48 protein-coding genes, 1 tRNA gene and 2 pseudogenes (1 of these 51 running past the window's edge) are annotated in these 57,671 nt (G+C 41.6%); 35 read left to right on the top strand and 16 right to left on the bottom strand.

Annotation, left to right across the window (positions count from 1 at the left end; translation table 11 throughout):
• The 6 genes and pseudogenes from CSQ79_RS03310 to CSQ79_RS03330 form a co-directional block, all read left to right on the top strand.
• A pseudogene (locus CSQ79_RS03310) lies at nucleotides 1–89 on the top strand (IS5/IS1182 family transposase); the annotation flags it as partial.
• Nucleotides 90–231: 142 nt separating this feature from the next.
• The gene (locus CSQ79_RS27350; RefSeq protein ID WP_289500427.1) at nucleotides 232–381 is read left to right on the top strand and encodes a hypothetical protein; all 150 of its coding nucleotides are present in this window, start codon (nucleotides 232–234) and stop codon (nucleotides 379–381) included.
• 293 nt (nucleotides 382–674) lie between these two features.
• A complete protein-coding gene (locus CSQ79_RS03315; protein WP_099699793.1) occupies nucleotides 675–1,739 on the top strand; it encodes a M12 family metallopeptidase in 1,065 nt (354 codons plus the stop codon).
• A gap of 211 nt (nucleotides 1,740–1,950) precedes the next feature.
• Complete coding sequence (locus CSQ79_RS03320; protein ID WP_099699794.1) at nucleotides 1,951–2,292, top strand: hypothetical protein; 342 nt, start codon at nucleotides 1,951–1,953, stop codon at nucleotides 2,290–2,292.
• Nucleotides 2,293–2,296: 4 nt separating this feature from the next.
• Nucleotides 2,297–2,620 carry an RNA-binding protein gene (locus tag CSQ79_RS03325; protein ID WP_099699795.1) on the top strand — a complete coding sequence of 108 codons (324 nt, stop codon included), beginning with the start codon at nucleotides 2,297–2,299 and terminating at the stop codon, nucleotides 2,618–2,620.
• A 260-nt stretch (nucleotides 2,621–2,880) separates the two neighbouring features.
• Complete coding sequence (locus tag CSQ79_RS03330) at nucleotides 2,881–3,261, top strand: hypothetical protein (protein WP_099699796.1); 381 nt, start codon at nucleotides 2,881–2,883, stop codon at nucleotides 3,259–3,261.
• A gap of 195 nt (nucleotides 3,262–3,456) precedes the next feature.
• Here the strand turns inward: CSQ79_RS03330 and CSQ79_RS03335 are convergent, their stop codons facing one another.
• Complete coding sequence (locus CSQ79_RS03335) at nucleotides 3,457–4,557, bottom strand: ABC transporter permease (protein WP_099699797.1); 1,101 nt, start codon at nucleotides 4,555–4,557, stop codon at nucleotides 3,457–3,459.
• Nucleotides 4,558–4,650: 93 nt separating this feature from the next.
• Here CSQ79_RS03335 and CSQ79_RS03340 point away from each other — a divergent pair, with 93 nt between their 5' ends.
• The gene (locus CSQ79_RS03340; RefSeq protein WP_099699798.1) at nucleotides 4,651–4,860 is read left to right on the top strand and encodes a hypothetical protein; all 210 of its coding nucleotides are present in this window, start codon (nucleotides 4,651–4,653) and stop codon (nucleotides 4,858–4,860) included.
• A gap of 32 nt (nucleotides 4,861–4,892) precedes the next feature.
• On the opposite strand, the gene CSQ79_RS03345 is transcribed toward CSQ79_RS03340, so the two are convergent.
• On the bottom strand, nucleotides 4,893–6,899 hold the full coding sequence (locus CSQ79_RS03345) for an ATP-binding cassette domain-containing protein (RefSeq protein ID WP_099699799.1): 2,007 nt from the start codon (nucleotides 6,897–6,899) through the stop codon (nucleotides 4,893–4,895).
• Between the two features lie 98 nt (nucleotides 6,900–6,997).
• The gene (locus CSQ79_RS03350) at nucleotides 6,998–8,233 is read right to left on the bottom strand and encodes an HlyD family secretion protein (protein WP_099699800.1); all 1,236 of its coding nucleotides are present in this window, start codon (nucleotides 8,231–8,233) and stop codon (nucleotides 6,998–7,000) included.
• A gap of 136 nt (nucleotides 8,234–8,369) precedes the next feature.
• Between CSQ79_RS03350 and CSQ79_RS03355 the strand changes: the two genes are divergently transcribed.
• Complete coding sequence (locus CSQ79_RS03355; RefSeq protein WP_099699801.1) at nucleotides 8,370–9,047, top strand: TetR/AcrR family transcriptional regulator; 678 nt, start codon at nucleotides 8,370–8,372, stop codon at nucleotides 9,045–9,047.
• Nucleotides 9,048–9,075: 28 nt separating this feature from the next.
• On the opposite strand, the gene CSQ79_RS03360 is transcribed toward CSQ79_RS03355, so the two are convergent.
• The gene (locus CSQ79_RS03360) at nucleotides 9,076–9,390 is read right to left on the bottom strand and encodes a hypothetical protein (protein WP_099699802.1); all 315 of its coding nucleotides are present in this window, start codon (nucleotides 9,388–9,390) and stop codon (nucleotides 9,076–9,078) included.
• Between the two features lie 388 nt (nucleotides 9,391–9,778).
• A complete protein-coding gene (nudC, locus tag CSQ79_RS03365; RefSeq protein WP_099699803.1) occupies nucleotides 9,779–10,597 on the bottom strand; it encodes an NAD(+) diphosphatase in 819 nt (272 codons plus the stop codon).
• Nucleotides 10,598–10,661: 64 nt separating this feature from the next.
• Here nudC and mug point away from each other — a divergent pair, with 64 nt between their 5' ends.
• Complete coding sequence (gene mug, locus CSQ79_RS03370) at nucleotides 10,662–11,219, top strand: G/U mismatch-specific DNA glycosylase (RefSeq protein ID WP_289500430.1); 558 nt, start codon at nucleotides 10,662–10,664, stop codon at nucleotides 11,217–11,219.
• Nucleotides 11,220–11,615: 396 nt separating this feature from the next.
• On the top strand, nucleotides 11,616–14,282 hold the full coding sequence (locus tag CSQ79_RS03375; protein WP_289500431.1) for a CHAT domain-containing protein: 2,667 nt from the start codon (nucleotides 11,616–11,618) through the stop codon (nucleotides 14,280–14,282).
• A gap of 78 nt (nucleotides 14,283–14,360) precedes the next feature.
• Here CSQ79_RS03375 and CSQ79_RS03380 read toward each other — a convergent pair whose 3' ends face one another.
• The 3 genes from CSQ79_RS03380 to CSQ79_RS03390 all read right to left on the bottom strand — a co-directional run bounded on the left by CSQ79_RS03380 (nucleotide 14,361) and on the right by CSQ79_RS03390 (nucleotide 17,081).
• Nucleotides 14,361–15,518, bottom strand: coding sequence for a DUF1822 family protein (locus CSQ79_RS03380; protein WP_099699804.1), 1,158 nt, complete (start codon nucleotides 15,516–15,518; stop codon nucleotides 14,361–14,363).
• Between the two features lie 6 nt (nucleotides 15,519–15,524).
• On the bottom strand, nucleotides 15,525–16,760 hold the full coding sequence (locus tag CSQ79_RS03385) for a sigma-70 family RNA polymerase sigma factor (protein WP_099699805.1): 1,236 nt from the start codon (nucleotides 16,758–16,760) through the stop codon (nucleotides 15,525–15,527).
• Nucleotides 16,761–16,886: 126 nt separating this feature from the next.
• A complete protein-coding gene (locus CSQ79_RS03390) occupies nucleotides 16,887–17,081 on the bottom strand; it encodes a hypothetical protein (protein ID WP_099699806.1) in 195 nt (64 codons plus the stop codon).
• Between CSQ79_RS03390 and CSQ79_RS03395 the strand changes: the two genes are divergently transcribed.
• From CSQ79_RS03395 to CSQ79_RS03430, 10 genes are all read left to right on the top strand, one after another.
• On the top strand, nucleotides 17,081–17,902 hold the full coding sequence (locus CSQ79_RS03395) for a calcium-binding protein (RefSeq protein ID WP_099699807.1): 822 nt from the start codon (nucleotides 17,081–17,083) through the stop codon (nucleotides 17,900–17,902). The two genes, CSQ79_RS03390 and CSQ79_RS03395, sit on opposite strands and share 1 nt — an antisense overlap.
• Nucleotides 17,903–18,300: 398 nt before the next feature.
• On the top strand, nucleotides 18,301–18,657 hold the full coding sequence (locus CSQ79_RS03400; protein WP_099699808.1) for a hypothetical protein: 357 nt from the start codon (nucleotides 18,301–18,303) through the stop codon (nucleotides 18,655–18,657).
• Between the two features lie 67 nt (nucleotides 18,658–18,724).
• Nucleotides 18,725–18,895, top strand: coding sequence for a hypothetical protein (locus CSQ79_RS27355; RefSeq protein ID WP_289500436.1), 171 nt, complete (start codon nucleotides 18,725–18,727; stop codon nucleotides 18,893–18,895).
• Between the two features lie 327 nt (nucleotides 18,896–19,222).
• The gene (locus CSQ79_RS03405) at nucleotides 19,223–19,849 is read left to right on the top strand and encodes a hypothetical protein (protein ID WP_099699809.1); all 627 of its coding nucleotides are present in this window, start codon (nucleotides 19,223–19,225) and stop codon (nucleotides 19,847–19,849) included.
• Between the two features lie 168 nt (nucleotides 19,850–20,017).
• Nucleotides 20,018–20,659: a hypothetical protein gene (locus CSQ79_RS03410; RefSeq protein ID WP_099699810.1), complete on the top strand. Its 642-nt coding sequence runs from the start codon at nucleotides 20,018–20,020 to the stop codon at nucleotides 20,657–20,659.
• Between the two features lie 725 nt (nucleotides 20,660–21,384).
• Entirely contained in the window at nucleotides 21,385–22,455 is a 1,071-nt protein-coding gene (locus CSQ79_RS03415) for a calcium-binding protein (RefSeq protein WP_099699811.1), read from the top strand.
• Between the two features lie 132 nt (nucleotides 22,456–22,587).
• Complete coding sequence (locus CSQ79_RS03420; protein ID WP_099699812.1) at nucleotides 22,588–25,170, top strand: beta strand repeat-containing protein; 2,583 nt, start codon at nucleotides 22,588–22,590, stop codon at nucleotides 25,168–25,170.
• Nucleotides 25,171–25,418: 248 nt separating this feature from the next.
• Nucleotides 25,419–25,592: a hypothetical protein gene (locus CSQ79_RS27360; protein WP_193930687.1), complete on the top strand. Its 174-nt coding sequence runs from the start codon at nucleotides 25,419–25,421 to the stop codon at nucleotides 25,590–25,592.
• 200 nt (nucleotides 25,593–25,792) lie between these two features.
• The gene (locus CSQ79_RS03425; protein WP_099699813.1) at nucleotides 25,793–30,904 is read left to right on the top strand and encodes an nSTAND1 domain-containing NTPase; all 5,112 of its coding nucleotides are present in this window, start codon (nucleotides 25,793–25,795) and stop codon (nucleotides 30,902–30,904) included.
• A 7-nt stretch (nucleotides 30,905–30,911) separates the two neighbouring features.
• The gene (locus CSQ79_RS03430) at nucleotides 30,912–31,673 is read left to right on the top strand and encodes a tetratricopeptide repeat protein (protein WP_099699814.1); all 762 of its coding nucleotides are present in this window, start codon (nucleotides 30,912–30,914) and stop codon (nucleotides 31,671–31,673) included.
• A 33-nt stretch (nucleotides 31,674–31,706) separates the two neighbouring features.
• On the opposite strand, the gene CSQ79_RS03435 is transcribed toward CSQ79_RS03430, so the two are convergent.
• Nucleotides 31,707–31,779: transfer RNA gene (locus tag CSQ79_RS03435), tRNA-Arg, on the bottom strand.
• 188 nt (nucleotides 31,780–31,967) lie between these two features.
• Between CSQ79_RS03435 and CSQ79_RS03440 the strand changes: the two genes are divergently transcribed.
• Genes CSQ79_RS03440 through CSQ79_RS03455 form a run of 4 tightly spaced genes read left to right on the top strand, consistent with a single transcriptional unit; the run spans nucleotide 31,968 to nucleotide 36,596 of the window.
• Complete coding sequence (locus tag CSQ79_RS03440; protein WP_099699815.1) at nucleotides 31,968–32,627, top strand: vWA domain-containing protein; 660 nt, start codon at nucleotides 31,968–31,970, stop codon at nucleotides 32,625–32,627.
• 13 nt (nucleotides 32,628–32,640) lie between these two features.
• Complete coding sequence (locus tag CSQ79_RS03445; RefSeq protein ID WP_099699816.1) at nucleotides 32,641–33,435, top strand: PP2C family serine/threonine-protein phosphatase; 795 nt, start codon at nucleotides 32,641–32,643, stop codon at nucleotides 33,433–33,435.
• Nucleotides 33,413–35,332, top strand: a complete 1,920-nt coding sequence (locus tag CSQ79_RS03450) for an IMS domain-containing protein (protein ID WP_099699817.1) — start codon at nucleotides 33,413–33,415, stop codon at nucleotides 35,330–35,332. Before CSQ79_RS03445 ends, CSQ79_RS03450 begins: the two co-directional genes overlap by 23 nt.
• A gap of 37 nt (nucleotides 35,333–35,369) precedes the next feature.
• Nucleotides 35,370–36,596 (top strand): serine hydrolase, encoded by a 1,227-nt coding sequence (locus CSQ79_RS03455; RefSeq protein ID WP_099699818.1) that lies wholly within the window; start codon nucleotides 35,370–35,372, stop codon nucleotides 36,594–36,596.
• 198 nt (nucleotides 36,597–36,794) lie between these two features.
• Here the strand turns inward: CSQ79_RS03455 and CSQ79_RS03460 are convergent.
• The 5 genes and pseudogenes from CSQ79_RS03460 to CSQ79_RS03480 all read right to left on the bottom strand — a co-directional run.
• Nucleotides 36,795–36,908: pseudogene (locus CSQ79_RS03460) on the bottom strand (DUF5615 family PIN-like protein); the annotation flags it as partial.
• Nucleotides 36,892–37,218 carry a DUF433 domain-containing protein gene (locus CSQ79_RS03465; RefSeq protein WP_099699819.1) on the bottom strand — a complete coding sequence of 109 codons (327 nt, stop codon included), beginning with the start codon at nucleotides 37,216–37,218 and terminating at the stop codon, nucleotides 36,892–36,894. The pseudogene CSQ79_RS03460 and the gene CSQ79_RS03465, both read right to left, overlap by 17 nt.
• 166 nt (nucleotides 37,219–37,384) lie before the next feature.
• Nucleotides 37,385–37,681, bottom strand: a complete 297-nt coding sequence (locus tag CSQ79_RS03470) for a DUF433 domain-containing protein (protein ID WP_289500444.1) — start codon at nucleotides 37,679–37,681, stop codon at nucleotides 37,385–37,387.
• 304 nt (nucleotides 37,682–37,985) lie between these two features.
• Nucleotides 37,986–39,356 carry an FADH(2)-oxidizing methylenetetrahydrofolate--tRNA-(uracil(54)-C(5))-methyltransferase TrmFO gene (gene trmFO, locus CSQ79_RS03475; protein ID WP_099699821.1) on the bottom strand — a complete coding sequence of 457 codons (1,371 nt, stop codon included), beginning with the start codon at nucleotides 39,354–39,356 and terminating at the stop codon, nucleotides 37,986–37,988.
• 91 nt (nucleotides 39,357–39,447) lie between these two features.
• Nucleotides 39,448–40,929, bottom strand: coding sequence for a site-2 protease family protein (locus CSQ79_RS03480; protein WP_099699822.1), 1,482 nt, complete (start codon nucleotides 40,927–40,929; stop codon nucleotides 39,448–39,450).
• Nucleotides 40,930–41,147: 218 nt separating this feature from the next.
• On the opposite strand from CSQ79_RS03480, the gene CSQ79_RS03485 reads away from it, so the two are divergent.
• Nucleotides 41,148–41,873 (top strand): MBL fold metallo-hydrolase, encoded by a 726-nt coding sequence (locus tag CSQ79_RS03485; RefSeq protein WP_143755417.1) that lies wholly within the window; start codon nucleotides 41,148–41,150, stop codon nucleotides 41,871–41,873.
• 120 nt (nucleotides 41,874–41,993) lie between these two features.
• On the opposite strand, the gene ctpA is transcribed toward CSQ79_RS03485, so the two are convergent.
• A complete protein-coding gene (gene ctpA / locus CSQ79_RS03490; protein ID WP_099699823.1) occupies nucleotides 41,994–43,241 on the bottom strand; it encodes a carboxyl-terminal processing protease CtpA in 1,248 nt (415 codons plus the stop codon).
• 257 nt (nucleotides 43,242–43,498) lie between these two features.
• On the opposite strand from ctpA, the gene petB reads away from it, so the two are divergent.
• The 3 genes from petB (at nucleotide 43,499) to CSQ79_RS03505 (ending at nucleotide 45,277) form a co-directional block, all read left to right on the top strand.
• Nucleotides 43,499–44,167 carry a cytochrome b6 gene (gene petB, locus CSQ79_RS03495; protein WP_099699824.1) on the top strand — a complete coding sequence of 223 codons (669 nt, stop codon included), beginning with the start codon at nucleotides 43,499–43,501 and terminating at the stop codon, nucleotides 44,165–44,167.
• Between the two features lie 102 nt (nucleotides 44,168–44,269).
• Nucleotides 44,270–44,752, top strand: coding sequence for a cytochrome b6-f complex subunit IV (gene petD / locus CSQ79_RS03500; RefSeq protein WP_099699825.1), 483 nt, complete (start codon nucleotides 44,270–44,272; stop codon nucleotides 44,750–44,752).
• A gap of 150 nt (nucleotides 44,753–44,902) precedes the next feature.
• Nucleotides 44,903–45,277 carry a hypothetical protein gene (locus tag CSQ79_RS03505; protein ID WP_099699826.1) on the top strand — a complete coding sequence of 125 codons (375 nt, stop codon included), beginning with the start codon at nucleotides 44,903–44,905 and terminating at the stop codon, nucleotides 45,275–45,277.
• Between the two features lie 41 nt (nucleotides 45,278–45,318).
• On the opposite strand, the gene CSQ79_RS03510 is transcribed toward CSQ79_RS03505, so the two are convergent.
• Nucleotides 45,319–45,750 carry a hypothetical protein gene (locus tag CSQ79_RS03510; protein ID WP_099699827.1) on the bottom strand — a complete coding sequence of 144 codons (432 nt, stop codon included), beginning with the start codon at nucleotides 45,748–45,750 and terminating at the stop codon, nucleotides 45,319–45,321.
• Between the two features lie 306 nt (nucleotides 45,751–46,056).
• Here CSQ79_RS03510 and CSQ79_RS03515 point away from each other — a divergent pair, with 306 nt between their 5' ends.
• From CSQ79_RS03515 to lpxC, 7 genes are all read left to right on the top strand, one after another.
• The gene (locus tag CSQ79_RS03515) at nucleotides 46,057–46,398 is read left to right on the top strand and encodes a hypothetical protein (protein WP_099699828.1); all 342 of its coding nucleotides are present in this window, start codon (nucleotides 46,057–46,059) and stop codon (nucleotides 46,396–46,398) included.
• Nucleotides 46,399–46,456: 58 nt separating this feature from the next.
• Nucleotides 46,457–48,628: a pentapeptide repeat-containing protein gene (locus tag CSQ79_RS03520; protein WP_099700278.1), complete on the top strand. Its 2,172-nt coding sequence runs from the start codon at nucleotides 46,457–46,459 to the stop codon at nucleotides 48,626–48,628.
• Between the two features lie 291 nt (nucleotides 48,629–48,919).
• Complete coding sequence (locus tag CSQ79_RS03525; protein ID WP_099699829.1) at nucleotides 48,920–49,426, top strand: hypothetical protein; 507 nt, start codon at nucleotides 48,920–48,922, stop codon at nucleotides 49,424–49,426.
• Nucleotides 49,427–50,247: 821 nt separating this feature from the next.
• Nucleotides 50,248–53,646 carry an EAL domain-containing protein gene (locus tag CSQ79_RS03530; protein WP_099699830.1) on the top strand — a complete coding sequence of 1,133 codons (3,399 nt, stop codon included), beginning with the start codon at nucleotides 50,248–50,250 and terminating at the stop codon, nucleotides 53,644–53,646.
• A 185-nt stretch (nucleotides 53,647–53,831) separates the two neighbouring features.
• Nucleotides 53,832–54,599, top strand: a complete 768-nt coding sequence (purC, locus tag CSQ79_RS03535) for a phosphoribosylaminoimidazolesuccinocarboxamide synthase (RefSeq protein ID WP_099699831.1) — start codon at nucleotides 53,832–53,834, stop codon at nucleotides 54,597–54,599.
• A gap of 107 nt (nucleotides 54,600–54,706) precedes the next feature.
• Complete coding sequence (locus tag CSQ79_RS03540) at nucleotides 54,707–57,112, top strand: BamA/TamA family outer membrane protein (protein ID WP_099699832.1); 2,406 nt, start codon at nucleotides 54,707–54,709, stop codon at nucleotides 57,110–57,112.
• A gap of 163 nt (nucleotides 57,113–57,275) precedes the next feature.
• Nucleotides 57,276–57,671, top strand: partial view of a UDP-3-O-acyl-N-acetylglucosamine deacetylase gene (gene lpxC / locus CSQ79_RS03545; RefSeq protein WP_099700279.1) — the start only. It continues 456 nt past the right edge of the window; 396 of the gene's 852 nt are visible here — the first part of the coding sequence; the start codon lies at nucleotides 57,276–57,278; its stop codon lies off the right edge, out of view.

The raw sequence follows: 57,671 nt of genomic DNA on the forward strand, positions 1-57,671 counted from the left end.
TAAGTAAAGATTATGAACGACTACCACAAACCTCGGAGACTTTTATTTATATTGCCATGATCCGTATTATGGTTCGACGACTTGCATGATTTTTAACGCGCTTTGACTTTTCAAACATCCTCTTAGATTCACAGTTAGACAAGAGGAATTATTGATGATTGCGATGAGCAGCCCAGCAGATTGAAAGGCAAACAATAGACGCAAGTTTCCTCGGTACGGTAGGAGTAGTGCTTGAGTCGACCACATCGCGTACTTGGTCAAGCAGCTTTTGCGGACGAAGTTCCAACAGGAGGAAGCTCAGTACCTTTGGATAAAATATATCTAAATGATACAGGTATTCTACTAAAGGTGCTGGGACAGATATACGGAACTTCACTGTAGATCCACTCCAATTAAGGGAGATACACAGCAGCTTTGCTGTAGCTCCATTCAAATTTGGTGGAGCTACAGCAAAGTATTCGTTTATTCAACTCGAACTGGGAGATCTACAGTAAAACTCTGCACAATAAATTGTTAGGCTGCTTAAGTGGTGGGTGGGGACAGTGCATCAAGGTTGTCTACCAGTATTTAGCGTCAAGTTACCGCAATGTCATCGGTGAGGCAATATTTTGAGACTGCTTGTGAGGCATCATTGATTTTAACAGTTAAAGATTTATATCAAAGAGAGGTCTAAAATGACTGACGAAATAAAAGTTTGCTCCGTACCAGTAATACTACCAGTAAAACTAGAAGATTCAGGGCAACCAGACGAGCCACTCTCCCTTGTAGCTTCAGTTGGTTGTAGATGGGAGAATGGTAAAACTCTACAGGTTCGCTTCTTAGATGGAGATCCTGTAGTTCAATCTAAGGTCGAACAAATTGCTCATCAATGGAGTCAATTTGCTAATATTAAGTTTGAGTTTGGGAACGATCCCAATGCAGAAATCCGAATTTCATTTCAACGAGAGGGATCTTGGTCACACCTTGGTACGAATGCTTTAAGAGTGACCAACCTTAATGAGCCAACCATGAACTTCGGATGGCTACGTTCTGACACTCCGGACGATGAGTATTCCAGAGTAGTACTTCATGAGTTTGGCCACGCCCTTGGATTTATACATGAGCATCTGCATCCTAACAATGGAATTAGCTGGAAGAGACAAGCTGTTCTTGATTACTATCAGCAAACTCACGGATGGGATGAGCAGAAAACAGAAAGAAATGTGCTCCAAGCAGCGAGTCGGGATACTACGCAATACTCAAGCTTCGACCAAAACTCAATCATGATTTATGCAATCCCTGCGGCACTAACGACTAATAACTACTCAGTTGATTGGAATAAACAGCTTTCAGCAACAGACAAGCAATTCGCTCGGGTATTTTATCAATCTACACCATTTAATGAAAGATCATTTGACGAACGTTTTCGTGACGCTAATGACTGGGCAGTAAATCAAGGGTATGTGAGTGGTTTTCCAAACTTTCATCAGCTTGACCCTGGTGGAGGTGTTGTTTTCGGTGTCATTGCATTAAAACCTGGAACAGCAGATTCATTAAGTGTGCCAGTAGCTGACCTAGGAAACCCTGGAACAAATGAAGAACGGTTTCGTAAGGTCAATGACTGGGCAGTAAATCAAGGGTATGTGAGTGGTTTTCCAAACTTTCATCAGCTTGACCCTGGTGGAGGTGTTGTTTTCGGTGTCATTGCATTAAAACCTGGAGCAGCAGATTCATTAAGTGTGCTTGGCAGAGAGTTATAGGTTGAGTAAGTCAAGATTGTCACGGTCTAACAAAACGTTGGAGCGGATAGATGGGAGATCTTGGTAAGGTTACAAAGGTTGTCTGCCACCGCTTAACTCAGACGTTCTACCGCTTCGTTTAGTTGTGTTGGCGGTAATCTAGAGATTGTCGGTTTGAGGCTCAAGGTTAAAATGGCGAAGGTCTTTTTCTCTAAAACAGATTTTCTTTCGCTTGAACACAATCCAGACCGTCACAATTTATAAAGCAACCCAAAAAGGGAAAGGACAGCACCTCGTGGAGCAGGGATTTCAACCTGCTGATTTTCCCTATCATCCTCCAATTGTGGACGGAAAATGTTACTTTGCAGCACCCAACAGCAGGGGTCTAGCAGAGGAATATCATCGGTATTACAAGGACGGAATTCTGGAAGTTACAATTGATGCAGTCATCTATGAGCGGTATTTCAAGCCACTTGAAAGACCATATCAAGGTGGTGAGCAAGTCGAATTACCTATTCCTCACGATTTGTTTCCGATTTTGAATCAGTATCCTAGAGTTCTAAGACCGAGGTAATGCAATGAGCGATCAGTTCTGGAATCAGATCAAGTCGAAGTATCGATTGGGAGAACTGATTCATGGTAGGGTTGAGCATCACGCACCGTTTGGGATCTTCGTAGACATTGGTGATGATACAGTGCGTGGCATCGTGCAGATTACTGATTTTGTAGATAGTGGAGACATGACTCCGGAGATGTATCCAGATGTTGGTTCATCGATTGGGGCTGTGGTTGTCGGGTATACTGAAGACGAGCGCAATCAAGTTTGGCTGAGTGTGAAGCCGAGTGTGCTGCAAAAAGCCTTGGTTCATCTCAAAGTTCCAGCAACAAGCGAACAATCGTGATCAGCAGCAGAACAACGTAATGCACCTGACTGCCGAGAGTCTGTCTGTTGGGCGTTTGAGGTTATCTGCAGCGGGTGAAGCAGAACATTGTGCCGATCGAGTTAATGGCAAAGGCGGTTCTTGAAGCTTGTCTACCAGCAGCGAGAGACAAAACCTTGATCAGAGTTATCAAACTTGAATGCACAGCAATATGCTTATAAGCCGACAAATAAGCGTTTGAACTAAAATCAAGGCATTAACCTTCATTGGAGCATGGTTATATGTCTTTGCAAGAGCTTAAAGAAAAAGCTTACCAGCTTTCTGTGAGCGATCACCTTGCTCTAATCAGTGCTGTGATTCAATCACTACGAAACGCGTTCCAGATTGAATGGCAGTATTTGGTGTCCTGTCCCCATCCTTGGCGTAAACAACTTTACATTAAAGGTCATAAATTACTTGCTTCAACCTTTTGGCGAAACATGGTAACGAATCAATTATCACCAGAGCAAGCAGTCGAAAAGTGGGATTTACCATTGGCTGCTATTTGTGACATTCTTCAATACTACGAGAGTCATCAAGAGCTATTGAAATTGGAAGCAGATGAAGAACGTTACCGATTGGAAGTAAAAGGAGTTTTATTTAAGCCAACGAATATTGCTTGATGAAGATTCTCAAGCTCTGATCCAGCTAAAAATATGAGTTATGGGGAGATTGTGAAAGCGATCAAAAATTTGGAGACAGCAGAATATGTACTTCGGAATCGGGTTGTTCTCAATCAATGGAGATATTAAAAAAATTATACTAATTATGTTTTAGCAAAGTAATAAATGAAGCTATAATTCACATCATAAACTTAATTAGTCTGGTAATTGCATTCGACTTAATGCTTTTCTCGCTGTGTTAAAGAGTAGCAAACCAATAACTATGAGAACTATGGGAATAAACCAAACTCCTATCCAACCTGTACCACGGACAAATGCATCGCGGCTGAGTTCAATATAGTAGCGAGCAGGTAAAATACTAGAAATTAGAGATAGTGGAAAAGGAATATTACTTAAAGGATAAATAAAACCAGACAATAATAGTGAAGAAAGAAAACCAATTGTTGCAACTCCTTGCACAGCAGCATTTTGATTACTAGCTCTTACTCCAATAAGTAGACCAAACAATATACTTGTCCATACATAAAGTAAAGTTCCGAGAATAAAAACACTTGGTTCGACAGCAAAACTTAATTGAAATAATAATGAACCAAGGCTGATAATGACAATTGCTTGAGCAATACCAACAATAAAATAAGCAAGTCCCTTTCCTAATAATAATTCAGCAGCACTGAGACTCGAAGCGTAAACTTGCAAAATTGTCCCGCGTTCTTTTTCACGTACCATTGCGATCGCCGCCAACAATGAGGGATAAATCCACAAAATTACACCATAAACCCCAGGGACAATATATAATGATTCTTTGCGCCCTGGATTAAACCACAACCGAATTCTGGCAACGATATTGGGTTGTCTTTGTTGTATGCCAGAAGTTTGTAAAAAAGCATTAGTGGTAGCTCTAAAAGAGTTCTGAATAATTCTGGCATTATTTGCATCAGTGCCATCGATTAATACTTGTACAGTAGTAGGCTGATTCGAGTTAATTTGTGAGTCAAAATCAGGAGGAATGACTGCACCTGCTTTGGCAGTTCCTCTTTCTAATGCAACCATGACATTATCATCCCAGCGCGTAAGCTGAAACTGATTTGTTGCCATCAGTTGTTCAATGTAGCTGCGACTGAGAGGACTATTATTTAAGTCTTGAATGACAATTGGAATATTTGTTGCTTCTAAACGAATCGCAAAACCAAAGATAAACAAAGTTGCTAATGGTAACAAAATTGCTAGTGCAACCGTGAGGCGATCGCGTCGAAATTGTGCCAGCTCTTTAATACACTGTGCTAGAATTCGTTTCATAAATTTAATGTATTTTTACTATTAATATGTGTTCAAACTTATATTTTTTTCATGTTCTCTTTATCTATTTAAGTAATAGAAAATTGTTAAAAAATGGGCAATTCAAAAGTCTTTGCGGATTTTCATAATACTGATGCTCAAGGGCGGCTACGCTTGAATTGTGCTGGAACAATCGCAGACTTGGCTAAACAGAAAATTCAGTTACAAAATGACCGATGTTTAACACTATATAGCGAAGATTTGGAAGTTGATGGAGTTGTGCAATATTCGAGAAAGAGAAGATACCATGATTCAAGAAAGTAACGTTGCAGTTTGATGGTACTGACTCGAATCAGCTAATTTTGCTGTTCTACTCTTTGCACAATACCAATAAAAGCATCTTCTAAAGAAAAGGGAATCGGGCGAAGCAAGTGAATCTGCAATTTTGCCTCCTTTAAAGTTGAACGAAGTTGAGAAATTTCTTCTGGATGATCGAGAACAACATGAAGTTTCTCGCCAAAAATGGATACGCGCCAAGGTTCGAGTTGAGTTTTGAGTAAATTCGATGCAACTTGTGTATTATCGGTAATGACTTCTAAAAGTTGTCCTGGTTGTTCGGCTTTGATTTGACTAGGTGAACCTTGCATAGCAACTTCACCAGCGACGAGAAAACCCATGCGGTTACAGTGTTCGGCTTCTTCTAGATAGTGTGTCGTTACCAATATTGCAGTTCCGTTGCGGGCAAAATCTTCAATTAACCGCCAAAATTGTCGCCTTGCAAGCGGATCGACGCCAGATGTGGGTTCATCAAGAAATAAAATTTTCGGTTCGTGCATTACTGAAGCCCCGAATGCAACTCGCTGCTTCCAACCACCAGGTAATTGCCCAGTTATCATGTCTTCTTGACCTACCAAGCCACAAGTTTCTAACACCCAGTCGATGCGATCGCGTCGCACTCGCCGCGAAACTCCATACACTCCACAATAAAATTCCAAATTTTGCACAACGCTTAAGTCATCATACAGCGTAAACTTTTGGCTCATGTAACCAATGCGCCGCCGCAGTTCATTACTTCGTAAATTTTGCGTTTGTCCTGCTAGCGAAATCTTACCGCTACTTGGTTCTAGCAATCCACATAACATCTTAATTGTCGTTGTTTTCCCCGCACCATTCGCCCCCAGTAATCCATAAATTTCCCCGTAGCGAATTTCTAAATTGACTCCCTTAACCGCTTGAAAATTACCAAAAACTTTGCGTAGATTACTCGCACCAATTGCAATAGAGGAGGGGTGAGGGAAATTGTTTTGATCTACTCTTGGCTGTTCCTTTGATCGTGGAAAGGAAATGAACGGCGGATCGGAACCCGCAGCGCGTAAGCGAGTGACAAAGACGTTTTCTAAGGTAGCTTCGCCAGTCTCAATTGTGTCTAAGGGTATGCTGTTTTGATTCAATAGCCTGCGAACTTGTGCTTCACCTTTTTGGGCGTTTGTTACTAAAACATCGAGGCGATCGCCAAAACTTTGCACGTCTGCGATCGCATTATAAGTTTGTTCAGGATGAATAACATCAATGCGTGGATCTGATTCTGCATCAACGGATAGTAAAATTTTTTCTGCTGCTTCGAGGGCTTGTAAATTCCTTGTACGCACTTCTAAACGTTCTAAGCCTAAATCATCTCGTAGTTGTTTGAGCGTTCCAATTTGCTGAATTTGCCCTTCAGACATCAAAGCAATGCGATTGCAACGTTCTGCTTCATCAAGATAGGGTGTTGCTACAATAATTGTCACACCTTCATTTGCTAAAGTTGCAAGGATATCCCAAAATTCTCGTCGCGATACAGGATCGACACCTGTTGTCGGTTCATCTAAAAGTAAAATCTGCGGTTGAGACACTAACGCACAGCACAGCGCCAATTTTTGCTTCATTCCTCCCGAAAGTTGTCCTGCTAGGCGATCGCCAAAGCGTTCTAATCCCATCAATTTGAGATACTTATTCCGCCGTTGTTGCAATAAATCTGAAGGAATTTTACGTAAGCCTGCACTATAGCTGAGATTTTCATCAATACTCAAATCGAGATAAAGCGAAAATTGCTGCGTTAAGTAACCAATATCTAACCTTGCATCGCGAGGAGGTAGCCCCAATACTTCTACAGCACCTTCACTGGCTTCCATGACTCCAGCGAGAATATGAAACGTTGTCGTTTTCCCCGCGCCATCAGGTCCAATTAAACCAAAAATTTCTCCTTGGCATACTGTAAAATCAATACCGCGAACTGCTACCAATTTGCCATAGCGTTTCTTTAGTCCTTCAACTTGAATAACTAATTCTGTCGTCGGATCTTTTGTAATTGCACTCGCTGTCATTAGATCAATGAAATCTTGCCATTTATACTAATCTTTCTCTCACCCCTCAACGCCACTTGCTACAACAGGGGTTTCCCCCGCAACGCAGTGGCTCCCCCTCACCCCTCAGTCATAATTTCTCCATCTGCTGGCATTCCTGGTTTAGCAAATCCTTGCGGATTGTCAATACTAAGTTTGACACCAAAAACTTGTCGCACTCGATCTTCGCGGAAGTAAATATTTTCTGGAGTAAACGACGCTTGTGTATCAATTGCTGTCACTCTTGCAGATAAAGGGCGATCGGGTGCAGAATCGAGAAAGACATTAGCACGTTGTCCAACGCGCACATTACCAATTTGCCCTCCTGGGATGAAGCCGCGTAAATAAACAGTATTGGGATCGATAACTGTCAGTAACGTTCTACCTGTTGCTACAACTTCCCCAGGTTCCACACTGCGAGTTAATACAACTCCATCTATGGGACTCACAACGTTGAGATAGGCAATTTGTGCTTGAATTTGTTGGCGGGAAGCTTGGGCGTTTTTGACTTCGGCTTGGGCTGCTGCAAGTTGCGATCTCGCGACATCGAGTTGTCTGCGCAAAGCATTCAGTTGTGTATTGCGAATATTCGGGTTGAGACTTGCACTTTGGGCTTGAACTAATCCACCCTGTGCTGCATTAACTTGTCTTTGCGCGGCGTTGATTGCTGCTTCTCGACTTTGAAGTGTTGCTTGGGCTGTTTGAAATGTTGTTTGTGCTTGATCGAATCGTTGTTGAGTGATTGCGCCTGCTTGTAGTAATTGTTGAAAGCGATCGCGTTCTTTGCGGGCGAGTTCTAGTTGCGATCGCGCTTCGACTAATTGAGCTTCTGTCTGACTTAACTGTGCTTGTGCTGTGGCTACATTTGCTTCGGCTTGGGCAATTCGTCCTCTAGCGTCTCCCTGCGATTGTTGTAGGTTAAACTGTGCTTCTTCAATTTGACTTTGGGCAACGGCAATTTGCAATCGTGCTTGTTGTTCTTGTTGCTGCGCTGCACTCAAACGAGCATTTGCTCCTTGTAATTGTGCTTGAATTTCTGCATCATCTAATTGCACAATCACCTCACCTCTGCGTACCTCATCACCTTCACGTAAAGCTACTGCATCCACACGTCCTCCTACCTTAGCGCCAACATTTGCAGGATAACCTTCAATCCGACCACTTAACTGTAATGCAGTAGACTGAGGACGTGACAAATACCACATTGCGATTCCTACTGCACCTATAATCAACAAGCCCAACGGAATTAATAAGCGCAGATTTGTACGTTTTGCAGGTAGTGCCCGAGTTTCTTGAGGTGAGACTAATTGCGTCATAACAAATAACCCTCAAGCATGACGGTCAAAATCGCAACTCAGTTGAGTAGACTAGACCGTGTGGTATGATCTATTGTAATCATACTAGACTGTCCAGTATGAAACAAGACTTTTTACAAAAGTTCAAGGTCAAACTATGGCTAATTCCCCACTACAAAACACTTCTAATCCAGCACTGAACTACTTGAACGAAGTTGGTGTGGAGTTAGTCAAACATCTTGAATCAGAACCTGTAGGAAGTTCTCATAGTAAGCGCGAACAGATTTTGCAAGGTGCAATGCAGGTTTTTCTCAAACAAGGGTATGCCAAAACCAGTATGGATCGCGTTGCAACTACAGCAGGTGTTTCTAAGCAGACAATTTATAGCCACTTTCAAGATAAAGAAAGGTTGTTTGTTGCATTAATTGAGCGCGTGACAATTCGTAGTTTCTTGTGTGAATTTCAAAATCCATTTCAAGGCGAACCTGAAATCGTATTGCGGAGAATTGCTGAAAAGTTTTTAGCAAAAATGGATGACCAAGAATATATTGCCTTTTTTCGGTTAGTGATTGCAGAATCTGCACACTTTCCAGAATTAGCACAACTTTATACCCGCACAGTCGTACAATTTGGATTCCGAAATCTCAGCAACTACTTTGCAACGCATCCAGAACTTAATATTACTGATACTGAAGCAACAGCCCGCATTTTTCTTGGTTCTTTAGTAGCATTTGTTTTAGCGCAGGAAGTTTTGCACGGTAAGTATACAATGCCAATGGCAAAAGAACGCTTGATTAGTAGTTTAATTAACTGTATTTTAGGTGAGAAAATATAAAAAAATAAAACGCTATCACAGTATTCTATTACCTATTAAACCTGGGAATAGTTCTATTGGTGATATCGCGTTGGGCTTCTTGTTGCTGCTGCCATTCTTGTGCTGCAGTCTGGTGAAGGGATGAATCTCGTACCTCTCTAGAAGTGGTAAGAACTCGTTGGATATCTTGATTAGCCTCTTGTCTTTGCTGTTCGCATGTAGCTTCAAAATTGCGTTGGAGTCTCAGTAGTTCTAATTGGTAGCGCAATTTTTGCTCTGGTTCTACTTCTAAGGTGTGTGTTTGAGCGTAATTAGTGGTTGGAGCTAATAGTATCATTAGTAAAGCTATGATGATGCTTTTCATATCAATTTTCCTCAAGCTAATCAACAAAAACAAAACAAGTACCAATGCAACCAGTATTTTTTGAACTATATGAGTTTTCCAAATTGTTTTGCTCAAGCCTTAGCTACTAGCTATCAGACATTTTTTGATGACCGATCGCTTTCAATTATGATAATAAACACATAATTTGAGGAACTTGTGAAGAAATGGTAGTAGTTTGAGAAAATTCTGAAGTACAGAATATTTTTTGAGTAATGTTTTAATCTTGTTACTTGATGATTTGAACGTAACGAAGGATTATAACTATTTATTAATTTTATTCATTGTTTAATTGAAAAAGATAGATGAATCACCGATTAAATTATCCTTAACAACAAAATTAATTTTAATGACTCATACTTCAGAAGACTTAATGCGTTGCTACAAACCAATCGATCAATTTTCGGGCAATGCTTAATGGTGGTGGAAGCTTTGGAAGATTGTGTTTATGAAACCAGCCAGCAGCAACTAACTCTTGTGGTTCAATTGTAATATCCCCACTAGCATAGGTTGCCGTAAATCCAATCATCAGTGAATTAGGAAAAGGCCACGGTTGCGATCCAAAATAGCGAATATCTGTAATTTCAATACCAACTTCTTCGCCGACTTCCCTTACTACTGTTTCTTCTAGAGATTCTCCTGGTTCCACAAAACCAGCGAGTACGCTATACATTCCTGGTGGAAATCGATGGGCGCGGGCTAGTAATAATTCTTCTCCACGCGAGACAAGTACAATAATTGCGGGTGAAAGACGCGGATAGTTAACTAATCTACAGTTAGGACAACGCTTAGCACGTTCGTGCGATAGTTGTGTCATAGGCGTTGCGCAGTGTCCGCAATACTGATGAGTGCGATCCCACTCAACAATTTGAATGGCACGACCACTGAGCATAAATACATCATCGTCTAATGTGGCATATAATTCGCGCAGTCCACATAAAGACATTCCATGAGGTAAAAGCGTATCTTTAGGTAGTTCTGCTGAATAACACGGTTGATTGTCTAATGTACCGAGAAATTGCGTGCGTACAGGTGTTAAGCCAATTTCTTCTAAACTAACGAGATAAGGAATATGGCTGATTGTTTCTTCCTGGCAAACTAGTAATTGATTGCCGACAAAAGCAAACCACCAAGCGGGTTCAGAATTTTGGACAGGTGGAGTAATGCCAGGAATGAAGATACGATGCATTGTCAGTAGAAGGCAATTGACCTTTATAATATCACTGCGCTTGAACCGTAAGAAAAGTATATTGATGGGTAATCAAATTGTGCGACGCAAACCCACACCAGAAGAAATTATTGCCGCAACGGGGAAGACGGTTCCAGATATTATTGCCCCAAATTTGCGTGTTTTGTTTTGTGGGATTAATCCTAGCGTTTATAGTGCTGCAGTGGGACATCACTTTGCACGCCCAGGAAATCGCTTTTGGCGATCGCTTCATGCAGCAGGTTTTACCGATCGCTTACTCTCTCCTTTTGAAGATCGCGATTTGTTGCAATTTGGCTATGGTTTAACAAACATTGTCGATCGCGCAACAGCAAGAGCCGATCAATTAGCACCAGAAGAACTCATTCAAGGTCAACAACAGTTAATTGCAAAGGTACAGCAATATCAACCACAATGTCTAGCTATTTTGGGTATCAGTGCTTATCGCACTGCGTTTCATTTTCCCAAAGCTGCTATTGGAAGACAAAATGATTTACATGGTGCGATAGTTTGGGTGTTACCTAACCCTAGCGGGTTAAATGCCCATTATCAACTTGCAGATCTTCAACGAGTATACCGAGAATTATTGATTGCCATTCACTAAACTTCTGCCACAAATATTAAAAAGCCCCTTTCTCTCCATTCTGGGTAAGGCTAACTCTTTTAGTCGTAATAATACGTAATTACTCAAACTTCATGTAGCTCATATATACTATTGACACTAGTGAATTTAAATTCATTGGTAAAATTGAATACTTATTTTATAAATCCATAGAAAAATGGTAACAAGCTGGAATTGTAGTTACAGCTAGCGGTGTTGTAGCCCAAATGACACCAAAACAACTATCAGTAGACTTGCCTATTGCAATTATCAGCAATCAACTTGTATCAAATCCGGTTGATTAGTGATAACAAAAATGGTGAGTAAAGTGACTAGTGACTAGTAACTAACCACTAATAACAGCGTAACGATACCGATATTCTGGTTATTTAACCGGAGATGATATTACCACTACTTCCTGTCATGTTCGTTAAACATCAACAAATAATCTGGGCTGCGACACTGACTCCTCTAATCATCTTGAGTTCTGCTACACTCCCCGTGATAGCTACAGTCAATCAAACGCAAGTATCGGCTACCCCAGTTGCGAACCAAAATGCTGATGCAATGCAACTTATGCAGCAGGGAGTTAATTTATATCAAGCTGAACAGTTCGCCGCAGCAGTAGAAGTCTTACAACAAGCTGTTCAAGTGTTTCGTACCGCAGGCGATGCACTACACCAAGCCCAAGCATTAAATTATCTTTCTTTGGTTTATCAAGAACTCGGACAGTGGAAGCTAGCAACACAAGCGATCGCCGCTAGTTTACAACTTCTGCAAACCCAACACAATGCAGAATATTTACCTGTACTCGCCCAAGCCTTAAATACTCAAGGACACCTCCAGCTTACTCAAGGACAAGCCGAAAAAGCTTTAACAACTTGGCAACAAGCAACAACAACTTATGAGAAAGTAGGCGATCGCACTGGGAGCATTGGTAGTAAAATTAACCAAGTACAAGCCCTCAAAGCATTAGGACTTTATCGCCGTGCTTTAACTAACCTCAATTCAGTTAAACAAAGTCTGCAACAAGAACCAGACTTGTTAATTAAAACAACAGGTTTGCGGAGTTTGGGTAATGTACTGCGAGTGATTGGCGACTTACCGCAATCTGAAACAGTTTTACGCGAAAGTTTAGCCGCCGCCCAAAAAGTGCAATCCCCACAAAACGAAAGTGCGGCTTTACTTAGCCTTGGTAATACCTCACGCGCCCAACAGAACTGGCAAAATGCACTTTTTTACTATCAACAAGCCGCTAGTGTGACAAATTCTCCACATCAAAAAATCCAAGCACAACTTAATCAACTAAGTCTATTATTAGAAACACAGCAATTGTCAGATGCCCAAGCATTATTACCAGAAATTCAGAGTTTATTAGCTAATGTACCTATTAGTAGAACCTCGGTTAATAGCCGGATTAATTTAGCTCAAAGTCTCATTTGTTTGAAACAACAAGAAGGACAAATATCAGTACAATCTTCCCCGATTGTGCAGCAGTGTGCGTATGGAGAGAGGGAAAAAGCACAAGAATTAGCTTCAGTACCTTCTTGGTCAGAAATTGGGCAAATTTTAGCAACTGCACTACAACAAGCTCGAACCTTACAAGACCAACGTGCTGAGGCTCAAGCATTAGGTTATCTAGGAGGATTATACCAGCAAACGCAACAATGGTCTGATGCCCAAAAACTCACCGAACAAGCCTTGTTAGTTGCGCAAACAATTAATGCTTCAGATATTGCTTACCGATGGCAATGGCAACTCGGTCGTTTACAAAATGCTACAGGTAGAACGCAAGAAGCGATCGCATCTTACACTGATGCTGTGAGTAGTCTCAAGTCTTTGCGTAACGACTTGGTGGGAATTAACCCTGAATTACAATTTTCGTTTCGCGATAGTGTTGAACCTGTGTATCGCGAGTTAGTCAGTTTACTATTACAAGCTCCATCTTCAGCTAGTCAAAAAAATTTAGTACAAGCAAGAGATACGATTGAAGCGCTACAAGTCGCTGAAATTGAAAACTTCTTTCGTACTGCGTGTCTAGATACTCAGCCAGTACAAATCGATCAGGTAGATCAATCCGCTGCGGTGATTTATCCAATTATTTTAGGCGATCGCTTAGAAGTCATCGTGTCACTTCCCAAACAACCACTACGCCACTATGCTACAGCCTTAAGTGCAAACCGCGTGGAAAGTGTTGTGGAAGGATTGCGTCAAACTTTATTCACGCAGACATCACGGCGATATCTACCTTTTGCAGCGGAAGTTTATAACTGGTTAATTCGCCCAGTAGCCGCAGACTTAGAAAAAAGTGGCGTGAAAACAATCGTCTTCGTTTTAGATGGGGCGATGCGCAATATTCCTATGGCAGCATTGTATGATGGCGAGCAGTATTTAGTCGAAAAATATAGCATTGCCCTCACACCAGGTTTACAACTCCTCGATCCGCAGCCACTAGCGCGAGAAAAACTCAAAGCCCTCACAGCAGGGCTTACCGAAGCCCGCGAAAGCTTTGCAGCGCTTCCTAATGTCAAACTAGAACTCGAACAAATTCAATCAGAAGTCCCAAGTCGCGTTCTCCTCAATCAGGAATTTACAACAAACACGCTGCAAAACGCAGTTCAATCTTCTCCAGTTCCGGTAGTTCATTTAGCAACTCATGGACAGTTTAGTTCTAAAGCTGAGGAGACATTTATTCTAAGTTGGGATAGTGCAATTGATGTCAATCAGTTAAACACTATTCTGCGTACCAGAGACACGAACAGGCGCAATGCGATTGAATTACTCGTTTTGAGTGCGTGTGAGACAGTCGCTGGAGATAAACGCGCTGCATTAGGACTTGCTGGCATGGCTGTACGGGCTGGTGCTCGTAGTACACTAGCAACACTGTGGTCTGTGAGTGATGTTGCTACAGCTTCATTGATGGGACAATTTTATAAAGAGTATGCTAACACGAGTGTGACAAAAGCCGATGCACTACGTCGCGCACAACAAACTTTACTAAAAGATCCTAAATACGAACATCCTTACTTTTGGGCACCGTATGTTTTAGTCGGTAATTGGTTGTAAGATAAAAAGCAATTAGCGGTTAGCGCTTAGCAATTAGCCAATGAATTTAGGTTTGACGTAACTAAAATTATTAGTTGTCTAAAACCTTAGAATCTCTCTTTCGTAGTTTTCTGGAGTCGGTTCGATTTCCCAGACAATTCCTTCACCAGGTTCGAGTGCAACTTCAACAAATAGCTGTTCGACTGCTGCTGTAGCTGTATCTTCATTATTCTCAAAATCTTGTAAGTCTTCTGTTAGCAGTCTTAATTTGAAGCCTCCAGGAATTAAAGCACCTGCAGTAGTATTGCGTAATTCAAAGCGCCATTGTTGTTCTGGATCTTGTTGGATGATACGTAATTCGTACTGTTGTCCTGCAATAGCAAGTTGACGAGATAATACAGCAGATGCAGGTGTCGGTTCTAAAGAACGCGATCGCGCTAAACTCGGTTGCAGTTCGACTTGTTGCCAACCAATTTGTTGCGCTACATCAGAAATTCCTGATCGCAACCACTGTAAAATTGACCATTGATCGGGTAATCCTTGACGACGTTCGTATAAGCGCTGTCGCCATCCACCATGTGCAAGTATGGCACCCCACAGTGTAAATGGAATCTCCAGTCGTGGTGTAGTAATGTCAGGATTGCCTAAACGCTGAATTAAGTTTTCTGCTTGTGCTTGCGGTATTGCGAGAGGTGCAATCGCGCTTCTTGTCTCTTCTCTAACACCTAGTTGCTGTGCTACCCACAGAACATTGATATCTGCAATCAGTTCATCTTCATCTAAAGTGTAAGTGCGATCGCTTGCATTGTAATGTCCCCTTGTCTTGAGTTGCTGGTGTGTTGTGTATCCCCATATTCGCATCCAGCGATCGTCAGGATTGACTTGCACTCCCAAATAATAATCTGCTGTCCATTCTGGGATATCAATCCATTCTTGCGGTACGCGTAATTCAGCCGTATCAATCGTTTCGCTAGGAATTAGAACTATTTTTGTTGTTTCCCAAATAATGGCGACACCGTTGACAAATTCCCAAATACTTGCTAAAGCCGCCCGATTAGGAAAAACTTTGGCTTGCGGGGCGTATTCTGTGCGCAACCACGATATAAAAGTATTGAGTGTAATGTGATTTAAAGTAGCGTTCCAACGACTACTAGGAGTGGACTCCTGATGTTGCCAAGCTTGAGACTGATCGTCAGGAGAGATTTCGAGCCATAATTGAGTAGGGTTAGCTGCTGCCAGTAGCGAATCGAAAGTCATAATCGGTTACTCCCTTGAGGAATTCAGGTCAGCTAATGTCACGGAGGACACCTCCGCGCCCACTGCCATATCAGTTTGGCTATAGTGACCTTGCAGCCACTCGTCTAGAACTGCGCTGATATTTTTTAGTACGTCGGAAGTTAGCGAAATATGCAAATCTTGACTCCAGTGTGCAAGTGCTTTTAGCAATTCTTCTCGACATTTTGTCAATCGTCGAGAAATTGTATATTGTTTGATATCTAACTGGGCAGCCATTTGTTGTTGCGTGAGTGCTCCACCATAGTAAAGTTGCAATATTTGTTGTGCTTGCATATCGAGTTTGGCGATCGCTGCAACTAATATCTCACTGATTTGCTTGTACTGCGTCTGTCTATTTTGTATTTCTTCTTGCGTAATGATATTTGTGAGTAAAGATTCGCCTTGCAATTCGGGTAAATTATCTAACCATTCACCTGCATCTTGTCCTGGTTTGGGAGTATTAATCGAAGCGACTGTAGGATAAAGATAAGAACGCGCAGCTTTTGCACACGCTAGCATCCATTGTTCTAGTGTCTCTACGTGATGGATTTTTGTCTTGAGGTTTTGAGCATTATATAGTTTAGCGATCGCTTCCCACGTTGCCGAATCAGGTTTTGCGAGTTGTCGCGTTGTACCTGCTTGTGTCGGAACATAGATCGTTTTGAAGCAATTCCACGCTATCAGGTAACTGGCAATTTTTTCTGGCGATAATCCTGCATTTTGCAAGGCTTCTTCTAGTCGTTTGTGACTCAGCTTGCGTAGTAAACTCCAATCGGTGCAAATATCGACTTCTTGACGCTGGCGGAGGGTTTCTTTAATTGAGCTAGTAAAGATTGCACTGGCGTAGTTTTTCAGGTTAAAGCCTTGCTGCGAGTTAAACCCTTGGAGTATTTTATCAACTTTAGCGATCGCAATCTGAAAACAATCAGCGACTGTGTGTTGGCTACTCGTGAAATTCGTCACAATATTTTGTGCCGCCCAGTAACCAGCTTCTTGCAAGTAAGCATATAAATGCCCAAATGCTAGGCTTTGAGGTTGTGCTAGCCATAGTTTATACCAATAAAGCGCCCAAAAGTTTTCCTTCGTTGTGGCTTGCGGCGATTGGGCTAAAGACTTTTGCATACTCCGGCGCAGTTTAGGTTCAGTCGCCCAGTTGCTAAAGCGATCGGCATTGAACTGAATAAAAGACGAGAAAATCTCAACAATATCTTGACGAGAACGCATGAAGTAGCTACTGACACCACAGCCAGGAAAGAGGTTTGCAGTCGAGATGATTATACTTATATCTTCTCACGAACCGCAGTTGCTGAATTAACCGAGTCAAAGACACATTTTCTCTAGCTTTTAAAATTAAAACTTCCAATTCTTGTGGTTTTGACGTTCGAGTGTGGCAAAAACCTGAACAGTCAGCAAAAAAGCTTGCTCCAAATCCTGAAAAAGTTTTTTCATCACACCTGCATAAATCAACAAACACCACCCTATGTAGTGAATGTAAGGCAACAAGCCAATGACAAAAATAAACTCTAATTCTTGGAGAAAATACAATGTCTTTCAATCAAATCAAGGGTAATAACAGAAACAACACCTTAAATGGCACAGAATATGATGATAAAATTTTAGGTCTTGATGGTCATGATACTTTGTATGGTAAAGGTGGTCATGACTACCTAGATGGTGGCAAAGGTAACGACTACCTCGATGGCGGTTCTGGCTCGGATACCTTGTATGGTGGTAAAGGTGACGACGTTTTATATGCTGGCTACGACTTCTACTACAACTATTTAGATGGTGGCGACGGTCATGATTATATAGTCGGTGGTTATGGTAGCGACGATATTTATGGTGGTAAAGGTAGAGATACTCTCTATGGTCTTGATGGCAACGACTATTTAGCAGGGGGTAAAGACAATGACTACCTTGATGGCGGATATGGCGATGATTATCTTTCTGGTGGAGAAGGTTATGACACTCTCTATGGCGGCTACGGTAATGATTATCTCTCTGGCAATCAAGGTAGTGATGATCTCTATGGCGGTCATGGTAGAGATACTCTTAATGGCTACGGCTATACAGAATACGAATATGATTATCTCACTGGTGGTACAGAAGCTGACACTTTTGTCTTAGGTGATTCCTGGAGTACTTATTATCAAGGTGGTGGTTATGCCACAATTACAGACTTCTCTTACTTGGAAGGAGATAAAATTCAACTTTCGGGTTCAGGTGCAGGTAACTACTCGCTCGAATACACTGACTGGACTGGTAACGGCGTTACAGATACTTTAGTGAAATATGGTGCAGATGTAATTGGTGTTGTACAAGATAATAGTAGCCCAGTTCTGTCCTTCGACTTTACTTATGCCTAATTTACACTATCTAGAATTAGGCAATGAGTTGACACGATAATAATTTTGGGTGTGTAAGTCTTAATGTTTGCTATCTAGTTTATATGAGTGATTTAAAAAGATTAAATTAGATACAAACTCTCAATAATAGTACTTCTCAAAAATTGATAAATTTAGCCTTCCTAAATAATTAGGAAGGCTTTTAGCTTTGTTTTGATTAAAATTCATAGGTCTTTAGTCATTTCATATCAATTACTGATGTTCCTTTTATACAAACAAACAATTATTTTTTTTATATAACTTGAGATATTTTTGCAATTATATCTGTAAAAACCTGCATAAAAATATAAAGTCTAACCTATTCAATTATAGAAGCAATTCAAAGGCTAATAAAACTATTTTAAAGGGAAAAATTAGTTATGTTTCAGAATCAAGTGCATAAATTAATGATGGCTGTAGCGCTATCACTGCCTATCGTGACATTGAATCCTCAGAGTACCTTAGCTGCTCCTCGTTACCTTGAAGTATATAACAACAATGACTTGGATGTTGTAGAGCTATACGTATCACCAACGCCTTCTAGGAAGTGGGGTCGAGATGTCTTGGGTGCAAATATTTTACCAAGTGAAGGCTATGAGCGAGTTAGGCTAATAAATAGTAGCCAATGTGACTACCATGTTCGAGCTATCTACGAGGATCGTAGCTCTGATACAGGACAATTCAATCTGTGCGAAGATACATCTATAGAATTCTTTGGTTATGGCGGTGACGATTAAAGGTAATATCAGTTCATGACTGCTTATTCATATGTAATAACAATATTCACAGCAGTAGAAATGATAAATGCTCATTAAATATAGAGCCAGAGAAAGTTTGCTAACCAGACTTCCTGGCTCATTTGCATTATGGCAAAATTCACGCGATCGCAACACTCATACCATAGAACTACTAAAAACCAAAGAACTGCTTTTACGCGGAAAAAATAAAGTCACTTGTGCCTTGGTAGAAGATTAAGAACTAGGGAAGAAGGAAATTGCAAGCAACATTCGTTTGTGTGCTAAAGTCTTGCTTTTTCACATGATAAAAATGTAGGTAAAACATCGTACCATCAAACCATAAAAGCACAAAAAATAGTTCACAAAACTATTCAATTATGGGATGGGTATCCTGCCTGTCTATCTTTTCTAAGTACAAGATATAAATATAGAGTTTTTTGCTATCACCTACTCCCAAGTAAAAATATTTTTTCCATACACTGCATAAAACAACAAAGCCACCCCTATTAAGTGACTGAAGGCATTGAAACCAAATACTTCCTAATCCAAAGGACACTAATTCACTATGCAACTCAATAAGATTACTGCTTCACTTCTATCTATTTCTCTAGTTACTGCCGCATTTAGCGTTGCCCCTACACCTGCGAATGCTAGAGGAAATAAAATTGATCAACTCCTGATTCAACACGGGTTAAATCCTACAAAGTGTGGTCCTGGAGTAGTGGCAGTATGGGTAGACTTAAATCAACAAGCCTGTGCAGTACCTAATGCACAATATCCTGCTGGCACGTATAGACTAACGAATAATTTTCAACTTGCTGCCATCAGCCAACAAACTTCTATTCCACAACCGAACAACCAAGCTACTCCTACCAATAACGGTAATCCCACAATCAATGTTTTTAATGTTGGAACTCCTGGAAGTTACCCCGCTGCGCCCACATATCCAAATACTCCTGGCGGATACCCACCACCAACAATGACAACTCCCTCAATTGTCTTCACTAGTAATCCTCATCAGCCTGTCTCTCCTGTGATTAGTGCCCAGATCAATGCTTCTTTAGCTGCTAAAGGTTTAAGTTTAACTGCCTGCAGTGCCAATCCTGGCGTAGTCGTAATGATGGATCAGTATATGGCGTGTGCTTATCCGACATCAGTTTATCCACCAGGAAGATATAGCTTGGCATTTTAGGTTTTGGTGGTTTTGCGATCGCAGAAGCTGAATCAGTTGAAACCACAGCTACACAAACAAAACCTGATTTTCTATTAGTCTGCTTAGGCAGACTTCGCCTGTAAAGCCGCGACTTCAGTCGCCAGGCTTTGTACGAGTAGACGTTAAACACAAGGATGATTTACAGCAATGCGTCATGTCACTAGCAAAATTTCAGCCGTAATCTTTAGCTTCTTAGCAATATCTGCACCAGCATTAAGTCAAACCCAACCACAACCTACGCTTATCCCTGTTCAGTCTAGTGGTGGACAGTCGTTAAATCAACTCGTTTCCCAATGGGGTTTCAACTTAGTTCCCTGCATTACGGGAGTAGCATCAATTGCTTATGGCGCAGAAAAAGCCTGCGTAACGCCGACACCACAGTTACCCGCAGGTGAGTATATTTATGAATCAACAACAAATCAAGTCACTCCACAGAACCCTCAAACTGGCGCTACTCCCAAGTTTACTTTTACAAGTGTGCTGGACTACAGCAATTGCTTAGAGACAATTTTGCAACTATATCAAGGTAGCTTAATTCCTCAACAACAGAATGGTTGCATAGCACAAAGCAATCAACAACTATCAAAATCGCAAGCTTTAGAATTAATCTCAGGCGCAAACTTCTACGCAACCAATATGCTAGAGCGTAAACTTTATCCGCCTCGCGGTCAACGCCGCCGAGTTGCCCAGATATTTCAGTTTATCTATGACATTGATGCAAGTGACGCAGAAATGCAGAAGTTAGCAACACAAAGTTACAGCAATTTACAGATTGATATACCAAATTGAGGGTAAGGAGCAGGTAGTTATATTGTTAATTTGAGTAAATAAATATATGGAGTTGCTCAACATGATTTTTAAAGGAGGTGATGCATTTGTATAACTGCAACAGATGATATTGAACACATAATTTAGAGTACTACAAAGTAGGATATTTTCTAAAGTACTAACTATATTAGTATTTCGATGGCAAAGTGTATAGTTTAAAATTCAAAAATCTATACTAGTTAACAGTAAGACAAATAAGTTTAACTTGTTAGAAATTTGGCTTAGGTTGGAGAAAACAAAATTCCATCTAATTATCTACTGTTACATTTCCTTAACAACCAAAAGTCATAAGTACTAATTTTTTATAACTTTTTATAACTGCTAATCTTTTCAAGGTATTGTTTAATTATCTTTTGAGACAAATTGACTTACGCAAGCTACTTTCCTGAAAATTACTTGACGACTATGTGAGAAACAATGCGAATTGAAGTATATATTTAACAGCAGAAAAAACTTAGTAATTTTTCATAAACAGGTGTTAATGTAGATTTACTTATCTATTTTGTTTTTTATAACACTGTATGTCAAAAACAATTAAATTAATTATGCTAATACACAACAACTAGTGCTCATGTTATTTATCTATTTGCAGCCTGTATAAATATTATTTAGAATACCTGCTCTAATCTAAATAAATTTACTAAAAAGAAATTATTTCAGGAATCCTATATGTTAGGAGAAAATTTATGGCTTATTTAAGAATAAATCCAATGAGTCCAGGTCATCGCTCAGCAAGTGAGGACGTTGATACACTAAATGACTACAATATTACGTTTGAAGATCAACAAGATATATCTAAATATATTGCTTCGGGGGGTATACCAATAACAATTTATGATACTCAAAGCTATGATGATAATAATAATTTTTACCCCGATAGTACTGATACAGTAATACTTGAAATTGACGAAAGTGCTAGCTTTGGATTTGCATTTGAAACTTATACTTTTAAAGAGAAAAATTTTACTAAAGATGGCTTACCTATTGCTGGACAACAACCTGCGAAAATTGAGCTTGATCCTAACAGTACTATTAAAACTGCCATTATTATTATTGAGGATCGTAACGGACCCACGCCTATTGCTGGAAATGATAGGAATAACTCTTTGTACGGTAATGATAGAAACAACTTGATTTATGCCAAAAACGGTAACGATCTTGTATCCGCAAGAAAGGGCAATGATACTCTTTTTGGTGGTGCTGGTGCTGATACTCTCTACGGTGGTTTGGGGAGTGATGAACTCTATGGTGGTTCTGGTAATGATAAGCTATTTGGCGATGACGGCAATGACTTACTATTTGGTTTAGACGGCAACGATTCACTGAATGGTAGCCAAGGCAATGACATGTTGGTAGGCGGCAGAGGAAACGACACTCTAATAGGTGGCGGAGGTTCCGATCTTCTTGTAGGAGGAAATGGATTTGATACTCTTACTGGTGGTTCTGGTATAGATGGATTTATATTTTACTCTCCCAAGGAAGGTGTAGATAAAATTACAGACTTTAATTATCAAGAGGATCTAATTATAATTGATCAGTCAGGCTTCTCAGACCCCAACAATGCTTCATCTCTTGTGGTAAGTGATTTTTCATTTAGTAATGATATTTTGTACTTTAAGGAAACTTCTATCGCTTCACTACAACCTGGTTCTGGTTTCGACCTTAGCTCTGATTTCAAAATTGTTGATTTGTCAAGTTATCCTCAATCCTCATATTATGAGGGTCTGATAAATGATGCAATAAATACAGAAAATTAGATAATCTGATGCTTGTATTTCCAAGCGGAATGTAACTACTCATTCAATTTTTTGTCACCAATTTTAACAAAGAATTGAATGAGTTTTTGATATTAATTAGATAAAATACCTGCTCAAGTTTTATTTTAAAATATGAAATTGCCTCGTCAATCTTTTTGGCATGCTAGCAGCATATTCTTCATTTTAGTAATAGCAAGTCCGCTTCAGGCTCAGATCGCAGAGGATAGAACTCTACCTAATCCTTCTAATGTTACTACAGAAGATAACAATAGTATTATTACCGGTGGTACTCAAGCTGGAGCTAACTTATTTCATAGCTTTAACGAGTTTTCGGTTTCTACTAACAGCTCCGCTTCTTTCCGAGAAGTTGCTCCAGAAATTGAGAATGTGCTGACTCGGGTAACAGGAACTTCTGTTTCAAACATTGATGGTTTAATTGAAGTACTGCAGCCTAATGGTAATGTAAGCGCTGCAAACTTCTTTCTACTTAATCCGAATGGAATTATTTTTGGTCCTAGTGCTGCACTGAATGTTGGTGGCTCTTTTGTTGCAAGTACCGCAAGTAGTCTTAACTTTGCTGATAGAACCTCTTTTAGTACCATAAGCCCTTCAACAACTGAGTCATTGCTGACAGTAAGTGTACCTGTAGGATTGCAATTTGGTACGCCAGCTGCAGGTATTGAAGTGCAAGAGGGAAGCACTATCATACAAGTACCGTATGGAAGAACACTAGGGCTTGTTGGCGGCAAATTAGATATAGCAGGAGGGGGGAGAGAATTAGTAGCACTAGGTGGTAGGATTGAGTTAGGAAGTGTTGCGGGACAAGTGACACCAGAAACTGCGTCTGTACAAGTCAGCCTTACTCCAGTTGATAAAGGCTGGGCTTTGGGATATGAAGGTATACAGAACTTCCAGGATATTTATCTTGTTCAACAAGCTTTCTTAGATGTCAGCGGTGAAGGTAGTGGTGACATTCAAATTCAAGGTAGACAAGTTACTCTTGCTAACCGCTCATATATTTATGCAGGGACAACAGGAAGTCAAAACGGCAGAGAAGTCTTTGTTCGTGCATCTGAGCTTAACATAACAGATTCTTCAGCAATTTTTACTTTCACTATGGGCTCTGGTGAAGCTGCAGATGTCAACATTGAGACTGATCGATTACTTCTTCTAAATGGAGGACGAATACTAGCTCATACATACGGCGAAGGTCAGGGCGGAAACTTAAATGTAACCGCGGTTGAATCTGTGACAGCGGTTGGTAGTGCCTCAGAAGGAGGGCATTCTAGTGGCTTATTAACTGAAGTTATTAATATTGCTACAAGTGCTACAGGAACAGCAGGAAACTTATCGCTAACGACAAACAAGCTGATTATCCAAGACGGAGCGCAAGTGGGGTCGGGTACTTTCGCTGCTGGAAATTCAGGAGATGTAACTGTTCGAGCTTCAGAAATTGACATTGTTGGCGTTGCGCGTACACCAGAGGGTGAACCAATCAGTGATGCAGGTTTACCTTTTCCTAGTGGCTTATTTGCTAGCACTGGAGAAAACTCTAGCGGCAATGGAGGAAATTTAAAAGTTACAACAGACCGCTTGAGTATTCAAGATGGCGCAGTCTTGCAAACCGCAACGTTTGGTAGTGGAAATGCTGGAGATTTAACAATTCAAGCAACACAATCTATCGAAGTCGCTGGCACTGTTAATGTTGAGGGCCAAGAGCTAAAATCTGGCTTATTTGCAAATTCTGGAGGATTGCCTGGAACTGACTTACCAGCCATTTTTGATGCGACTGGTCGCGGAGGAAACTTAAGTATCCAAACTGATGAATTAATTGTTCGGGATGGCGCTATTGTAGCGGTGGGTAGTGTCAATGAAACAACAGCAGCTCAAGGTGCAGGAAATTTGCAAGTAGATGCTCAAACTATCCGTTTAGATAACGGAGAAATTGTCGCTAACACAGCTTCAGGTCAAGGTGGAGATATTAATTTAAACGTGCAAGATGTGTTTTTGCGCCGAAATAGCGCGATTTCGACAACTGCAGGAATTGAAGGTACTGCGGGAGACGGTGGCGATATATCTATAAATAATGCCCGATTCATCATCGCTGCACCGAATGAAAATAATGACATCAAAGCTAATGCATTTCTTGGTCAAGGAGGAAGAGTCACCATTGATGCACAAAATATCTTTGGCTTGACAGTACGCAGCTTGGAAGATTTACAAACGTCGTTAGGAACCAGCGATCCAGCACAGCTAGATCCCGATCAACTTCCTAGTAGTGATATCACGGCAATTTCCCAAACTAACCCGCAATTAAGTGGTGAAGTTGTCATTAATACCCCAGATGTCGATCCCAGTCGCGGTGCAGTGGTGTTACCACAAAATTTAGTCGATGTTTCAGGACTCATTGCGCAAGGTTGTGCGGCTGAGAATGTTGCCAACGCAAGTCAATTTGTCGTCACGGGACGCGGTGGTTTACCGCCAAACCCTGGAGAAGTCCTTAGTAGTAATGATGTCTGGCAAGATTGGCGTTCTTCTAGTGTTACTACAAATAATACAGAGGAGGAGGCGATCGCACCCACACCCCGCACCACCTCAACTCCTCTGGTAGAAGCGACAAACTGGGCAACAAACAATCAAGGCGAAGTTATACTAATCGCAGCCACACCTACAACTACTCTAAATCCTGGACAAAACGTTATATCTTGCCAATAATACTATTGCTAAGAATTAACACCATCTAAATAAACATTAGTTTCCACAAAAGGTTGAAACTACAGCTAAATAGACAAAGAAGCATTCTACAAACATAGATTATTGCCATTAGTCCACGGAGGTGGACTTCGTTTATTGAGCTGCGACTTCAGTCGCCAAGCTATCTGCATAAACCAACCGAAGCAACCTTATTTACTTAATACAACCTCCAACACAGGGATTGTTTCAGTTTACAAGGTGGTGCAGTGATGGCAATTAACTGGAAAAAAATGTTACTCAAAACAACGCTTTGGCTAGGTACTGAAATTATCCTCAATCTTGTAGGACTCGATAACTTAGCTGACTACAGCGAATTTATTTCTGGTCAAGAGTTTATGACACTTACTAATTCAGTTTCAATTTGCCAATGCATGGTTTATTAACCAACACAAATTAACTTACAAAAATATATCTTTTTTGACTTTTTGATATAGTTTATCGCTTGCAAACATTACAGAATTCTTAAGGAAAATTTTCAGTAAATCCTGAGAATTCAACGGTATATAGAAGATACACCTTAATCAATTCACTTCAAATCAATTTCACAACTTTTTATTCATCAATTGCCTTTAGGTGATCAACCATGTCTCCAGTTAGTGTGGGTACGAGTCGCTCAGCACACCTAGAAAGCGGCAAAGCAAAGCTCTGGGTTCTCTTAGTCGGTATCAACGAATATAGCGATTCTGATATACCCACGCTGCGTTATTCAGCCGTAGATTGTCAAGGTCTAGCCGAGGCGCTAACAGTTGCGACACAACGATTTCCTCATAAAGAAATCATTGTTCATCACGATTTTGCGGCTTTAACTCCAGAATTATCTGCAGTGCAAAGTAGTTTGAAATATATTATTTCTGCTGCCCGCGCACAAGATACCGTACTGTTTTACTTTTCAGGACATGGTTTTCTAGAACCAGATCAGCAGGCAGTTTTATGTTTAGCAGATACCCAAAAAGATGATTTACTCAACACAGGTTGGGCAATGTCAGAACTGTTGCGAATGCTAGGAGAATGTGCAGCAACACAACAACTTGTATGGCTCGATGCGTGTCACAGTGGCGGGATGACATTAATCGGAGCAAGAGGAGAAAATACTACTACTGCATTGCAAAATCCGACTTCCCAACTTGTCGAATTATTACGACAACGCGCAACACAAAGTAAAGGATTTTATGCGTTACTCTCGTGCGATCAAGGACAACAATCTTGGGAATTTCCTGAATTAGGACACGGAGTATTTACTTATTTTCTCATTCGCGGGTTACGCGGAGAAGCCGCCGATGCTCAAGGCGTGATTGAAGTTGATGGGTTGTATAAATACGTCTATCACCGCACATTGCAGTATGTCGATAAAACCAACCAACAACTACGGTTAATTAATCAGCAAAAGCGCAGCCGAGGCGAAGTTAATCTTCATTCAGAATATCCGATCCAAACACCAAAGCGAATTATTGAAGGAATTGGAGAACTTGTTTTAGGACTAAGTTTAGCAAGTATCGGTGCAACGCATCCGCGACAGGCGTTAGTGATCAACGGATTAGCAAGCTATCAAGCCACTGTAGAACTAAGTAAAGTATTGCGCCAAGCCGGAAAATTTGAGCTAGAGTATTTGCCACGCCCAGGAAAAGAATTGTCACAGGTACGCGAGACGATTCAAGAATATTTGCGATCGCCCATACAATCTTCATCCCCCAACATCACCACCGCATTTTTATACTTACGCGGTCGCATTGAGGAAACCACCGAAGGAGATTCTTGGCTTGTATTAGCTGATGGCGTGCGACTTGCGCGTTCTTGGTTACGTCAAGAACTACGGCGATCAAATATTGCTCAACAAATCATTGTGTTAGATTGTCCAGGAGCCAATTCACTCGAAGATTGGGTAGAAGATTTACAACTAGGTCCCCAACACGGACAATGTTTAATCGCAGCGGCTTCTCCTCTCGATGTACCGGAACAATTTACTCAAGCACTTCTACAAACTCTAACTACCGCTGATCCTCAAACGGGATTACCCGTTGCTGCTTGGATTGCTCAACTTCAAGTAGAACTTGCAGGAACAGGCGTTCCACTTCATGTCTGGCTATCAGGCGTACAAGGCGTCATCGAAGTTTTACCCAACAGAGTCATTGTTTCTCGTGGTGGAGACAGCGAAGATTTTGATTTAGGACTTTGCCCGTACATGGGATTAAAAGCCTTTAACGAAGCCGACGCCCCATATTTTTACGGACGCGAAGCCCTTACGCAAAAACTGATTAATGAACTAAGTCAACGTGCTTTCTTAGCTGTCGTTGGGGCTTCAGGTAGTGGCAAATCTTCGGTTGTGCAAGCTGGTTTGATGGCACAGCTGCGACAGGGTAAACAATTACCAGGAAGCGAATCTTGGTGGATAGGAAGTCTTCGCCCTGGGGCAAAACCAATGACAGCATTAGTACAGCGCCTTGTAGATGCAGGAACAGAAAAAGAAAAAGCTTACCAAGCACTGCAACTTGAGGGATTATTGCACTTGGGAGTTGAAGGATTTGTGCGCTGGTTACGAACTCGTCCAGAACCAATGGTCGTTCTTGTGGTAGACCAATTTGAAGAACTATTTACACTTACTGCAAGTAGCGATCGCCAACAATTTTTAGATCTTCTCATCGGTGCTGTCAATTACGCTGCAGATCGATTCAAACTTGTCATTACGCTACGCGCTGATTTTATAAGTTCGTGTTTAGAAGTACCTTTACTTGCACCCGTGTTGCAACAATCTAGTGTGTTAGTTCCACCGTGCTTAACTGGCGATGATTATCGTCAGGTGATCGTACAGCCAGCCCAGCAAGTAGGATTGCACGTCGAACCCGAATTAGTCGAAGTTCTGCTGCAAGATTTACCACACTCCGCAGGAGATTTACCGCTACTCGAATTTGTTTTAGAGCAATTGTGGTTACATCGCCAAGGTGGGGTATTAACACTACAGTCTTATCAACAGCAGATTGGCGGACTCAAAGGCGTTTTAGAAAAAAAAGCCCAAGCTGTTTACGACAGCCTCGAACCCGAAGCCCAAGCTTGCGCCCAGTGGATTTTTCTCACGTTGACGCAATTAGGAGACGGTACCGAAGATACTCGACGGCGCGTCAGCAAGTCAGAAATGACCGTAGCAAAATATCCCGCACCTCTTGTAGAAAGAACGCTGCAAGCATTAACTACAGCTAAACTAATCGTTGTTAACTGCGATGAACATCCTGTAGGGCAAAGTCGAGGTACATTATCGCCTGAAGTATCCTTAGCAACACTCAAGCAAGAAGTCACAATTGAAATCGCACACGAAGTCCTAATTCGCCATTGGTCAACTTTACGCTGGTGGCTGCAAGAAAACCGCACTCGGTTACAAGTTCAACGACAAATCGAACAAGCAGCATCACTATGGAAACAAAATCAACAGCATTCTGATTTTCTCTTGCATGGCGTGCGACTCGCAGAAGCTGAAGAAATCTACGTCAAGTACGCAGATGAATTATCACCAGAAACGCAACAGTTTATCACTGCGTGTTTAGAAGCCAGACAACAACAACACCTCCAAACTAAGCGCAAACTTAAACAAGCCCAACTTACCGCAGGAGTCATGAGTATTCTTGGATTTACAGCTTGCGGTTTAGCAGGAATTGCGTATTTACAACGTCAAAACATCCAAATTGAGAGTTTAAACTCTTTGTCTACTGCTCTATTGAGTGCTAATCAGCAATTAGAAGCTTTAACCGTCAGTGTGAAGGCAGCGCAGCAAGTACAGCAAACATTGGCAGTACCGTACGAACTACGAATTAAAACTGCTAGTACATTACAGCAGGTACTATCCACAATGCAAGAACGCAACCGCTTTGTCGGACACGCTTACAGTGTGAATGCGATCGCTTTCAGTCCCAATGGTAAGATTATTGCCTCAGCCAGCGACGATTCAACCATTAAACTATGGAATCATGATGGAACATTAGTGCGATCGCCTTTGGCGCTGCGCTCCGCGCAATCGCTTAGCGCACATACCAATCCAATCAATAGTATTAGTTTTAATCCCAATGGTCAAACCTTCGTTTCGGCAAGTGATGATGCGACTATTAAGCTTTGGAATATAAATGGAACTTTAATCAAAACGCTGCAAGGACATGATGTAAAAGTCACTAGTGTTAGTTTCAGTCCTGATGGTAAGCTGATTGCTTCAGCCAGCGACGATCGAACAATTAAACTATGGAATCAAGATGGAATACTAGTGCGATCGCTGAGCGCACACACCGATCCGATCAACAGCATTAGTTTCAGCCCTGATGGTCAAACCTTAGCTTCAGTGAGTGACGATGGTATCAAACTTTGGAACATAGATGGAACTTTAATCAAAACGCTACAAGGACATAACAGCGGAATTACCAGCGTCAGTTTTAGTCCAACAGGAATGCTTGCTACCGCCAGCCGTGACAATACAATTAAACTCTGGAGTCGTGAAGGCAATTTACTCAAAACTCTCAAAGGACACAGCGCCCCAGTCAATTCTGTCAGCTTTAGCCCTGATGGTAAGCTATTAGCGTCTGCAAGCGACGATTTCACCGTGAAGTTGTGGAACCACGCTGGAGAACTGGAAACTTTCAAAGGACACAGCGCCCCAGTGAATTACGTCAGTTTCAGCCCTAACGGGATGCTAGTTTCCGCAGGAGTAGATAACACGTTGCGGCTTTGGAATATAGAACAAAAACCCATCATCGCCCAAGAATGTCCTCAAACAATTAGTGTCAGCTTCAGTACAAATGTGCAAGATATCGCTTTAGTTTGCCGTGACAACACCGTGACACTTTGGAACCTCAATAGCAATACTGCAAAAACTCTCAAAGAAGATAACGATGTTTTTCATCAAGTCAGTTTTAGTCCTGATGGTAGCATCGCCGCTGCTGAAAACTCTGTTGAACTGAAAGCTAAAAGTATCGATGCGCATCACACTATCAAACTTTGGAATCGCGATGGCTTAGTACTGAAGTCCTTTGAGGGACATAATAATTGGCTGAATAGTGTCAGCTTTAGCCCCGATGGTAACTTACTTGTTTCGGCAAGTGATGACAAGACGGTGAAATTATGGAGTCGTAATGGTCAACTCATTAGATCGCTACAAGGACATCAAGATGCTGTGAATAATGTCACATTCAGCCCCGACAGCAAAATTGTTGCTTCTGCTAGTAAAGATGCTACAGTGAAACTCTGGAGCGTTGACGGTAAATTAATCAGAACACTGCAAGGACATAATGATGCTGTCAGTGACGTTAGTTTCAGCCCTCATGGACTTCTCGCCTCTGCAAGTGTCGATAATACAGTCAAACTGTGGAGTGTTGATGGTAAATTAATTAGTACGCTGCAAGGACATAGTGCTTGGATTAATGATGTCAGTTTTAGCCCCGATGGTAAGCTTGTTGCTTCTGCGAGTGATGACTCAACAATTAAACTTTGGAATATTCACGGTCAACTTTTAGGAACTTTTCAAGGGAAAGCACCAAGTTTGGGTGTAATATTTACTACCAATGGTAAAAATTTGATTGGTGTTAGTAGTGATAACGTTGTTCATCAGTGGAATCTTGATTTAAATAATCTAGTAGAGCAAGGCTGCAATTGGTTAAGTGATTATTTAACAACAAATTCCGACATAAGTGCGAGCGATCGCCACCTTTGCAAAACCACAAATTAACTATGTTATGTTTCGCCTTCGTAAAATCTTACTAACTACGTGCCTGCTTTTAGGAGTTGCAACTGCATTAGGTGAAATCCCAACAACCTATGCACAATCGCCACAAGTTGCAACAATAACTGCGGATGAATACTACCGTCAAGGAGTTTTCAAAGATCAACTCGAAGGCGACAAACAAGGCGCAATTGAATATTATACGCAAGCCATTAAGCTAAACCCAAATCACGCCGATGCTTACAACGATCGCGGTTTAGCCCGCTTAGCAATAGGAGATCCTCAAGGTGCGATCGCCGATTACACCCAAGCCATCAAAATCAATCCCCGTCACGCAGAAATCTACAACAATCGCGGTATTGCAAAATTTGCTGCAGAAGATCCTCAAGGTGCGATCGCCGACTATACCCAAGCTATTAAAATCAATCCTCTACTTGAAGATCCCTATCTCAACCTAGCGCAGCTTTATCGTCAACGCGGCTTAAGCCTTGAAAGTAGTGGAGATGCAAGGGGCGCAATCACAGAGTATACTCAAGCAATTCAAGTTCTCAATCAAATGCCGTCCTCCGAACGTTCTCGACTACGAGGCAATCGTCAAGGTTCAGTATACAATCTTGCCATGACTCACTATCATCGCGGTCTGACTCGCTACAACAGCGGAGATAAAATAGGCGCAATCAACGATTTGCAAAAAGCTGCGGAATTGTTTCACACTCAAGAAGACAGAAGCAATTACCAATTAGCTGTAAGTAAAATTAGAGAAATACAGCGCTAGCGAAAAGTTTATTCAAATAACACAACCTTACTACGAGCATGGAGGGATTCGAACCCCCGACCCTTAGAACCGGAATCTAATGCTCTATCCACTGAGCTACATGCCCTTGTCTCTATAAAAGCATAGCATTTCTCGCGGCTTGAAGTGCGATCAAATTTATTGTGTTGGGAAGCGATCGCCCTTTGGCAATTTATTGTGAGTTTGCTGGTATAGATGGGCATCTTAAAAATAACGGCAATACGTAATAACCACGTAGTGCTGATAACACCAATTTACTGAATTGGAGATAAGAAGATGCCAATAGGATTACCAGAATTTGTGGATAATCCCGAACCGCGCTGTCCAGTAATCTTATTATGTGATACATCAGGCTCAATGGCAGGTCAACCGATTACTGCTTTAAATGCAGGAATTGCTGCTTTTCGAGACGACCTATTTAGAGATGATACAGCGTCTTTACGAGTCGAAGTAGCCCTTGTTACCTTTGGTCCTGTACGCTTAGTCCGAGATTTTGTAACAATTGATAACTTTACGTCGCCATTGTTGCAAGCAGATGGCGTAACTCCTATGGGAGAAGCGATTGAATTCGCCTTAGATTTATTAGAACAACGTAAAGAAACATACAAAACTAACGGTATTCAATATTATCGCCCTTGGGTGTTGTTAATCACCGATGGCGCACCTACTGATAATTGGTTTCAGGCTGCGCAACGCGTAAGACAAGGCGAGATGCAGCGGCGGCTGTCCTTTTTTGCGATCGGTGTTGAAGGTGCAGATATGAATACACTACAACAAATTGCACCACCAGAACGCCCACCAGTACGACTCAATGGCTTAGATTTTAAGTCGATGTTCTTATGGCTTTCGACTTCAATGAAGCGCGTTTCGTGTAGCCAAGTCGGAGGATCAATGGTTTCCCTACCACCAGTTGGCTGGGGACAAATTACAACATAAGGCACGATGAATCATGAGTTGGAAAGCAATATCTCGTTCGGCAATTGGAACGAGTCATCTCAAGCAACATTTGCCGTGTCAAGATTACGGTAGCTATCAAATTTTCAACAAAGTCATTGTTGGTGCGGTTGCTGATGGGGCGGGGAGTGCTAAATATGCAGATATTGGTGCAAAGTTAGCAGTTGAAACAGTAATAGAACATTTTGCCAAGTTTGAAGCCTATCTGCGCAAACGGAAACACTTCTGGCAAAAAAATATTCCGCCAATAACTGAAAAATACGCCACCAAGATCTTCACTAAAGCTGTGAAAAAGGTTGCGGCGGTATTGAAAGAACAAGCCATCACTAAAGGCTACTCCGTAAATGATTTGGCGTGTACTTTACTGATAGTCATTGCTACCCCGACTTGGATTGCAGCAATGCAAATTGGCGATGGATTTATTGCAGTGCGTTTCCCCGATCAACTGCAAGTGCTATTTCCACCCGATAAAGGCGAGTACATCAACGAAACAACATTTGTCACTTCAGCCAAGGCTTTAAAAGCAATGCGAGTATGCGTTTGCGAAGGAAAGCAGGAGTTTATTTGTGTTGCAACTGATGGGTTAGAACAAGTGGCAATTCGCATGAGTGATGGAACACCATTTAGTCCGTTTTTTCAACCTTTAGAACAGTATTTGCAAGAAACCCCTAATCCTGAAATGGAAGACGAATATTTAAGTAGTTTTCTCAATTCAGATCGCCTCAACGCCCGCACTAACGACGATAAAACCTTGCTGTTGTGTTTATATGACAACTCTAATTCGCACTAGCAATCATCAACCTGTTTATTTAGTCAAACAAATTGCCAGCAGCGGTGAAGGAGAAGTTTGGCAAACTAATCTCAATGGTTATCTTGCCAAGATTTACCACAATCCTACACCAGAGCGGATCAAAAAGCTGGAAGTCATGATCGCAAATCCGCCAGATGATCCGATGCGGCGGTTTAATCATACTGCGATCGCCTGGGCTAAAGATTTGCTTGTGGATCAACACAATGCTACTGTCGGCTTTTTAATGCCAGCGATTCAAAATAGCCAAGAACTTCCTAGCGTTTATCATCCTAAACTACGTAAACGCAGGGCACCTGGTTTCAATTGGTATTATCTGCATATCGCCGCACTCAATACAGCTTGGATTGTTCAGGCAATTCACGCTAAAGGTTATGTTTTAGGTGATATCAAACCACAGAATATATTAGTTAGCGATCGCGCTTTAGTTGCGGTTATCGATACTGATTCGTTTCAAGTACGCGACGTGCGATCGGGTGAAGTCTATCGCTGTACCGTTGGTTCCGAAGGTTTTACCCCTGTTGAACTTTTAGGGCAAGATTTTTCAACTACCGATCAAACCGAAGTTCACGATCGTTTTCGCTTAGCAGTCTTAATTCATTATCTCTTATTTGGCTGTCATCCTTTTTCCGGTGAGTGGCAAGGAGTTGGCGATCCACCCGAACAAAACGAACTCATTCGGCGTGGATTCTGGGCTTACAGTCAAAATAGTCTCATTCGCCCTAGTCAAAACACAATTCCCCTTGATGTGGTTCATCCAGAAATCAAACGCTGTTTTCTGCAATGCTTTAATGATGGGCACACCGCACCGCACCTACGCCCCACTGCTGAAGATTGGCACAATGCGCTTATAGTTGCAATTCAAGATTTAGCCGCCTGCAACACACTTGATAGTCATCATTACAGTCACAGTTATGGAAAGTGCTACTGGTGCGAGAGAAAAGCAACACTTGGCGTCGATATTTTTCCTGGTAATCCTGGTACGGCTTCAGTACCTATGGTTTTAGGCATTCCTCGTGTATCTATAGCTAGTCAGAACACCACAACACTGCCATCAGCACCAATACAAACTGTTGTAACTTCAACACCATCAATTTCTCAGTCTTTCAGTAGCTCTCTATCTGCAACTACTTTACCTCAGCAGCTGACTCACAATACAAATACAAAAGTTAGTCTACCAGAATGGCAAAAAGCAGTTCTTACTGGCAGTGTAATTGGAACATTCTTATTTGTTGGTTTGCTCTTAACAAGACAACAACCACAATATCTTCAAGCATCGCCACCACAATCAGTAGCACCACAAGTTACTTCGCCACCCCCAGAAACTTCATCTTCAGTTGAACCCAGCACTATTAGATCAGATGAAGCATTAACAACGCTAAGAAATACAACTCCCATATCAGTTGAGCGAGAAGTTTCTCATCAAAATCAAGTTTCTTATTCTCCACCACCATCATCAATTTCTCAACAAGAAGCAGTAGCACTAATTAATAGGTGGCAAGAATACAAACGTCAATTATTTGCTCCACCTTACGAGCGATATTTAGGTGATGAAATACTTACAGGTAAGGCTTATCACGACAATATTAGTAGAGCAGATGGTAAGGAAAGTTCCTCAGAATGGTTAGAAAATAATGGTTCTTATTATACATATGGTATACAAAGCATTGATTCTGTTGAAAACTTTGCTGCAAGTGGTAATCAAGCAACTATTGACTTAATAGTCACTGAACAACGTACTCTATATGGCAGTAGTGGCAGAGTAGATCGTAACGGTAGTGGTTTTGACACAAGATTGGTTCGATACAACCTCCAATCGATCAATGGGCAGTGGAAAATTACAGATTATCACACAGTTAAAACTATCTCAAAAAGATAAAGTCAAATTTTGTTAAATATAAAAAATAATATTTTTTGTGAATAAACAATCAGAAATAAGAAAAAGGGATTTAAATAAAGCTTCCTTTCTAATCTATCAAATTCGCTTTTTAATAATTACTACATCTGTAGCCAGCATATTTTTTATTTTAGGAGTGATGTTAATACAACTCAAGGATAAATACTTATTAGGAAATTCTAACAGTGTACCTCAAAAAAATGATGTAATTTTTCCCTTGCCTCACATAACCTCACCTGCATCACCTACACCAAGTATTGTTATTCCTGTAACTCAACCTTCTCCTTATTTGCCTGATTTTGCAAGACAAGGCAACCACTTAAATCAGGAAAACTTCTATAAGTTTTATCCTTCAAGCTTGCAAAGCAACCAAGAATTGCAAGAGGTTGTAGACAGAGTTGTTAGTTTTATTAGAAGCAAGAACTTATCAACAGAAAACTTATCAATTAGTCTCATTAAAGTTAACTCAGGGGAAATAGCGGAGTATCAAGCAGAAAAATTGAGATATCCAGCTAGTGTTGTCAAATTATTTTGGTTGGTAGCTATCTATAGCTATTTTGAAGCAAGCATTCTACAAGATTTAGAGCAATTTCATCCTGATTTATACAAAATGCTTAAAAAATCTGACAACGAAGCTGCCAGTCGTTTACTAGATTCAATCACTAACACTAAATCTGGAACTAAATTAAATTCGCAAGAATATCAAAATTGGTTGAATCAACGATATGCTGTCAACAGATTTTTTCAAAAAGCAGGGTATGAAAACATCAATATTAGTCAAAAAACTTTTCCTATTCCCTCTGAAGATATGTATGAGCCTAAAGGAAAAGATTTAGAGATGAGAGGCGATCCCAAAAAGCCAAATCGTAACAAAATCTCAACTCAACAAGCTGCTAGATTGATGTATGAAATCTTTACTGAAAAAGCTATTTCTCCTGAATATAGTCGCGAACTACAAAAGTGGCTGACTTGGAATTTAAACTCAAGTGAGTGGAGAAATATAGATCCCAATACAAGTTTTAACCCAATTAGGGGCTTTTTTGGTGAATCCTTACCAACTGATACTTATTTTGCTTCCAAAGCAGGTTGGACTTCTAGTACCAGACAAGAAGTAGCATATATAAGTGATGGGAAAACTGCTTACATTTTAGCAATCTTTGCCGAAGACCGCGCTTTTGCCCAAAATTGGAAAATTTTTCCTCAGATGTCTCGCCTAGTATATGAACATATGATACGTGATAAATAGGCTAGCTTTTATAAGGAAAAGTTGATTTTGTACGCTTATTTCTTGTTGTGATCGCCCTTAATTAAAGAGAAAGATATTTTTGAGGCGATCGCACTTTCCAAACTAGAACGATGAATGCGATCGCGTCTCAAAGAAACTCAATGCGGTTGTAGATATCTTCAGGTTCTAACAAATCCCAAATCAATACTAACCCTTAACACCGATTAAAGCCGCTTCTGGTGTTGTAGTTAAGTCTATACCTCTTCTACATAAACCCTCTGCAACAGCATGACTGACATTTTCATCTAGGTGAAACTTAATCTTTTCTACCATGTATATGTTTGAGCTTTTGTTGCACTAGAGAAGGATTTTTAGCTTGCAACTCTCTAACAAAAGCTTCGTCTTCTTGAATCTGATGCCTGATTTCTTCAAGATGGTCGTGATAGTAGGCTAAAGCAGCATAAACATCTGATAAAGTAATGCTGGGATATTGAAACACAATTTCATCTGGCGACATTCCCATTCGTTCATGCCAAATAGCAATATCTTGTACTTTGATTCGATCTCCAGTGATTCGAGGCTTACCACCACAAATACCAGGAGTGATTTCAATATGCTCTTTAATTACTGATAACTGAGACATTTCATTGAGATGAAAGCAGACAATACTTTATCTTAATCAATTGATAGAGTAGTTTGGCGTGCCAGGAACACACCTATACGCAGTATATTAACTTCTGGGTTAAGACGAAACACTGCTACCTTCAGCTGATGCGACAAATTTTCGTCGAGCAAAAAGCGTACTTTCACTATTTATTTTTATACTGACGATTAACCTTCATGGTTTTTAGGTGTTGCACCAAAGGTGAAGGATTCACACGAAATTCCTGATATCGTCGTTCTCGTTCTTCGGCTAAACGTAGTAAGTAAGAATCAATACGGTCACGATTATGTAGATAGTAGGTGATAGTGGCGTGAATCTGCTCTAGACTCAGACTTAGCAAATCTTTAGCAATGTCTTCTGGTGTGTACCTTTCCAAGTAATAATCTAAAACATTCTCAATACCAATGCGGTGTCCCCTCAAGCGGATGTCATCAGAAGACAAAAACTCAAAATAATCTTCTAATTTTGTTGTTGAAAATATTTTGATAACTTAGCAATGAGCTACTAATTCTCTAAGGTATCAGATTTTAGCTGAGAGCTTTGATGGCTACATCTTTTAATATGACTTGTGTAATTGTTGATTGAGCAAGTAATCTTGTTGACACGAATGACTGTATAAATTCGCTGCTACACAAACAAAGTCCACCTCCGTGGACTGACCCTTGTTTATAGTGTACGAAGGTACACTTCGCTTACATAGCCCCTGACTTTAGTCAGAGGGCGTCTGCAATTCACAACGATAATATTTAAACAGCAACTTGAGCTGTGTTGTGTAGTATATTCTCTACCTGCCAGCAATTTAGGTCATTTAAAGCGCGATCGCGATACATTCCATACCTTTGTTGCTTATTTTTAATCCTCTCTGCTAAATCTGGCAAAATGCCAAAATTAGGAGGCATCGGTTGAAAATGCTTTGGTGAAGCAGAACTAATAAACTCAAACAGCGCCCCCATCATCGTTGTCGGTGGCAAACTTAAGGCTTCTTTCCCCAACACTAGCCGCGCCGCATTTGTTCCTGCTAACCAACCACCAGCAGCAGCAGCGGTGTAACCCTCTGTACCAATTAACTGTCCCGCAGCAAGTAAAGTCGCACGGTGTTTAAACTGCAAAGTTGGTAATAGTAACTCTGGGGCGTTGATAAAAGTATTGCGGTGCATCACACCCAGCCGCACAAATTCTGCATTTTCTAAACCAGGAATTAGCTGAAATATTCGTTTTTGTTCGCCCCAACGGAGATTTGTCTGAAATCCCACCATGTTCCACAGCTTACCTGCCTTATCTTCTTGACGCAACTGCACCACAGCATAAGGACGCTTCGATTGATTTTCTGGTTCACGGAAGTCTCCCAAACGTGCGTCAAATAATCCGACAGGTTTAAGAGGACCATAACGCATCGTATCTTCGCCACGCCGCGCTAATTCCTCAATAGGTAAACACGCTTCAAAAAACTTCGCAGTTTCGCGTTCAAAGTCTTTCAGTTCAGTTTGTTCCGCTGTACATAGTTCTTGCCAAAACTGAAGATACTGTTCGCGATTCATCGGACAATTAAGATACGCCGCATCGCCTTTGTCGTAACGCGAAGCCAGAAACGCAATATCGCGATTAATTGATTCACCAACTACAATTGGGCTAGCAGCATCAAAAAAGCTAAGATATTCCATCCCTGTGACGCGCCGCAACTCTTCGGCTAAAGCAGGACTCGTCAAAGGACCAGTTGCGAGGACAACAATACCCGATCGCGGAATTTCTGGTACTTCTTGACGCCGTAATTCAATCAATGGGTGATTTGCCAAAGTTTCCGTTAAATCGTGGCTAAAGCGCCCTCTATCCACCGCTAATGCGCCACCCGCAGGAACCGCGTGTTCGTCAGCTTTCGAGATTACAACCGAACCCAAACGGCGGAGTTCTTCGTGTAATAAACCAGCCGCGCGATCGCTTGCTTGCGCCCCAAACGAATTACTACAAACCAACTCAGCTAGCTCTTGTGAGTGATGTGCTGGACTAAACCTTGTCGGGCGCATTTCATGTAAAATTACAGGCACTCCCAAAGCAGCAATTTGCCAAGCGGCTTCTGTACCTGCAAGTCCTCCGCCAATAACGTGAATAGGTTCTTGCATCAATCCCTCCTCCAATTTTCTTCACAAATCAGCATGGTAAAGCAGGTAATCTTCTTTCCCATTACCCATTACCCGTTACCTATTACCGTATCTAACCAATTTGCAACAACTGCGCGATCGCATTAGGCACTGGTAAGATAATCACAACTAAGATAGCCAAAGCTAACAAACCCAAGAAGTCACGCAGATTATCAAGTTCTGTGACATCATTTAATGCCGGTTCGTCATAAATCGGCATAAAGAACAAAATGATTGCCCACAGTAAAAATCCAGGTTGTAGTAAAGCAAGTGCTAATACCAAGAATCTCGCAATTTGACTAACAACGATTGCTTTGCGTTGTCCAAACATAGCGTGAACGATGTGTCCGCCATCAAGTTGTCCGACTGGCATAAGATTTAATGCTGTCACCACTAATCCCAAAAACCCAGCAAACGCTACAGGATGAAGGTTGATAGCTGTATTAGCTGTAAGTTCAGCACCTAGCATGAATTTACTGAGAATTGCGAGCAACAGCGAATAATTTGGGTTAAGTGCGTTTGGGTCTAATAAATTGGATTGTTCTGGTAGCGGCACGATTGTAGAATTAGCTAAACCCCATAATAAAAAAGGAATTGTCGCGATAAATCCAGCAATGGGACCAGCAATACTCACATCAAACAATGCTTTACGGTTAGGAACTGGACTACGCATTTGAATAAACGCTCCAAAGGTTCCCAAGAAAAATGGCACAGGAATAAAATACGGTAGTGTTGCACGAATTTTGTAGTAGCGTGCTGCACTATAGTGTCCCAGTTCGTGAATAGCCAAAATAGTCATCAACGCCAGTGAATACGGCAATCCTTGCCACAAAACGCTAGGATCTGAGCTAATTGTTGTGATATCAGCACCAGCAATTTGCACGCCAACGATAGTCGTTGTCACCAGAGTTGCTAATACAAGTCCTAGTGCTAGAACAGGTCGAGTTAATTTTTGTTGAGCGCGACTTGCTCGTGCTTGGGGATTTGGGACTAAGGCAAAAAATGGTTTACCGTTTAGACCTTCTTGTAAGACAACCTGAAAGCGATCGCCAAATTGAGCTTGAATATTTTCCCGAATTCGTTGATAAGCAGCAGCAGGTGTCGTTCGTAACTGTCCATAGCAAATAACTGCTTGAGGTCGATACTCGATATTATGAATGTAATATATCGACCAAGGAAAGCAATTACGCAGCTGCGTTTCTTCGTTTTGGTCAATCGGTCGCAGTGGTGCTGCTGGTTCAGTTTCTATAACTGTAGGTTTGCTCTGTGGGGGAGATTCATTTAACGACGTTGAGGAAGAAGGATTTGAGTCTCTGCGACCCCACTGGATGAGCAGCCAGTACAAAATCGGGCAAACGATAAAAGGTCCAATAACTAATATTAACGGTAGCGGCTGATCTGGACCAACACTTGCCACCCAAGCACTCCAGATGAATGCTGGTGTCATGAGAACCAGCCACAAAATCCATACTGGTGTGCGTGTAATCCTCTTGACGCTACGCTGCACAATCAAGTATGTAAAAATTCCCAGGAGGAGGAGAAGCCAAAAGTTCATGCTGATTTTAGTTAATTTAAAAAGTGGTCCAACTTGTCAGAATTGCTTTAGCTATCAAGAATTGAGAGGCTAGAAACGAGTTTTAGAGCACAGATAAATTATTTATTCTTCCCTCGCTCCTCGCTCCTACTCCCTCGCTCCTTACTCAAGTAGACCTACACACCTTTTTCCCTAAACGCCGAGATCTCTAACACATTGTCACCCACGAGCGCTGCCCAGTGAATCAAAATCCCGAACAGCTTGCCCATAATAGCGCCCAAAACTCATTGCCGAAGCAATCGAGTCGCGTTTCCAAACCACCACAGGAGATTTGGAAGGATGTTTTTGTTTTCCCACCTAATCGGGACACTTTAGGAGGAACCGCTTATCTCATTGTAGAAAACGATGCGAATATCCTGATAGATTGTCCTCCTTGGAATGAAGATATTCAACAATTTTTGCAATCTCTTTCAGGCGTGAGGTGGCTGTTTCTCACACACCGAGGCGCAATTGGCAGAACAAAAGAACTTCAAAAAACTTTGAACTGTCAAGTTGTAGTTCAAGAGCAGGAAGCTTATTTACTTCCTGGAGTTTCACTCACTTCTTTTCAGGATGAGATAACTCTTAGCCTTAATACTCAAGCTATCTGGACACCAGGACACTCTCCTGGCTCTGCTTGTCTTTACTACAGTGGTCACGGTGGCGTGTTGTTCTCTGGACGCCATCTGCTCCCGAATCAGCAAGGCGAACCAATGCCACTACGCACCGCAAAAACTTTTCACTGGCGACGTCAAATAAGTAGCATAGAAAAAATCTTACAGCGTTTTACTCCAGACACACTCCAATATATTTGCCCTGGTGCTAATACTGGTTTTCTCCGCGGTCAGAAAGTCATTGCACAAGCCTACCAGCGATTGGCAGCTTTAGATTTATCAACATTGGTGCAGTCTCAAGCCCCACTTTAAAAGAGTTATGAGTCGTGAAGTGTTAAGTTAAGAAAATTCCTTTAATAAATGCCTCCAGCACTTTTCTTCGCTTTCCAAAAAAAACTCTTGAGGATTCAAAACTCACCCCTCACCCCTAGTTCAAGACTTACCTGCTAAGACTGAATGTGTTGCAAACTGTTCTACTGCAGCTAAATATTGCTGATCTGCTGCGGTTGCTATCTTTTCGCGCGTAATCGGGTCTTGTGGTACTACTAAATCAGGCGTAATACCGAGCTTGTTGATATCGCGATGCTGTGGAGTTTCGTACTTAGCGACTGTCACTGCTAAACCTGAACCATCTGATAAATTAAACAGCGACTGAATTAAGCCTTTACCGAAAGTTGTTTCGCCAATAATTTGGGCACGTCCGTTATCTTGTAGTGCGCCTGCTAAAATTTCACTTGCACTCGCTGTTCCTTGATTGACTAAAACGACGAGTGGATCTGTTGTAATTGCTGAACCGAAAGCTTCAAAACTACCTTGAATACCTTGACGATTAACGGTATAAACGATTGTACCTTCATCTAACCACAAACGCGCAATCTCAATGCCTGCTTGCAATAAACCTCCTGGATTGTTACGCAAATCAAGAATATAAGCATTTGCACCTTGTTTTTCGAGATTGGCGATCGCATGAGCAAGCTCCATTGTGGCATTTGCATTAAATTGTGTTAAGCGAAGATAACCAATTTGAAGATCGTCTGTAACATTTCGTAACTCTGCGACAACAGGATTTAATTCAATGCGCGATCGCACAAGTTGAATTTCGGTACTTTCCTCAGTTGGTGGGTGCTGAAGTACCAGAGAAACTTTACTACCTGCTGGACCGCGCATCCGTGCTGCAGATTCGTCAAGCGTCAGTTCAGTCGTCGAAACACCATCAATGGCGAGGATGCGATCGTGTGGTCGAATTCCCGCTTTTTCTGCTGGAGAACCGGCGATCGGTGCGACAACTTCTAACTGTCCTGTTTTTGGCTCAAGTGCAATTTGCAATCCGACTCCTGTCAATTCACCTGAGGTATTGACTTGGAGACTACGGTACTGCTCTGGTTTCAAAAATCGCGTGAACGGATCGTCCAAGGTTGCTAACATTTTTTGGATTGCTTCGTACGCTGCTTCCCGATCTTTTAAAGGCTGCTTCAATGTCTTCAGCCGCAGCATTGACCAGTTTTGATGATTAAAAGTGTCATCCAGATATACGCGATTGACCATTCGCCAAGCTTCAGAGACTAGCTTCTGTTCCTCAGTTAATGCTGCTGCTGGTTGAACCCAACAAGTTACAGCCAGCAAAATTGGCAAAATTGCGAGTAGCCCAATCTGAAACACTTTTTTATCCATTACGCCTATCTAACCTTGGTTGCCGCCCCGAATTATGAAATCCTTCTCTCGATTATGTTACTTTTTTTATAGTACGAGTGCAGTCAAATCTATCTGCTGACCTCCATTAGGGAAAGTACAAAGCGCCTGCAACTGGTTTCAGTTGCCCTTATTTGACAACAAACTGGATTTCCAGTAATTGCCAAATCATGACACAGCCTCTCCTGGTCTTGATTTAAGACAGAGAGTTTTATCAACCGCAATCTATTTTTAGGAACTCTTGCTTCATGTTTTCTAAGCAGGTAACCGACTCGAAACTTTTTAATTGGTTTGAAGAACGTCTAGAAATTGAGGCACTTGCTGAAGACGTTACAAGCAAGTACGTCCCTCCCCACGTGAATATCTTCTACTGCTTCGGTGGGATGACGCTCACTTGCTTTCTGATCCAGTTTGCGACTGGATTTGCAATGACATTTTATTACAAGCCAACAGTTGCGGAAGCTTACACTTCCGTGCAGGCAATCATGAATGATGTCAGCTTCGGCTGGCTGATCCGCTCAGTACACCGCTGGTCTGCCAGTATGATGGTTCTGATCATGATTCTGCATATCTTCCGCGTTTACCTTACTGGTGGATTCAAAAAGCCTCGAGAACTCACCTGGGTAACAGGTGTCGTTCTTGCTGTGTTAACTGTTTCATTCGGTGTCACTGGCTACTCCTTGCCTTGGGATCAAATTGGATACTGGGCGGTGAAGATTGTCAGCGGTGTACCAGAAGCGATTCCAGTCGTCGGAACCCTAATTTCTGACATGCTACGTGGTGGTTCGAGTGTTGGTCAAGCTACCTTGACTCGTTACTACAGCGCCCACACATTTGTGTTGCCGTGGCTGACTGCTGTCTTCATGCTGCTGCACTTTATCATGATTCGTAAGCAAGGGATCTCTGGTCCGTTGTAATCACAGCGCTATGCTAGCGGTAAGCATTTTGTTTGCCGCAGCCTAAGTACAAAATCTAAAATAAGTTATTTGACTCACCGATAAAGGAGAGCACTTTAGACAATGGGAACATTGAAAAAACCGGATCTGAGCGATCCAAAGTTACGCGAAAAACTAGCCAAGGGCATGGGTCATAACTACTATGGCGAACCTGCTTGGCCTAATGATTTACTGTACATCTTCCCTGTTGTTATCTTGGGGACTGGTGCTTGCATCGTGGCGCTTGCTGTTTTAGATCCAGTCATGACAGGAGAACCAGCGAACCCCTTTGCGACACCGCTAGAAATTCTACCTGAGTGGTACTTATATCCTGTATTTCAAATTCTCCGCTCTGTTCCTAATAAACTACTAGGTGTACTCGCAATGGCTGCCGTACCATTGGGCTTGATTCTAGTACCGTTTATTGAGAACGTAAACAAATTTCAAAATCCCTTCCGTCGTCCAGTTGCAACCACTGTATTTATGATTGGTACTTTGGTTACGCTTTGGCTCGGTATTGGTGCTGCATTCCCTATTGATAAATCTTTTACACTAGGTTTGTTCTAAACTAGCCGAGCACTCAATTCAACGCCTGTAGGTTTCTCCTCAAGTGCTGAGGTACTGTAGTAGAAACATTTACAGGCGTTATTTATTCTAGGTAGTTAAGTTGACCATCTGCAAGAACTAGCTATCCTAGAAACAGAGCCGGATAAAAAAATGCGATTAAACTCATCACTACAATTTACTTTAGGTAACTTAGCCCGTTGGCTTGCTATATTTGCAGTTGTTTGGCTGTTAGGAGCAGTGGGCTTAGGCTGGCTAGTGAACTCTTTTTTAATTTTATTTGGGCTGCTGTTACTTGCACCAGTTGTTGCTTTTTTTGGTTTTCGTTGGTGGCTACAACGTAACTTAGTGCAAGATAAGTGTCCTGTTTGTCGTTACGAATTTACAGGGTTAAATAAAACTGAGTTACAGTGTCCTAACTGTGGCGAACCACTAAAAATTGAACAGGGTCATTTTCAACGCTTGACACCTCCTGGAACTATAGAAGTACAAGCAGTTGAAGTTGAAGGTCAACGTATTGAAGAGTGAAACGTATTAGCACTTCCGTAAAGTGCGATCGCGCTTGTTGGTTACTGAGATTTCTTTTGAGAGATAGATAACGTGTAAGGATGTCTTCCTTGGGATCTTTCACCGATGTACAGCGAGTATCTACCAGGCTGCCAAAAGCCTGAAATTTGAGCGCTACCGCCGGAAAAGCGATCTGCTAGTACGCAGAAACGTCCTCCTGGTCCTTCGATTAATAAGGTAGGTTGTCCTGCGCTTTTGACCTGTAGTTGTAAGTACGGTAGTGGTTTTGTTACCTGGATAACTTGATTTGGTGCCCCAGCGATGTTACCGCAGTTGCTATTTTTGGCTCCTCCAGAAGTCCCTTGCACAACAATTGGGTCTGGCTGAAAATTAGGTGCGATTTGCACTACAGGTGCATTTGCCAGTGCAGCAGTAGCAATTAAATTTGTGGCTAGCACTGTGGAAACAACCAACCAATTTATGCGCGTTTTCATCTTAAGTTTGCTCCGATTGTTTCCCCGCAATGTGTCTTGCTTTACTTTTGAGGACGATTGGGTATTTACCCTAGTTCCTTTTGTTACTTCATTCTAGAAGGGCAAAAAAAGTTTATCAGACTCTTTATGCCACTTTCTCAAGTAGCCAAAATAACAACAGAATTTTTTGTGTGAAATTAGTTTGCTTTTACGCAGTAATTGTTGTATGTAAAAGCCTAAGTTTCGCTAAGATGTCGCTAAAACAGAATTGTTTGCCGAAGCCCGATCTTTCGTTTAACATCATGCCAAAGTGCAGCCTGAATTAAAATGAACTCTCAACCCGATCAAGAATTAGAACAACGACTGCAACAATTAGAGGCAGAAATAACCACTCCTACCTCACCTCCTGTTGTTGCTCAACCTCAACAGCCTGTAACGCCAACCGATCAATCTTCTGTGCCTACAGTGCTGTATCGATTTGTCAATTGGTTCAAAGGCTTATCAAATGTAGGAAAACTGATTGTCGTTGCTGTAGCATTCGTAGTTGGACTTGCTATTTTACGCGTAGTACTCAGAATTGTTGCTGCTGCAATCAGTTTGGCATTTTTGGCAGTGCTAATGTACTTTGGGTATCGGTTTGTGTTGGCTCGTACCTCGGATAAAAGCTGATTAGATTTGTGTGTGCGATCGCTGCGGTGTTGAACAAAATATCAAAAGGGAAGGTGTGATGGCGAACTCAACTGTGAGGAGAAGTGTCAATCGCGATCGCCGTGTCGGGCAAGAATCTAAATCTTTGCCCTTAGTGACGAGGCGCTTTGCGGCTTGGACTGTCGAAGTATCTTTAATTATTACCAGTGCTGTAGTTCCTTTTGGGTTGGGAGTTTATACTCAATCGCAGACTGAAGGAACGCAACCAATCAATTCAGTATTAGCAACTGCACAAGAAGCGATCGCAACAACATTAGCGCTTCCTGCTGATCGCCGCACTCAACAAATTGCCCCATTCACAAATTGGCTGTGGACAGGTGCATTAGTTGCCCCAATTGTCCTCAGTAGTTGGCAATTATATCTTCTTGCTAAAACAGGCAGCACTCTTCCTAAACGCTGGTTTGGCGTACGGGTTGTGACTGCGGCTGGAAATCCTCCAGGAATGCGACGTGCTCTACTTAGGGAAGCTGTTGGTGCTTGGGCGCCACTACTAGTTGCTTATGTCTTGTGGCATTTCAGCGGTGCTGTTCCTTCGTTAGGAATGTTAGTAGGATTCTCGCTAATCACAGTATTAGGAGAAGGCATTAGTGCTCGATTTAATCGTTACCGTCGCTGTTGGCACGATCGATTGGCAGGTACATATGTTGTTGACGCCAATCGTAGCTATGCGGCACTGCTTGGCAATTTACGCCCCGCAACAAGTCCATTAATTCCTCAGTACACACCTTACGCATCACGCCCTTTGATGCCTTCTGCAGCAATGGTGACGGTTGTTCCACCCCGTACCCGTAAATCACCCCAAAAACCTTATTGGTGGCGTTGGATGCGGAGAAATCCTGGTGTAGCGCTGCTATTTGTCACCCTCAGCAGCATGGCGGCTGTACTCGGTACTTTAGTTGGTACTCAAGTTTATATTCAAACCCAAGCAAACCAGCGTCAGCTAAGACAGCAAAATAGTCAGCAGTTTTTAGCATTAGTCCAAAAGTTAAGTCATAACGCACCTACTACCATACAAGAGCGCCGTAAAGCAATTACAGCCCTCGGCACGCTCGACGATCCGCAAGCCCTACAAATGCTCGTCGATCTTTTAGGGCAAGAAACTGATCCTTTAATTCTTGATACGATTCAACAAACAATTGCTAGCACTGGACTCAAGGTCATACCGCATCTGCGACGTTCTAATCAGTCATTAGCTAATGCCTTAGACTATGTACGCTATAGCAGCAAACCAGAAGAACTTACATTGCATCAACAACGCCTAGAAGCAACTCAAAGAGCGATCGCTAATCTACTCATCATTTACAGTGGTAATCTAAACCGCGTTGACTTGAGCCGCACTGTTCTCGGCGAAAATTTAACTGATTCAGCTTTGCCTTTCTCGCTCTTTCTTGATAATGTCAATTTAGCAGGAATTCAACTGCGTGGTGCCAATCTTAACCAAGGAAGTTTTCGCGGTACTCAGTGGCGTTCTGCAGGTGAAGATCGGCGCTGGAATACGACTGACGATCGCATTGCTGACTTGAGTGACGCGCAACTAAAAGCTGCAAACTTGACAGAAGCTGATCTTAGCCGCATCTTAATGCATCGCGTGAATCTCACCCATGCTATTCTTAACCGCGCCAATCTTGCAGGCGCGAACTTGTTTGGTGCTAATCTTAGTAGTACGCAAATTGTCGGAGCTAATCTGCGGGATGTCATCTTAGAAAACGCTAGTTTGACAGGTAGTGATTTAGCAGCAACTGACCTATCTCGTGCAAATCTCCAAGCGGCAAGATTAAGTCGTGCGAATGCTTTAGGCACACAGATGCAATACACTAATGTCACAGCGTCTGACTGGCGAGGTGCTGATTTATCAGGTGCTGATTTCAGTCATGCTAACCTGAAAAACGCCGACTTGAGTGATTCGCGACTAAGTGGTGTTAATTTTCGGAACGCACAGTTACAAAACACAAACTTGCGAAATGCGGATTTAAGGCAAGCTGATTTGCGTGGTGCACAATTGATTCAAACTGATATGCAAGGCGCTATCTTCTTTAAGTCACCATCTCAAGAGCAATTTATTCAAGCACCTCCCGAAGCAACGCTTTCTGCCATTGTTGAGGGGGTTGACTTTGCCGATGCTCGGAACTTAGATGCCAAACAATTAGCGTATATTTGTACTCAAGGTGGTCGTCATCCTCGTTGTCCCTAGAAAGAGGGGTGAAGGAGTGTTAGCCTTAGCGTTAGCCCAGCGAGGCGAAGCCCAGCGGGACGAAGTCTGGGGCGAGGGGCGAGTGATTAGTGATAAGTTTTGAATTAGAAGTGATTAGTGACTAGTGGTTAGTGAAAGAGTGATTAGTTTTGAATTTTGAATCAAACAATTCTTTTGACTTTCTTAAACTCAACACTCAACACTCAACACTCATAACTTTCTTAACTCATAACTCAACACTTCACGACTCCCCTGATCTGTGACCCCTATTGATGTGAGGAGTGGTTGAAAATGCAACGTCTAAATTATTTTTTTATGGGAATTGCTGCGATCGCACTGAGTAGCAGTTTAACTCAACCAGCATCGGCACAAGCTGCTTATGGCAGTTATATTGGTGTTGGTCCAACTGTGGGACTAAGTCGAGATGCCGCTGGAGATGGTCGCCAGCTAGGCGCTACCATTGCGGTACGATACAAAATCTTAGAAGCACCTTTTTCTCTACGGACACAAGCTTTTATTGGCGAGAATACAGCAGTTGTTCCTACTGTTTCTTACGATGTGCCATTAACTTGGCAAACAGATGCTTATATTGGGGCTGGAATTGTTTTTGCTAACGGTAACACACCTTCTCCAGTAGGAGATCAAGTCAGTTTTGCACTACAGCCAGGAATTGACTACGTTATTCCTAATAGTAATACTGTCATCTTCGGTAATGCTGTTATTGCCTTCGATGCTTTCCGCAATGGCGGTGGTAATGCTATATCGATTCAAGGCGGTGTAGGATTGAGGTTTAGGTAATTTGCTATACTTGTCCCTATAGAAAACTCTTCTAATTTAATTTCTCTCACTAACTGAATAGTTTAGTACTGCTTCTGAGGTTAGGAGCAGTAAATCTTTTTAACATAGTAGACACCATAATAGTTTTAAAACATTAGTGAAAATCTCTTCAGATAGGATTGTTATAGCTTTAGGAAACTACTCATATGACCTAAGCATTCTAAAGCCATTATGACTTTAATCGGTTAATATTTGTAAATTTGAAACTTCAATTCCACATAGCTTTCTGATACCTACCCGTGACCTCTCAGAGTGTTAAGTTAAATCACAATGCTCTAAGTAACGGAGCGTAATGATTTATCACACATTTTGTGCTAGTTCATAGTCAATGGTTAATTATTGCTCTACTGACCATTGACTATTGACCGCTAACAGCCCTTAAGTTACGCTTATTTTCACCCACTTACTTAGCTGTATCTGCAACAGTTCAGCTAGTATTTCACCACAAATGTCTAAATTTAGGTTTAATAAAAAATTGGAAATTCAGTATTTTTATCGTTGAACTTGCAGTTCACAAGAAATAATTATTATATATGGTGTCATTAATCTACTTATAACGCTCATTATGAAAATTGAAAGTTACGAATTATAAACGAAGTAAACTCAAAACTCTAACAATAAATGCATCCTGATGCAATCTCCTAGATTGTATGTAGTTAATTCAAAACTTTAAAAATTAAGTCTTTTCTTCGTATTGACTTGCCACTTGCTTATTTTAACTTTTATTAAATTAAGTAGTTAATAACTACTTAATACAGAAATATTGCTAATTTAAAACTCGCATGAAACTCAAGCAAAAATTAATTTGTGCTTTTTTAGGTACTTCTTTCTTATTGGGAGTTACTAGTAGTATTTCTTTATTAAATAATCTAAGAGTTAGATATAGCATTAACCAAGTAACAAAAAGTTCGATAGAAGAGTTTATTAACTCAAATGAGGTATCACTAACATTACAACAGACACAAGCAAAATTGCGGGACTTATTAGAAGAAAAACATAAAATTAATTACCACACAGAGAATACAGAAGAAACTCAAATTAGAATACTTAAATACAAAAAAACAGTCTTGCAAGATTTAACAACGGTTAGTAATTATATAGATTTAAGCAAGCAAGCAACTACAAAAGGAATTGAACTGGCTGCAACAGACATACAAAAGCGTTTAAAAGAAGAGAAAGAAATAGAAGACTTAGAAGAAATTGAGTCTGTTTTTTTAACACATAAAAAAAATATTTTTCATTTATTTAATTTACTCAGTCAAAATGTTGATATAGCTAGTGTTTTTTTTAAACAAGAACTAGAGCCACATTTTGAAACAGAATTAGTTCCTTTAATTGTTGAATATAATCATGATGCTAGAGGAGAACTCTTAACTGAAGTTCAACAAGTTCAAGGAGCGATCAATCAGGCTAATATCCTTATACTCTTCTCTACTGGATTAGCTTTTTCTTCTGCAATTGGCTTAGGTTTCTTTATTTCTCGTTCAATTGCTAAACCTCTAATTAAACTTACTAAAGCAGCAAATAGAGTTAGCGAAGGAGAAACTTCTACAAGAGTACAAATTAAAAATAAAGATGAAATCGGGGTTCTAGCTACTGCTTTTAATCAAATGCTAGATGATTTGGACACCACAATGGTATCCAAATCCTATGTAGACAGCATTATTGAATGTATGGCTGATGCTCTGATTGTTTTAGATACAAACTTAGTTATTCTTAGAATTAATCCAGCTACAGCTAAAATTTTAGAAGTTTGCCTAGATGAGGTAGTTGGAAAACCAATAAAGAGTTTATTTCCTTTGGAGGAAACGCTTGATGAACTGAGTGTTCAAGAAATTTTAAGCAAAGGTAAAATAGAAATTTTTGCAACGTACTGGTTGACAAATACAGAAAGACGAAAACCCATATCTTTTTCAGCTACAGCCATGTACAATCAGCAAGGTAAACTTCAAGGAATAGTTTGTGTAGCACAAGATATAACAGAGCGTAAGCAGAGTCAAGAAAGACTCGCGAAGATTAACGAATGTTTTTTAAGTTTTAGTACAGACCCAACAGCAAATATTAATCGACTAACTGCGCTTTGTGGTGAACTTTTAGGTGCAGCAAGCGCTAGTTATTATCGGCTAGAAAAGGCAAAAGTTTGTTTGGTGGGACAATGGCAAATCATTTCAGAAAATAAGCTTGAGGTAGATACTCAAGAAAGTGTTTTTTATCAGTTAGTTCAGCAATGCTATGAAGATAGTAGTGTCAGTCACAATTTACAAAATACACATCCTGCCAAAACAAATTTGAAGATTCTAACTCATGGAAATAAAACTCATGTGTGTCAAGGTATCAAATGTAAGGAAACGATTGTTGGTGCGTTGTGTGCATATCAGTACAATTTAACTTTATCTGAGGCGGATAAAAAAATTATTGGGATTATTGCAGCAGCAATTGGAGTTGAAGAACAACGCCGAGAAATTCAAGAAGCTTTGCGTGAAAGTGAAGAACGGTACGCGCTGGCTACGCGTGGTACTAATGATGGATTGTGGGATTGGGATTTAAATACAAATACAGTGTATTTCTCTCCACGTTGGAAATCGATGTTGGGTTATCAAGAAAAAGAAATTGGTAACACAGTAGAAGATTGGTTTAACTTGGTACATCCACAAGATGTGGATCGATTGAAAGCAACGATCGCATCTCACTTGCAAGCACAAACACCGCATTTAGAACAAGAATATCGAATTTTACACAAAGACGGTGTTTATCGCTGGATGCTCAGTCGCGGCTTAGCAGTACGAAATCGCGATAGCAAACCTTATCGCCTCGCAGGTTCGCAGGCTGATATTACTGCAAATAAAGTGACAGAAGCAGAATTACTACATCAAGTATTTCACGATGCTCTGACAGGATTGCCTAACCGAGTGCGATTTACTGAACAACTAGATCAAAGCATTAGACGAGCAAGGCAGCAAGAAGACTATTCTTTCGCAGTATTATTTTTAGATCTCGATCGATTTAAAGTTGTTAACGATAGTCTAGGTCACATGATTGGCGATCGCCTACTAATTGCGATCGCTCGTCGTTTAGAAATGTGCGTGCGCCCTGAAGATATTGTGGCGCGTCTTGGTGGAGATGAATTTACAATTCTATTAGAAAATGTTCGCAAAGTAGAAGATGCAACTTTAATCGCCGAACGCATTCAAAACGCGTTATCTCTGCCCTTCAACCTCGAAGGATACGAAGTTTTCACTTCGGCAAGTATTGGAATTGCTTTTAGCACGACAGGTTACGAAAAACCTGAAGATTTATTGCGAGATGCTGATACGACAATGTACCGTGCCAAAGGATTGGGTAAAGCACGGTATGCCGTTTTTGATGCGAGTATGCACGCTCAAGCGATGGCACTTTTGCAAATGGAAACGTATCTCCGACGAGCAATAGAACGTCAAGAATTCCGACTACATTATCAACCGATTGTTAACTTAAAAACAAGAGAGTTAGTTGGTTTTGAAGCACTAATCCGTCTTCAGCACCCAGAACGAGGATTTATTTCTCCAGTAGAGTTTATCCCAGTGGCGGAAGAAACTGGCTTAATTACTCAGATTGGCGCCTGGGTATTGCGTGAAGCTTGCCGCCAAATGTATGAATGGCAGCAAAAATTTACATCAGCAGCTGATTTAAAAATTAGTGTAAATATATCGCCTAAACAATTTCGTCAACTTGATTTGGTAATGCAAGTCAAGCAAGTTTTGCAAGAAACAGGACTTAACGGACGCTATTTGAAGTTAGAAATTACCGAAAGTACGCTTGTAGAAAATGCTGATTTAGTTGCAAATATGCTGAAGGAATTGCAAGCGTTGGGCATTGGTTTATCGATTGATGATTTTGGCACTGGGTATTCTTCGCTAAGCTATCTACACCGTTTTGCCGTTGACACCTTAAAGATTGATAAATCCTTCATTAAAGACTTTCATGTTGACTGGGAAAAAAGCAAAATTGTCAACACAGTAATAGCATTAGCAGAGAACTTAGGCATTGACGTAATTGCAGAGGGCGTAGAAACATCTGAACAAGCATATTTGCTGCAAGAACTTAAGTGTCAATTTGGGCAAGGCTACTTATTTTCACGTCCACTCGATAGTCAAGCAACCGAAGCTTTAATTGCTGCCAAATTAGAATGTATGGGGGTGTAGAAAGAAAGTATGCGGGTAGTAGGGTAAGAGGGAAAAATAGCATTTTCGTCTCTCCCACACTCCTACGCTCCCACACTCTCATTCGCCACTCACTTCTTAGTTCATAACTCCTTGCAGCTGTTATCTACCTAGAGCGATACAATAATGAAGCCCGTTTAGGCTTGCTGGTAGCCCTATAATTGCTAATGTCTGTCGGAAAAAATTTGCTCTACGAAGGCAAAGCGAAAATCATTTACATCACTGATGAGCCAGAAATTTTACTGGCACATTTTAAAGATGATGCTACAGCTTTTAATGCTCAAAAGCGTGGCAGAATTGTTGGGAAAGGCGAAATTAACTGCAAAATCTCTCAATTACTATTTCAGTATCTAGAAGAGCGTGGCATTCGCACTCATTTTATTGATTGTCCTGCACCGAATCAAATGCGGGTGATGCGAGTTCAAATTTTGCCTTTAGAAGTTGTTGTCAGGAACATTGCTGCTGGTAGTCTCTGTCAACAAACAGGATTGCCCTTGGGCACCGTTCTCAAACAGCCATTAGTGGAGTTTTATTATAAAAATGATCAATTGGGAGATCCGTTGTTAACCCGCGATCGCTTGTTACTGATGGAACTAGCAACTCCCGAACAGCTAGACCAACTACAGCAGCAAGCATTGGAAATTAATCATCATCTCTCAGAGTTTTTTCAAAGTTGTAACATAACCTTGGTAGACTTCAAGCTAGAGTTTGGCTTGGACACCCAAGGCACAATCCGATTAGCTGACGAAATTAGCCCTGATACCTGCCGTCTTTGGAACTCCTCAGAAACCGATCCTAACAACCGCGTCATGGATAAAGACCGCTTCCGCCGCGACTTAGGAAATGTAGAAAATGCTTACCAGCAAGTTTTAGAACGGATTCAAAGGAGGGGTCAGAGGTCAGAGGTCAGAGGTCAGGAGAAGGGAGGGTTATGAGTCGAGAGTGTTGAGTTAAGAAGTTTTTCAATTCAAGACTCAAAACTCAAAACTCAAAACTCTAAAAATAGACATGGTGTGTGGAAGTGCTGAATAGGTTGAAGAAAATGCGCATATCCCCTTTTTGGGCAGCAACAGTAGCGATCGCTGCTCCGTTAAGCTTAACAGTTCCAGCAACAGGACAAACTGTAGACTCCTCTGAAGTTAAATCAGTATCCCAGCTACCGCAAATGGCACGAGATACAAAAGTTCCAGTCACAGACGTTGTCGTCGAAACAAAGCCTGGACCATTACAAAGACATGATTCGGCAAAATTGCTACTAGGGCAAACACCGGTACCGAATCAAACAAATCAAATACCCAGTCCTGCACCACAGCCACAACCATCGCCGGTATTTCCGTCACCAAATATTGAAGGAGTTCCCGCAACTCCACCACAACAACCTGTCCCAGTGACTCCGCCTCCAGGTGCAGGAGGAGCACCACAAGACGAAACACCTAGTCAACTGCAAGTGCCAATTACTCCAGAAGCACCGCTAGATACACCACCAGGCGAAGAAAGTGTTCCAGTTCCCGAAACCGTTCCCCAACCAGCACCACTTCCTGAAGGTGTGCAACCAGAGGTAGCCCCACCACTTACTCCACAACCGGAAGAACCACAAGCAACTCCAGATACAGCACCCCAAGTTCTTGTTTCTGAAGTTGTCGTCGGTGCAGAAACAGGAGCATTAGATCCTCAACTAGAAAATCAAGTTTATCAAGCAATTCGTACAGTTCCAGGCAGGACAACAACACGCACGCAGTTGCAAGAAGATATTAATGCTATCTTTGCCACAGGTTTCTTCTCGAACGTCCGTGCCGAACCGACAGACACGCCATTAGGAGTTCGTGTCACATTTATTGTGCAACCTAACCCAGTTCTGCGCTCGGTTCAAGTACAAGCAAACCCAGGTATCAATGTCCCCTCAGTATTACCTGCTGAAGTCGTTAATAACATTTTTCAGCCGCAGTATGGCAGAATTTTGAACTTGCGACAGCTACAAGAAGGAATTCAGCAGTTAAACCAATGGTATCAAAAGAACGGTTTTGTCTTAGCACAAGTTGTGGCAGCGCCGCAAGTTTCCGCTGATGGAGTCGTGGCTTTAGAAGTCGCAGAAGGTGTTGTTGAAGATATTCAAGTCCGCTTTATTAGTGAAGGCGAGGCGACAGATGATGAAGGACGACCAATTCAAGGGCGTACGCGCGATTTCATCATTACCCGCGAACTAGCACTACAACCTGGACAAGTCTTTAATCGCACAGTAGTTCAACAAGATTTGCAGCGTGTCTTCGGTTTGGGTTTGTTTGAAGATGTCAATGTTTCCTTAAACCCTGGTCAAGATCCGCGACAAGTTGTTGTTGTTGTCAATGTCGATGAACGTAATAGCGGTTCGGTTGCCGCTGGTGCAGGTATTAGTTCGGCTAGTGGATTATTCGGTACATTAAGCTACCAAGAACAAAACTTGGGTGGCAACAACCAAAAAGTCGGAGCAGAACTACAAGTAGGACAACGGGAAGTCTTGTTTGATGTCCGCTTTACCGATCCTTGGATTGCTGGAGATCCCTTCCGTACCTCCTATACTGTCAACGCCTTCCGGCGCCGTTCGATTTCCTTGATTTTTGATAGCAGTGACGAGCAGTTTGAAGTGCTCAATAACGCAGGCGAATTGTTAGGCGATCGCCCGCGAGTATTACGCCTCGGTGGTGGCGTAACGTTTACACGTCCTTTGTCACAAAATCCGCTAGCAAGATCCGAGTGGACAGCATCAGCAGGTTTGGAATATCAAAGAATTTCGATTCGCGATTCAGATGGTGACTTAAGACCACAAGGACAAGTAGGAGCAGATGGCGAACCAACTGATCTCAGCTTCTCTGGTACAGGAATTGATGATTTATTGACATTACAACTTGGATTAGTCCGCGATCGCCGCGATAATGCACTGCGACCGACGAATGGTTCACTACTGCGACTTGGTGTTGAGCAATCTGTTCCTCTGGGTTCAGGAAACATCTTTCTCAATCGACTGCGAGGGAGCTATAGTCAATACTTGCCAGTAGACTTTACTAACTTTGCTGAAGGAGCAGAAACCCTAGCATTTAACGTGCAAGCGGGAACTGTCCTTGGCGATCTACCGCCTTATGAAGCTTTTTCTTTGGGAGGTGTTAGCTCTGTGCGAGGCTTTAATGAAGGTGATTTGGGAAGTGGTCGCAGTTTCTTGCAAGCCACAGCAGAGTATCGTTTTCCGATCTTTTCAGTAGTAGGAGGCGCGTTATTTTTGGACGTTGCAACTGATTTAGGCACAGGAGAAAATGTACCTGGAAACCCCGCCGGACAACTCGATAAACCTGGTAGTGGTTTTGGTTATGGTGTTGGTTTGCGCGTCCAGTCTCCGTTAGGACCACTGCGAATTGATTATGGGATCAATAGCGAAGGTGACAATCGTCTCCACTTTGGCATTGGAGAACGCTTCTAACTAGGGGTGAGGAGTGTTAGCATTCACGAAGCGTTTAGCGGGACGAAGTCCGGAGTGAGGGGCGAGGGTAGGAAAAGATAAGAACACAAGGGAAGGATAATGAATGAATTCGCAGCCAACGACTAGTAAGGTAACACCTAGTAGATCTGATACCTCAATGGCGATCGCACAGCACACTTTAGCAGGTGAGATTCAGCAATCAGGAGTAGGGTTACACAGTGGTGAAAAGACACAAGTGCGACTGCTACCGGCACCTGTAGGTTCTGGGCGTTATTTCGTTCGCGTGGATTTGCCCGCGTCACCTGCGATTGCCGCAAAGGTGAGTTCTGTGACTCAAACTGTGCTTTCGACACAATTAGGTCTAGGGGAAGCTTCAGTGCGCACCGTGGAGCATCTTTTGGCTGCGCTTACTGGTATGGGGGTAGACAACGTTCGCATTGAAATTGATGGTGCAGAAGTTCCCTTACTCGATGGTTCAGCAGCATTATGGGTAGATGCGATCGCGCAGGTTGGTGTAGTCTCTCAAGTCGAACTCCGTCTTACTCCTCCAGCAATTTCT

This window comes from Gloeocapsopsis sp. IPPAS B-1203 (genome assembly GCF_002749975.1).
In the GTDB taxonomy this organism is placed as follows: domain Bacteria; phylum Cyanobacteriota; class Cyanobacteriia; order Cyanobacteriales; family Chroococcidiopsidaceae; genus Gloeocapsopsis.

What these genes read in the sequence shown, in the direction of transcription:
- CSQ79_RS03315 (WP_099699793.1), top strand. Translation starts at nt 675, where the DNA reads ATGACTGACGAAATAAAAGTTTGCTCCGTACCAGTAATACTACCAGTA.
- CSQ79_RS03515 (WP_099699828.1), top strand. Translation starts at nt 46,057, where the DNA reads ATGAACTCTCAACCCGATCAAGAATTAGAACAACGACTGCAACAATTA.
- CSQ79_RS03405 (WP_099699809.1), top strand. Translation starts at nt 19,223, where the DNA reads ATGCAACTCAATAAGATTACTGCTTCACTTCTATCTATTTCTCTAGTT.
- CSQ79_RS03415 (WP_099699811.1), top strand. Translation starts at nt 21,385, where the DNA reads ATGGCTTATTTAAGAATAAATCCAATGAGTCCAGGTCATCGCTCAGCA.
- CSQ79_RS03420 (WP_099699812.1), top strand. Translation starts at nt 22,588, where the DNA reads ATGAAATTGCCTCGTCAATCTTTTTGGCATGCTAGCAGCATATTCTTC.
- CSQ79_RS03465 (WP_099699819.1), bottom strand. Translation starts at nt 37,218, where the DNA reads ATGTCTCAGTTATCAGTAATTAAAGAGCATATTGAAATCACTCCTGGT.
- CSQ79_RS27355 (WP_289500436.1), top strand. Translation starts at nt 18,725, where the DNA reads ATGCTCATTAAATATAGAGCCAGAGAAAGTTTGCTAACCAGACTTCCT.
- trmFO (WP_099699821.1), bottom strand. Translation starts at nt 39,356, where the DNA reads ATGCAAGAACCTATTCACGTTATTGGCGGAGGACTTGCAGGTACAGAA.
- petD (WP_099699825.1), top strand. Translation starts at nt 44,270, where the DNA reads ATGGGAACATTGAAAAAACCGGATCTGAGCGATCCAAAGTTACGCGAA.
- CSQ79_RS03430 (WP_099699814.1), top strand. Translation starts at nt 30,912, where the DNA reads ATGTTTCGCCTTCGTAAAATCTTACTAACTACGTGCCTGCTTTTAGGA.
- mug (WP_289500430.1), top strand. Translation starts at nt 10,662, where the DNA reads ATGGGTAATCAAATTGTGCGACGCAAACCCACACCAGAAGAAATTATT.
- CSQ79_RS03355 (WP_099699801.1), top strand. Translation starts at nt 8,370, where the DNA reads ATGGCTAATTCCCCACTACAAAACACTTCTAATCCAGCACTGAACTAC.
- CSQ79_RS03525 (WP_099699829.1), top strand. Translation starts at nt 48,920, where the DNA reads ATGCAACGTCTAAATTATTTTTTTATGGGAATTGCTGCGATCGCACTG.
- CSQ79_RS03375 (WP_289500431.1), top strand. Translation starts at nt 11,616, where the DNA reads ATGATATTACCACTACTTCCTGTCATGTTCGTTAAACATCAACAAATA.
- nudC (WP_099699803.1), bottom strand. Translation starts at nt 10,597, where the DNA reads ATGCATCGTATCTTCATTCCTGGCATTACTCCACCTGTCCAAAATTCT.
- CSQ79_RS03520 (WP_099700278.1), top strand. Translation starts at nt 46,457, where the DNA reads ATGGCGAACTCAACTGTGAGGAGAAGTGTCAATCGCGATCGCCGTGTC.
- CSQ79_RS03540 (WP_099699832.1), top strand. Translation starts at nt 54,707, where the DNA reads ATGCGCATATCCCCTTTTTGGGCAGCAACAGTAGCGATCGCTGCTCCG.
- CSQ79_RS03325 (WP_099699795.1), top strand. Translation starts at nt 2,297, where the DNA reads ATGAGCGATCAGTTCTGGAATCAGATCAAGTCGAAGTATCGATTGGGA.
- CSQ79_RS03380 (WP_099699804.1), bottom strand. Translation starts at nt 15,518, where the DNA reads ATGACTTTCGATTCGCTACTGGCAGCAGCTAACCCTACTCAATTATGG.
- CSQ79_RS03360 (WP_099699802.1), bottom strand. Translation starts at nt 9,390, where the DNA reads ATGAAAAGCATCATCATAGCTTTACTAATGATACTATTAGCTCCAACC.
- CSQ79_RS03395 (WP_099699807.1), top strand. Translation starts at nt 17,081, where the DNA reads ATGTCTTTCAATCAAATCAAGGGTAATAACAGAAACAACACCTTAAAT.
- CSQ79_RS27360 (WP_193930687.1), top strand. Translation starts at nt 25,419, where the DNA reads ATGGCAATTAACTGGAAAAAAATGTTACTCAAAACAACGCTTTGGCTA.
- CSQ79_RS03445 (WP_099699816.1), top strand. Translation starts at nt 32,641, where the DNA reads ATGAGTTGGAAAGCAATATCTCGTTCGGCAATTGGAACGAGTCATCTC.
- CSQ79_RS03350 (WP_099699800.1), bottom strand. Translation starts at nt 8,233, where the DNA reads ATGACGCAATTAGTCTCACCTCAAGAAACTCGGGCACTACCTGCAAAA.
- CSQ79_RS03425 (WP_099699813.1), top strand. Translation starts at nt 25,793, where the DNA reads ATGTCTCCAGTTAGTGTGGGTACGAGTCGCTCAGCACACCTAGAAAGC.
- CSQ79_RS03410 (WP_099699810.1), top strand. Translation starts at nt 20,018, where the DNA reads ATGCGTCATGTCACTAGCAAAATTTCAGCCGTAATCTTTAGCTTCTTA.
- petB (WP_099699824.1), top strand. Translation starts at nt 43,499, where the DNA reads ATGTTTTCTAAGCAGGTAACCGACTCGAAACTTTTTAATTGGTTTGAA.
- CSQ79_RS03440 (WP_099699815.1), top strand. Translation starts at nt 31,968, where the DNA reads ATGCCAATAGGATTACCAGAATTTGTGGATAATCCCGAACCGCGCTGT.
- CSQ79_RS03505 (WP_099699826.1), top strand. Translation starts at nt 44,903, where the DNA reads ATGCGATTAAACTCATCACTACAATTTACTTTAGGTAACTTAGCCCGT.
- CSQ79_RS03480 (WP_099699822.1), bottom strand. Translation starts at nt 40,929, where the DNA reads ATGAACTTTTGGCTTCTCCTCCTCCTGGGAATTTTTACATACTTGATT.
- CSQ79_RS03385 (WP_099699805.1), bottom strand. Translation starts at nt 16,760, where the DNA reads ATGCGTTCTCGTCAAGATATTGTTGAGATTTTCTCGTCTTTTATTCAG.
- CSQ79_RS03335 (WP_099699797.1), bottom strand. Translation starts at nt 4,557, where the DNA reads ATGAAACGAATTCTAGCACAGTGTATTAAAGAGCTGGCACAATTTCGA.
- CSQ79_RS03450 (WP_099699817.1), top strand. Translation starts at nt 33,413, where the DNA reads ATGACAACTCTAATTCGCACTAGCAATCATCAACCTGTTTATTTAGTC.
- purC (WP_099699831.1), top strand. Translation starts at nt 53,832, where the DNA reads ATGTCTGTCGGAAAAAATTTGCTCTACGAAGGCAAAGCGAAAATCATT.
- CSQ79_RS03530 (WP_099699830.1), top strand. Translation starts at nt 50,248, where the DNA reads ATGAAACTCAAGCAAAAATTAATTTGTGCTTTTTTAGGTACTTCTTTC.
- CSQ79_RS03330 (WP_099699796.1), top strand. Translation starts at nt 2,881, where the DNA reads ATGTCTTTGCAAGAGCTTAAAGAAAAAGCTTACCAGCTTTCTGTGAGC.
- CSQ79_RS03345 (WP_099699799.1), bottom strand. Translation starts at nt 6,899, where the DNA reads ATGACAGCGAGTGCAATTACAAAAGATCCGACGACAGAATTAGTTATT.
- CSQ79_RS03510 (WP_099699827.1), bottom strand. Translation starts at nt 45,750, where the DNA reads ATGAAAACGCGCATAAATTGGTTGGTTGTTTCCACAGTGCTAGCCACA.
- CSQ79_RS03400 (WP_099699808.1), top strand. Translation starts at nt 18,301, where the DNA reads ATGTTTCAGAATCAAGTGCATAAATTAATGATGGCTGTAGCGCTATCA.
- CSQ79_RS03340 (WP_099699798.1), top strand. Translation starts at nt 4,651, where the DNA reads ATGGGCAATTCAAAAGTCTTTGCGGATTTTCATAATACTGATGCTCAA.